The 56,998-nt window shown below is 71.6% G+C and carries 55 protein-coding genes (1 of these 55 cut by a window edge); 38 read left to right on the top strand and 17 right to left on the bottom strand.

From position 1 onward, the window contains the following. The 3 genes from mshA to FOF52_RS15860 all read left to right on the top strand — a co-directional run. Nucleotides 1-371 carry the 3' portion of a D-inositol-3-phosphate glycosyltransferase gene (gene mshA, locus FOF52_RS15870; protein ID WP_248590721.1) on the top strand. Its footprint begins 934 nt before the window's first position, so only the last 371 of its 1,305 coding nucleotides appear in the window; its start codon lies beyond the left edge, outside the window; the stop codon is at nt 369-371. A 74-nt stretch (nt 372-445) separates the two neighbouring features. Further along, nucleotides 446-967, top strand: a complete 522-nt coding sequence (locus tag FOF52_RS15865; protein WP_248590720.1) for a YbjN domain-containing protein — start codon at nt 446-448, stop codon at nt 965-967. 75 nt (nt 968-1,042) lie between these two features. Beyond that, entirely contained in the window at nt 1,043-1,786 is a 744-nt protein-coding gene (locus tag FOF52_RS15860; RefSeq protein WP_248590719.1) for a phosphoglyceromutase, read from the top strand. Nucleotides 1,787-1,857: 71 nt separating this feature from the next. Here the strand turns inward: FOF52_RS15860 and FOF52_RS15855 are convergent, their stop codons facing one another. After that, on the bottom strand, nt 1,858-2,544 hold the full coding sequence (locus tag FOF52_RS15855; protein WP_248590718.1) for a response regulator transcription factor: 687 nt from the start codon (nt 2,542-2,544) through the stop codon (nt 1,858-1,860). After that, entirely contained in the window at nt 2,541-3,704 is a 1,164-nt protein-coding gene (locus FOF52_RS15850; RefSeq protein WP_248593893.1) for a sensor histidine kinase, read from the bottom strand. Before FOF52_RS15850 ends, FOF52_RS15855 begins: the two co-directional genes overlap by 4 nt. A 138-nt stretch (nt 3,705-3,842) precedes the next feature. Here FOF52_RS15850 and phoU point away from each other — a divergent pair, with 138 nt between their 5' ends. The 3 genes from phoU (at nt 3,843) to ispF (ending at nt 5,785) form a co-directional block, all read left to right on the top strand. Beyond that, nucleotides 3,843-4,505 carry a phosphate signaling complex protein PhoU gene (gene phoU / locus FOF52_RS15845; protein WP_248590717.1) on the top strand — a complete coding sequence of 221 codons (663 nt, stop codon included), beginning with the start codon at nt 3,843-3,845 and terminating at the stop codon, nt 4,503-4,505. Between the two features lie 294 nt (nt 4,506-4,799). After that, nucleotides 4,800-5,282, top strand: coding sequence for a CarD family transcriptional regulator (locus tag FOF52_RS15840; protein ID WP_248590716.1), 483 nt, complete (start codon nt 4,800-4,802; stop codon nt 5,280-5,282). A gap of 41 nt (nt 5,283-5,323) precedes the next feature. After that, nucleotides 5,324-5,785, top strand: coding sequence for a 2-C-methyl-D-erythritol 2,4-cyclodiphosphate synthase (gene ispF, locus FOF52_RS15835; protein ID WP_282574076.1), 462 nt, complete (start codon nt 5,324-5,326; stop codon nt 5,783-5,785). 50 nt (nt 5,786-5,835) lie between these two features. Here the strand turns inward: ispF and FOF52_RS15830 are convergent, their stop codons facing one another. Next, nucleotides 5,836-7,122 carry an MFS transporter gene (locus tag FOF52_RS15830; protein ID WP_425265496.1) on the bottom strand — a complete coding sequence of 429 codons (1,287 nt, stop codon included), beginning with the start codon at nt 7,120-7,122 and terminating at the stop codon, nt 5,836-5,838. 578 nt (nt 7,123-7,700) lie between these two features. Between FOF52_RS15830 and FOF52_RS15825 the strand changes: the two genes are divergently transcribed. After that, nucleotides 7,701-8,042, top strand: a complete 342-nt coding sequence (locus FOF52_RS15825; RefSeq protein ID WP_248590714.1) for a hypothetical protein — start codon at nt 7,701-7,703, stop codon at nt 8,040-8,042. A 45-nt stretch (nt 8,043-8,087) separates the two neighbouring features. Here FOF52_RS15825 and dacB read toward each other — a convergent pair whose 3' ends face one another. After that, the gene (dacB, locus tag FOF52_RS15820) at nt 8,088-9,482 is read right to left on the bottom strand and encodes a D-alanyl-D-alanine carboxypeptidase/D-alanyl-D-alanine endopeptidase (RefSeq protein WP_425583724.1); all 1,395 of its coding nucleotides are present in this window, start codon (nt 9,480-9,482) and stop codon (nt 8,088-8,090) included. Nucleotides 9,483-9,562: 80 nt separating this feature from the next. Between dacB and FOF52_RS15815 the strand changes: the two genes are divergently transcribed. Further along, a complete protein-coding gene (locus tag FOF52_RS15815) occupies nt 9,563-10,081 on the top strand; it encodes an inorganic diphosphatase (RefSeq protein ID WP_248590713.1) in 519 nt (172 codons plus the stop codon). A gap of 392 nt (nt 10,082-10,473) precedes the next feature. Here the strand turns inward: FOF52_RS15815 and FOF52_RS15810 are convergent, their stop codons facing one another. Continuing rightward, entirely contained in the window at nt 10,474-11,085 is a 612-nt protein-coding gene (locus FOF52_RS15810; RefSeq protein WP_248590712.1) for a hypothetical protein, read from the bottom strand. Nucleotides 11,086-11,678: 593 nt separating this feature from the next. Between FOF52_RS15810 and FOF52_RS15805 the strand changes: the two genes are divergently transcribed. After that, nucleotides 11,679-12,224, top strand: a complete 546-nt coding sequence (locus FOF52_RS15805; RefSeq protein ID WP_248590711.1) for a hypothetical protein — start codon at nt 11,679-11,681, stop codon at nt 12,222-12,224. 5 nt (nt 12,225-12,229) lie between these two features. Here FOF52_RS15805 and FOF52_RS15800 read toward each other — a convergent pair whose 3' ends face one another. After that, the gene (locus tag FOF52_RS15800) at nt 12,230-12,604 is read right to left on the bottom strand and encodes a hypothetical protein (RefSeq protein ID WP_248590710.1); all 375 of its coding nucleotides are present in this window, start codon (nt 12,602-12,604) and stop codon (nt 12,230-12,232) included. A 174-nt stretch (nt 12,605-12,778) separates the two neighbouring features. Between FOF52_RS15800 and FOF52_RS15795 the strand changes: the two genes are divergently transcribed. From FOF52_RS15795 to FOF52_RS15700, 20 genes are all read left to right on the top strand, one after another. Beyond that, nucleotides 12,779-13,882, top strand: a complete 1,104-nt coding sequence (locus tag FOF52_RS15795; RefSeq protein WP_248593890.1) for a zinc-dependent metalloprotease — start codon at nt 12,779-12,781, stop codon at nt 13,880-13,882. Nucleotides 13,883-13,901: 19 nt separating this feature from the next. After that, nucleotides 13,902-14,879, top strand: coding sequence for a tRNA lysidine(34) synthetase TilS (tilS, locus tag FOF52_RS15790; RefSeq protein ID WP_248590709.1), 978 nt, complete (start codon nt 13,902-13,904; stop codon nt 14,877-14,879). A gap of 122 nt (nt 14,880-15,001) precedes the next feature. Then, complete coding sequence (gene hpt, locus FOF52_RS15785) at nt 15,002-15,553, top strand: hypoxanthine phosphoribosyltransferase (RefSeq protein WP_248590708.1); 552 nt, start codon at nt 15,002-15,004, stop codon at nt 15,551-15,553. A gap of 349 nt (nt 15,554-15,902) precedes the next feature. Then, nucleotides 15,903-17,939: an ATP-dependent zinc metalloprotease FtsH gene (ftsH, locus tag FOF52_RS15780; protein WP_248590707.1), complete on the top strand. Its 2,037-nt coding sequence runs from the start codon at nt 15,903-15,905 to the stop codon at nt 17,937-17,939. 9 nt (nt 17,940-17,948) lie between these two features. Further along, nucleotides 17,949-18,572 (top strand): GTP cyclohydrolase I FolE, encoded by a 624-nt coding sequence (gene folE / locus FOF52_RS15775; protein ID WP_248590706.1) that lies wholly within the window; start codon nt 17,949-17,951, stop codon nt 18,570-18,572. Nucleotides 18,573-18,684: 112 nt separating this feature from the next. Beyond that, on the top strand, nt 18,685-19,593 hold the full coding sequence (gene folP, locus FOF52_RS15770) for a dihydropteroate synthase (RefSeq protein ID WP_482258121.1): 909 nt from the start codon (nt 18,685-18,687) through the stop codon (nt 19,591-19,593). After that, nucleotides 19,590-20,027: a nuclear transport factor 2 family protein gene (locus tag FOF52_RS15765; protein ID WP_248590705.1), complete on the top strand. Its 438-nt coding sequence runs from the start codon at nt 19,590-19,592 to the stop codon at nt 20,025-20,027. The genes folP and FOF52_RS15765 overlap by 4 nt, the downstream gene beginning before the upstream one ends. Beyond that, a complete protein-coding gene (folB, locus tag FOF52_RS15760; protein WP_248590704.1) occupies nt 20,024-20,404 on the top strand; it encodes a dihydroneopterin aldolase in 381 nt (126 codons plus the stop codon). Before FOF52_RS15765 ends, folB begins: the two co-directional genes overlap by 4 nt. After that, complete coding sequence (folK, locus tag FOF52_RS15755; protein ID WP_248590703.1) at nt 20,401-20,925, top strand: 2-amino-4-hydroxy-6-hydroxymethyldihydropteridine diphosphokinase; 525 nt, start codon at nt 20,401-20,403, stop codon at nt 20,923-20,925. Before folB ends, folK begins: the two co-directional genes overlap by 4 nt. Continuing rightward, nucleotides 20,922-21,416: a DUF3180 domain-containing protein gene (locus FOF52_RS15750; RefSeq protein WP_248590702.1), complete on the top strand. Its 495-nt coding sequence runs from the start codon at nt 20,922-20,924 to the stop codon at nt 21,414-21,416. The genes folK and FOF52_RS15750 overlap by 4 nt, the downstream gene beginning before the upstream one ends. A gap of 93 nt (nt 21,417-21,509) precedes the next feature. Continuing rightward, a complete protein-coding gene (locus FOF52_RS15745) occupies nt 21,510-22,076 on the top strand; it encodes a PH domain-containing protein (protein WP_248590701.1) in 567 nt (188 codons plus the stop codon). Nucleotides 22,077-22,079: 3 nt separating this feature from the next. Further along, nucleotides 22,080-24,455 carry a PH domain-containing protein gene (locus FOF52_RS15740; protein WP_248590700.1) on the top strand — a complete coding sequence of 792 codons (2,376 nt, stop codon included), beginning with the start codon at nt 22,080-22,082 and terminating at the stop codon, nt 24,453-24,455. Between the two features lie 333 nt (nt 24,456-24,788). After that, on the top strand, nt 24,789-25,037 hold the full coding sequence (locus tag FOF52_RS15735) for a chaplin family protein (RefSeq protein WP_248590699.1): 249 nt from the start codon (nt 24,789-24,791) through the stop codon (nt 25,035-25,037). 287 nt (nt 25,038-25,324) lie between these two features. Beyond that, a complete protein-coding gene (locus tag FOF52_RS15730; RefSeq protein ID WP_248590698.1) occupies nt 25,325-26,215 on the top strand; it encodes a Rossmann-like and DUF2520 domain-containing protein in 891 nt (296 codons plus the stop codon). A gap of 32 nt (nt 26,216-26,247) precedes the next feature. Continuing rightward, a complete protein-coding gene (gene panC, locus FOF52_RS15725; RefSeq protein ID WP_248590697.1) occupies nt 26,248-27,138 on the top strand; it encodes a pantoate--beta-alanine ligase in 891 nt (296 codons plus the stop codon). 34 nt (nt 27,139-27,172) lie between these two features. Beyond that, a complete protein-coding gene (locus FOF52_RS15720) occupies nt 27,173-29,776 on the top strand; it encodes an L-aspartate oxidase (protein ID WP_248590696.1) in 2,604 nt (867 codons plus the stop codon). Between the two features lie 26 nt (nt 29,777-29,802). Then, on the top strand, nt 29,803-30,579 hold the full coding sequence (locus tag FOF52_RS15715) for a type III pantothenate kinase (RefSeq protein ID WP_248590695.1): 777 nt from the start codon (nt 29,803-29,805) through the stop codon (nt 30,577-30,579). A gap of 86 nt (nt 30,580-30,665) precedes the next feature. Further along, the gene (lysX, locus tag FOF52_RS15710; protein ID WP_282573541.1) at nt 30,666-32,150 is read left to right on the top strand and encodes a bifunctional lysylphosphatidylglycerol synthetase/lysine--tRNA ligase LysX; all 1,485 of its coding nucleotides are present in this window, start codon (nt 30,666-30,668) and stop codon (nt 32,148-32,150) included. Between the two features lie 625 nt (nt 32,151-32,775). Continuing rightward, nucleotides 32,776-33,093 (top strand): helix-turn-helix domain-containing protein, encoded by a 318-nt coding sequence (locus FOF52_RS15705; protein ID WP_248590694.1) that lies wholly within the window; start codon nt 32,776-32,778, stop codon nt 33,091-33,093. Nucleotides 33,094-33,246: 153 nt separating this feature from the next. Beyond that, the gene (locus FOF52_RS15700; RefSeq protein ID WP_248590693.1) at nt 33,247-33,816 is read left to right on the top strand and encodes an amino-acid N-acetyltransferase; all 570 of its coding nucleotides are present in this window, start codon (nt 33,247-33,249) and stop codon (nt 33,814-33,816) included. Here FOF52_RS15700 and FOF52_RS15695 read toward each other — a convergent pair. Next, a complete protein-coding gene (locus tag FOF52_RS15695) occupies nt 33,813-36,950 on the bottom strand; it encodes a UvrD-helicase domain-containing protein (protein WP_248590692.1) in 3,138 nt (1,045 codons plus the stop codon). The genes FOF52_RS15700 and FOF52_RS15695 overlap by 4 nt on opposite strands. Nucleotides 36,951-37,476: 526 nt before the next feature. Between FOF52_RS15695 and FOF52_RS15690 the strand changes: the two genes are divergently transcribed. From FOF52_RS15690 to FOF52_RS15675, 4 genes are all read left to right on the top strand, one after another. Next, nucleotides 37,477-37,722 (top strand): hypothetical protein, encoded by a 246-nt coding sequence (locus FOF52_RS15690; protein WP_248593887.1) that lies wholly within the window; start codon nt 37,477-37,479, stop codon nt 37,720-37,722. Nucleotides 37,723-37,943: 221 nt separating this feature from the next. Continuing rightward, nucleotides 37,944-38,273: a histone-like nucleoid-structuring protein Lsr2 gene (locus FOF52_RS15685; protein WP_248590691.1), complete on the top strand. Its 330-nt coding sequence runs from the start codon at nt 37,944-37,946 to the stop codon at nt 38,271-38,273. 439 nt (nt 38,274-38,712) lie between these two features. After that, on the top strand, nt 38,713-41,211 hold the full coding sequence (locus FOF52_RS15680) for an ATP-dependent Clp protease ATP-binding subunit (protein WP_248590690.1): 2,499 nt from the start codon (nt 38,713-38,715) through the stop codon (nt 41,209-41,211). 165 nt (nt 41,212-41,376) lie between these two features. After that, entirely contained in the window at nt 41,377-42,144 is a 768-nt protein-coding gene (locus FOF52_RS15675; protein WP_248590689.1) for a DUF3105 domain-containing protein, read from the top strand. A gap of 13 nt (nt 42,145-42,157) precedes the next feature. Here the strand turns inward: FOF52_RS15675 and FOF52_RS15670 are convergent, their stop codons facing one another. Further along, entirely contained in the window at nt 42,158-43,033 is an 876-nt protein-coding gene (locus FOF52_RS15670; protein WP_248590688.1) for an HhH-GPD family protein, read from the bottom strand. A gap of 121 nt (nt 43,034-43,154) precedes the next feature. On the opposite strand from FOF52_RS15670, the gene FOF52_RS15665 reads away from it, so the two are divergent. Beyond that, nucleotides 43,155-43,850 carry a hypothetical protein gene (locus FOF52_RS15665; RefSeq protein WP_248590687.1) on the top strand — a complete coding sequence of 232 codons (696 nt, stop codon included), beginning with the start codon at nt 43,155-43,157 and terminating at the stop codon, nt 43,848-43,850. 12 nt (nt 43,851-43,862) lie between these two features. Here FOF52_RS15665 and ygfZ read toward each other — a convergent pair whose 3' ends face one another. Then, nucleotides 43,863-44,894, bottom strand: a complete 1,032-nt coding sequence (gene ygfZ / locus FOF52_RS15660) for a CAF17-like 4Fe-4S cluster assembly/insertion protein YgfZ (RefSeq protein WP_248590686.1) — start codon at nt 44,892-44,894, stop codon at nt 43,863-43,865. Between the two features lie 319 nt (nt 44,895-45,213). Further along, complete coding sequence (locus FOF52_RS15655; RefSeq protein WP_248590685.1) at nt 45,214-45,753, bottom strand: nitrobindin family protein; 540 nt, start codon at nt 45,751-45,753, stop codon at nt 45,214-45,216. 283 nt (nt 45,754-46,036) lie between these two features. Here FOF52_RS15655 and FOF52_RS15650 point away from each other — a divergent pair, with 283 nt between their 5' ends. Next, nucleotides 46,037-46,807 (top strand): hypothetical protein, encoded by a 771-nt coding sequence (locus FOF52_RS15650; RefSeq protein ID WP_248590684.1) that lies wholly within the window; start codon nt 46,037-46,039, stop codon nt 46,805-46,807. 27 nt (nt 46,808-46,834) lie between these two features. Here FOF52_RS15650 and FOF52_RS15645 read toward each other — a convergent pair whose 3' ends face one another. Beyond that, nucleotides 46,835-47,509, bottom strand: a complete 675-nt coding sequence (locus FOF52_RS15645) for a pyridoxine/pyridoxamine 5'-phosphate oxidase (RefSeq protein ID WP_248590683.1) — start codon at nt 47,507-47,509, stop codon at nt 46,835-46,837. Nucleotides 47,510-47,698: 189 nt separating this feature from the next. Here FOF52_RS15645 and FOF52_RS15640 point away from each other — a divergent pair, with 189 nt between their 5' ends. Beyond that, nucleotides 47,699-49,111, top strand: coding sequence for a PepSY-associated TM helix domain-containing protein (locus FOF52_RS15640; protein WP_248590682.1), 1,413 nt, complete (start codon nt 47,699-47,701; stop codon nt 49,109-49,111). 153 nt (nt 49,112-49,264) lie between these two features. Here FOF52_RS15640 and FOF52_RS15635 read toward each other — a convergent pair whose 3' ends face one another. Both FOF52_RS15635 and FOF52_RS15630 read right to left on the bottom strand, forming a co-directional pair. After that, nucleotides 49,265-49,831, bottom strand: coding sequence for a hypothetical protein (locus FOF52_RS15635; RefSeq protein WP_248590681.1), 567 nt, complete (start codon nt 49,829-49,831; stop codon nt 49,265-49,267). 702 nt (nt 49,832-50,533) lie between these two features. After that, nucleotides 50,534-51,724: a serine hydrolase domain-containing protein gene (locus tag FOF52_RS15630; RefSeq protein WP_248590680.1), complete on the bottom strand. Its 1,191-nt coding sequence runs from the start codon at nt 51,722-51,724 to the stop codon at nt 50,534-50,536. Between the two features lie 427 nt (nt 51,725-52,151). Here FOF52_RS15630 and FOF52_RS15625 point away from each other — a divergent pair, with 427 nt between their 5' ends. After that, nucleotides 52,152-52,484: a histone-like nucleoid-structuring protein Lsr2 gene (locus FOF52_RS15625; RefSeq protein WP_248590679.1), complete on the top strand. Its 333-nt coding sequence runs from the start codon at nt 52,152-52,154 to the stop codon at nt 52,482-52,484. Between the two features lie 136 nt (nt 52,485-52,620). On the opposite strand, the gene FOF52_RS15620 is transcribed toward FOF52_RS15625, so the two are convergent. Both FOF52_RS15620 and FOF52_RS15615 read right to left on the bottom strand, forming a co-directional pair. Beyond that, nucleotides 52,621-53,442: an SAM-dependent methyltransferase gene (locus FOF52_RS15620; protein ID WP_248590678.1), complete on the bottom strand. Its 822-nt coding sequence runs from the start codon at nt 53,440-53,442 to the stop codon at nt 52,621-52,623. Between the two features lie 94 nt (nt 53,443-53,536). Beyond that, nucleotides 53,537-54,157 carry a class I SAM-dependent methyltransferase gene (locus tag FOF52_RS15615; RefSeq protein WP_248590677.1) on the bottom strand — a complete coding sequence of 207 codons (621 nt, stop codon included), beginning with the start codon at nt 54,155-54,157 and terminating at the stop codon, nt 53,537-53,539. A 261-nt stretch (nt 54,158-54,418) separates the two neighbouring features. Between FOF52_RS15615 and FOF52_RS15610 the strand changes: the two genes are divergently transcribed. After that, a complete protein-coding gene (locus FOF52_RS15610; RefSeq protein WP_248590676.1) occupies nt 54,419-54,832 on the top strand; it encodes an SSI family serine proteinase inhibitor in 414 nt (137 codons plus the stop codon). Here the strand turns inward: FOF52_RS15610 and FOF52_RS15605 are convergent. Continuing rightward, entirely contained in the window at nt 54,777-56,159 is a 1,383-nt protein-coding gene (locus tag FOF52_RS15605; protein WP_248590675.1) for an MFS transporter, read from the bottom strand. The genes FOF52_RS15610 and FOF52_RS15605 overlap by 56 nt on opposite strands. 142 nt (nt 56,160-56,301) lie before the next feature. After that, a complete protein-coding gene (locus FOF52_RS15600; RefSeq protein ID WP_248590674.1) occupies nt 56,302-56,907 on the bottom strand; it encodes a TetR/AcrR family transcriptional regulator in 606 nt (201 codons plus the stop codon). Nucleotides 56,908-56,998: the final 91 nt, after the last annotated feature.

The following is a 56,998-nucleotide window of genomic DNA, read 5'->3' as shown; positions in this document are numbered from 1 at the left end:
GCTCCCGCACCGAACTGGTCCACTACTACCGGGCGGCCGCCGTCACCGTGGTGCCGTCCTACTCGGAGTCCTTCGGCCTGGTGGCGGTGGAGTCCCAGGCCTGCGGCACCCCGGTCGTCGCGGCCCGGGTCGGCGGCCTGCCCACGGCGGTGCGCGACGGCGTCTCCGGGGTGCTCATCGACGGACACGACCCCGACGACTACGCCCGGGTCCTGCGCCGGGTGGTCGCCGAGCCCGCGTGGCGGGACCGCATGGGAGCCGCGGGAGTCCGGCACGCCTCGGGACTGAGCTGGGAGGCGACCGTCGACGGTCTGCTGGCGGCCTACCGGGAGGCCCTGGCACGGCACCGCCTGACCGTGCCGTGCCGGTGATCCCGGGCCGGTACGAGGATGGACGGGGCCGGCGACGGCAGGCCCACAGCACGACGAGACCGAGAGGGGACCGCATGCCCACACAGGAACAGGCCGACGCGGCCGACGCGATCGAGACGGCCCTTGAGGAGGCGGAACTGGAGTACGAGCGGCCCCGGTCCGACGCCTACCTGGTCACCCTGCCCGGCGAACGCAAGCTCAAGACGCTGGTGTGGCTGAACATCGGCGAGCACAGCCTGCTGCTCAAGAGCTTCTTCTGCCGGCGGCCCGACGAGAACGAGGGCGAGTTCTACCGCTACCTGATGCGGCGCAGCGCCGACATGTACGGCATGGCCTTCACCGCCGACGACGTGGGCGACGTGTACATCACCGGGAGGCTGCCGCTGGCCGGGATCACCCCGGAGGAGGTGGACCGGCTGCTGGGATGCGTGCTCTCCTACTCCGACGACAACTTCAACCCGGCGCTGGAACGCGGGTTCGCCACGGCGATCCGCAAGGAGTGGGCGTGGCGCACCAAGCGCGGCGTGAGCCGGCGCAACCTGAGAGCCTTCCGCCACCTGGTGGAGCAGAGCGCGGACGGGGAGGAGGCCGGGTGAAGCTTCGCGGAATTGGCATAGACCATTCGGTGCCCCCGGCGATCGCGGGGGAGACGGGTCGCTAGGCTGAGAGGCATGTCGACTCTGGTTCTGCTGCGCCACGGCGAAAGCGTCTGGAACGCCGAGGGTCTGTTCACCGGCTGGGTGGACGTGGACCTCTCCGCGAAGGGCGAGGAAGAGGCCCGCAAGGGCGGAAAACTGCTGGCCGAGGCGGGGGTGCGCCCCGACGTGGTCCACACCTCCCTGCTCAAGCGGGCGATCCGCACCGCCAATATCGCGCTGGAGGAGGCCGGACTGCACTGGCTTCCGGTCAAGCGCTCCTGGCGGCTCAACGAGCGCCACTACGGCGCCCTCCAGGGCAAGAACAAGGCCCAGACCCGCGCCGAGTTCGGCGACGAGCAGTTCATGGTCTGGCGGCGCTCCTACGACACGCCCCCGCCGCCGCTCGCCGAGGACAGCGAGTTCTCCCAGTACGGCGACCCGCGCTACGCGAACCTGCCCCCCGAGCTGATGCCGCGCACCGAGTGCCTGGCCGACGTCGTGGACCGGATGCTGCCCTACTGGTACGACTCGATCGTCCCCGACCTGGCCGCGGGCCGCACGGTGCTGGTCGCCGCGCACGGCAACTCCCTGCGCGCCCTGGTCAAGCACCTGGACGGCATCGACGACCAGACCATCGCGGGCCTCAACATCCCCACCGGGATCCCGCTGGTGTACGAACTCAACGACGACTTCACGCCCCGCAAGACGGGCGGCGAGTACCTGGACCCCGAAGCCGCCAAAGAAGCCATCGAAGCGGTCAAGAACCAGGGCAAGTAGTCCGGAGCACCGAGTACGGCGGCCGGGCCCCGCGGGGCCCGGCCGCCGTCGCGTCCTGTGGGGGCGGGGGATCAGGACCCGGGCTCGAACTTGTAGCCCAGGCCCCGGACCGTGATGATGTACTGCGGGCTGCTGGGATCGGTCTCGATCTTGGCGCGCAGCCGCTTGATGTGGACGTCGAGGGTCTTGGTGTCGCCCACATAGTCGGCGCCCCAGACGCGGTCGATCAGCTGGGGGCGGGTCAGCACCCGTCCGGCGTTGCGCAGCAGCACCTCCAGCAGCTCGAACTCCTTGAGGGGGAGTTGCACGTTCTCGCCGCGCACCGTCACCACGTGCCGCTCCACGTCCATGCGGACCGGGCCGGCCTCCAGGGTGCTGGGCAGCATCGTGTCGTCCTTGCTGCGGCGGCGCAGCACCGCGCGGATACGGGCGACCAGCTCGCGCGAGGAGAAGGGCTTGGTCACGTAGTCGTCGGCGCCCAGTTCCAGACCGACGACCTTGTCGATCTCGCTGTCCTTGGCGGTCAGCATGATCACTGGGACGTTGGACTTCTGCCGCAGGGTGCGGCACACCTCGGTACCGGACAGCCCCGGCAGCATCAGGTCGAGCAGGACCAGGTCGGCGCCGGTGCGGTCGAAGGTCTCCAGGGCGATCGTGCCGGTCGGAGCGACGGCGACCTCGAAGCCCTCCTTGCGAAGCAGATACGACAGGGCGTCGCTGTAGGATTCCTCGTCCTCGACGACGAGTACACGCGTCACTGTGCTGCCTCCCGATAGCTGTTGGCAGTGGAGCCCGACGGCTCCGGGGTCTCGGACCGGGGCAGACGCAGCGTGAACGTCGACCCCTCGCCCTCCTTGCTCCACACTGTCACTTCCCCTCGGTGAAGGGTCATGACGTGTTTCACGATCGCCAGGCCGAGGCCGGTGCCTCCGGTGGCCCGGCTCCGAGCGGCGTCCACACGGTAGAAGCGCTCGAAGATCCGTTCCAGGTCCTGCGGGGGGATGCCGATGCCCTGGTCGGCGACGCTGATCTCCACCGAGGCGGGGGCGGTCCGCACCGACACCGCCACCCGGGTGTTCTCCGGACTGTAGGAGACGGCGTTGGCGACCAGGTTGCGCAGCGCGGTGATGAGCAGCCCCTCGTCGCCCATCACCGAGACGCCCTCGGCGCCGCCGGAGACCAGTTCGATGTTCTTGGTGTCGGCGGCGGTGCGCACGGCGTCCAGCGACTCCTCGACCACGGTGTCCAGGGCGACCTCGGCGGGTTCGGACAGCGGTTCGGCGCCCTGGATGCGGGAGAGGGTGATCAGGTCCTGGATGAGGCTGGTCAGCCGGTCCGCCTCGTGCTTCATCCGGGCGGTGAAGCGGCGCACCGCCTCGGGGTCGTCGCTGGCGTCGTTGATCGTCTCGGCGAGCAGCGACAGCGCGCCCACCGGGGTCTTGAGCTCGTGGCTGATGTTGGCGACGAAGTCGCGGCGCACCGCCTCCACCCGGCGCCGTTCGGTCTGGTCCTCGGCCAGGACCAGGACCAGGCCGGTGCCGCCCAGGGGGGCGACCCGTACCGCGAAGGAGGTGGAGTCGGGGCCGAACCTGCGGACCGACACCTCGATCTCGGTCTCGCGGATCACCCCGTCCCGGCGGACCTGGCGGGCCAGGGCGAGCAGCTCCCCGATCACCAGTTCGTCGCCGACGACCAGCCGGTAGGCGCGGGCCGCGGAACTGGCGCGCAGCACCCGGTCGGTGGAGTCCAGGACGACCGCCGACGACGGCAGGGCCGCGAGCACCTCGGCGATTCCCGGGGGCAGGACTGATTGCGGTACGGGATCGGGGGTATCACTGTGGCTTGACTCGCTGATGCGGAACGCCAGACCGGCCGCGACGCCTGTCACGAGCCCCACGAGTCCCGCGATCGCGGCCAGCAGTTCCCCTTCCACAATTCGATCGTAAGCGGACGGAACGTCCCGTTACCCGACTGGGGGGGTGGGGCAACCGAGTTTCTTCAAGAGTTCACCGGGGATTCCTCGGTGGTTCAAACACCGCTTGGGACGATTGAGAACATGCGCGACACCTATCACGAGGAGCTTGACGCCCTCTCCGACCGGTTGGTCGAGATGACCAGGCTCGCCCGGCACGCGATCGCGCGCGCCACCACCGCACTGCTGGACGCCGACCTCGACGCGGCCCAGGAGGTCATCTCCGGGGACGAGCGGATCAACGAGCTCAACGACGAGATCGAGACCAGCACCTTCGCCCTCATGGCGCGACAGCAGCCCGTCGCGCAGGACCTCCGGGTCATTATCACCGCTCTGCACATGTCCGGAGACCTGGAGCGGATGGGGGACCACGCGGTGCACATCGCCAAGATCGCACGGCGCAGGCACCCCGACTCGGCCGTACCGGCGGAGCTGCGCTCCATAGTCCTGGAGATGGGCCACCAGGCGGAGCTCCTGGTGGTCAAGGCCGGGGAGGTCGTCTCGAACCGGGATGCCGAGACCGCCCGGGAGCTGGACAAGGACGACGACCGCATGGACCGGCTCCGCCGCAAGCTGCTGGAGCGCATCCTCTCCCCGAAGTGGAACCACGGGGTGGAGGCCGCGATGGACGTCACCCTGGCCGGCCGGTTCTACGAGCGCTTCGGGGACCACGCGGTCCACGTCGCCGACAACCTCGTCTACCTGGTGACCGGCGAGCGTCCCAAGGACTCCTACGGGGAGGGCTGACCGGGACGGCCGAACAGCCCGGAACAGGGCCGCGGGGGACACCCCCGCGGCCCTGTTCTGCGTGGACCCGTGGCCGAGTTGGGCGGTCACGGGTAGAATGGGTAGTTCCCACCACTATCAGGAGAAGCGGCCTGGGGCGTACCCGGTGTGTTTTCCCGATGCTTCGACAGGCGGCCGGGGCCGGCTTTGTCAAGCCTGCGATTAGGGCCTTGACCTGCGTATTCACAAATCCGACAGGTGCGTTAAGCGACAGGTTCGTGGTATCCTGGTAGAAGCGGAAGGGGTACTTGTCACATGACTTTCAAGGTCGGCGACACTGTTGTCTACCCCCATCATGGGGCTGCTCGAATCGAAGCTATCGAAACGCGAACCATTAAGGGCGAGGAAAAGACCTACCTCGTTCTGAAGGTCGACAAGGGCGATCTTACGGTGCGCGTTCCCGCGGACAACGCCGAAGAGGTGGGGGTCCGCGACGTGGTTGGTCAAGAAGGTCTGGACCGGGTTTTCGAGGTGCTGCGCGCACCGCACACCGAGGAGCCCACGAACTGGTCGCGGCGGTACAAGGCGAACCTGGAGAAACTCGCCTCCGGTGACGTCAACAAGGTCGCCGAGGTCGTCCGGGACCTCTGGCGGCGCGACAAGGAACGCGGCCTCTCCGCCGGCGAAAAGCGAATGCTCGCGAAGGCCCGGCAGATTCTGGTGAGTGAGCTGGCTCTCGCCGAGAAGACGAACGAGGACAAGGCCGAGGCTCTTCTCGACGAGGTTCTCACCAGTTAACCGAACCAAGAAGCACTGATGTGATTCGTGAATTGCCGACGGTGGGTGTCGGGACGGACGTCCACCCTTTCATGTCGGGACGTCCGCTTTTCCTCGCCGGGCTCGAATGGCCCGGTGAAACAGGAGTGAGCGGTCATTCCGACGGCGACGTCGCGGCGCACGCGGCCTGCGACGCTCTTTTCTCGGCATGCGCTCTGGGCGACCTCGGTTCGCAGTTCGGTACCTCCGACCCCCGCTGGCGGGGAGCCTCGGGGGTGGCCCTGCTGACCGAGGCCGCCCGGCGTGTCCGGGAGGCGGGCTACGAGATCGGCAACATCGCCGTTCAGATCATCGGCAACCGGCCCAAGTTCGCGCCGCGCCGCCACGAGGCCGAGAAGGTGCTCACCGCGGCGGTGGGCGCCCCGGTGTCCTGCTCCGCCACCACCACCGACGGGCTCGGCCTCACCGGCCGGGGAGAGGGCATCGCGGCCATCGCCACCGCCCTGTGCGTGCGGGTGCGCTGACGCCGGCTCCGGCCGCCGCGTGACGCGGCGGCCGGAGCGCCCGTACGCGGTCACCGGCGGCCGCGCCGCAGCAGCACCGTCATCGCGGTCGAGGCCGTCAGGCAGAGCAGGGTCATCGGCACGAAGGCGACCTGGAAGGACGCCTCGTCGCCGCCCATGTCCAACAGGATGCCCGCGCCCACCACGCCCAGCATGACCGACGTGAAGCCGCTCATGTTGACCAGGCCCGAGGCCGCCCCGGTGCGCTGCTCGGGCAGTCCGTCGCGGGCGTAGTCGAAGGAGATCGACGGCGCCAGCACCGAGGCGAAGGCGCTCACCAGGATCACCGCCGCGGCGACCGGGAGCGGGGGCAGGCCGCCCGGCCACAGCACCACACCCGACCAGAGCAGGGTGACCGTCCACGCCAGGCCCAGCGCCATCGGCTTGCGGGCGCGCGGGTGGCTGCCGGGGATGCGGCCGAGGAACGGCACGAGGGCCATCGGAAGGACCATCGCTCCGGTCAGCAGCAGGCCGGTGGCGCGCGCCGAGAGCCCGTAGCCCTCCTCCAGCAGCGGGTAGCCCCACAGGACGCCCAGGACGGTGAACGGCACCATGATGACCGCGTGCGCGGCCATGCCGACGAGCGGGCCCCGGTGCGACAGCGCCTCCGCCAGGCTCTCCCGCATCGAGGGGAACGCGTGCGAGGGGGCGCGGCGCCCGTCGGGCCGGTCCTGGACCAGGAGCAGCACCAGCGCGCCCACCAGCAGGTTCACCGCTCCCGCGCCGAGGAAGGAGACCTCCCAGCCGAAGCCGTTCAGCAGCGCCGACAACGGGGCCGCGCTGACGAGCTGGCCGAGCCCTCCGGCCAGGCCGGTGAGCGCGCTGACGAGGCTGTACTGCCGGCGGGGGAACCACAGGGCCGCCACCCGGATGACGTTGAGGAAGACCAGGGAGTCGCCCGCGCCGATGAGCACGCGCCCCGCGACGGCGGTCCGCGCGTCCGGGGCGAGGGCGAACAGGATCGTCCCCGCCGCCATGACCCCCAGGCTGATCACGAGCGACCGCCGCGGTCCCAGACGGTCGGCGAGCAGGCCCGAGGGGATCTGGAGGAGGACGTAGATGGCCAACTGGACCACGGGCAGCGTGGAGAGCAGGGCCGGGCCGAGGTCGAAACGCTCCTGGGCGTGCAGGGCGGCCGCGCTCATGCCGTTGCGGTGGAACATGGCCAGGAGGTAGACGGCGGCCGCCGTGCCCCACACCAGCCAGGCGCGGGGACCGCCGGGAGGCTCACTCACCGCGCGATGGAGCCCATCATCGGACCTTTCTCTGCTCTTGTGGTGAGGTGTTTCCAGAGTCATCGATCCCCCGATCCCCCGTTCGGCCGCCCGCGGTCAGCGCCGATCGTACTTCGGTGCCCGTGTCCCGGTTTCGGGGAGTTCCCCGGAAGTGGCGGTCCGTGTTCGCGGCTTCCGTACTACGCGATGAGGGATCAACCACGTTTTTCAGGAGAGTTGGCGGCATATCAGGACAGGTCGTCATGGGCGAATCGCCTGCGGGCAAGCGTTCGGAGGTACGGACAATACGGTCCGAATGGTCCTGACCACTCCCTGTCAGACGCGGGTGCGGAGCCGCTCGGAGGGGCTGCAAATCAGGCAATGACCAGGCAAAACACTCACAATGTCATGGTCGCGAGATGATCACAATGTGACATGGCCTACATCTCGGAGAGGCTCCTGAAGGCGGGCAGATCCTGCTAGCATCCCGGTTCCGAGGATCACTACGAGGTAACGACGCAATCTGTTCCTCGTAAAAAAGGATGATCCTTCGGTTGTCTGTCGTCGGTGGGGCGAAGCGACCGGGGCGGACACAGCCAGTGGCCGCTGAACGGGGAAAGGAGTGCCGCGACGCAGCGGCGACCGAGCCAGCAGGAGAAGTCTTGAGCCATCCGCGACTGAACAATCCACGGACCTATCGGGCGAAACTGGCCGAAGCCGTCCGGGTGCGGCGTCTTCCCAGGCACGGGTTCCGCGCTGACCGTTCGGTCGAAGCACTCTTCTGCGAGCTGCGGGAGGGCTGGGTCAAGCCCTGGTACCAGGCCGGCTCCCCGGACGTCGCCTTCATCTCCACCAGCTGCGGCCTCAACGTGTGGTGCTGCGACGGCAAGTTCATCTGGAGCGACCGGTTCGGGATGACCGTCACCCACCCCGCCAACGACCCCTCCGGCGCCGCCGCCCTGCTCAACTCGATGCTCGCCCCGCAGGTCCCCGCCGCGGCCTGAGCCCGCACCGCACGTTCGGACCGTCCGCCGGACCGGCGCCGCCCCTCAGCACCCGCACTCGGCGAGGGCGGCGGCGAGGAGGTCCAGGGCCGGCCCCGTCGCACCGGGGTGGTTGGCCACGAACGCGAACACGAGAAGACGGCCCTGGGCGGTGTGGACGGTCCCCGCGAGCGCGCTGACCCCGTTGAGCGTGCCGGTCTTGGCGCGGACCAGACCCGCGCCCCCGGAGGCACCGCTCGCCGGCGAGTACCGTTCGCCCAGACTGCCGGTGCTGTGCGCCGTGGGCAGCCCCGAGAGCGTCGGGTACAGCTCCGGGCGGTCGGGGTCGGTGGCCAGCACCAGCAGCTCCGTCAGCGCCCTGCTGGTGATCCGGGTGTCCACCGACAGGCCGCTGCCGTCGCTGACCCGCACACCCTCCACACCCAGCTCGTCCATGACCGCCATGACCGCACGGGCGGCGCCCTCGAAGCTGGGCTCCTCGCCCCGGGCGATCGCCACCTGGCGGGCCAGGGCCTCCGCGACGTTGTTGTCGCTGTCCATCAGGGTCTTCTCGACCAGGGCCGAGACCGGGGGAGAGGAGACGCTCGCCAGCGTCTCGGCGTCCGCGGCGGCCAGGGCGGCCTGCGGCTCGCCCACCACGGTGATGCCCGCCTCGCCCAGCTTCCGCGCGAAGACCTGGGCCGCGGCCAGCGGCGGATCACTCACCCGCGGTCCGTACTTGCTCCCCACCGGGATGTCGATCCGCCCGCACTCGTCGACGACGGTGGCCATCCCGCAGTCCAGCATCAGCGCGTGCACCGAGGCGGTGCTGCCCTCGTCGATGTAGCCCTGCTTCCAGCCCGGCCCGAGGGCCTCGCCCGTGTAGGCGGACTCGTCGTAGCCCAGCCGCACCGCGGTCACCCCCTCCTCGGACAGCGTGTCCGCGGTCTGGGCGGCCAGCTCCTCCAGGCTGGCCAGCCGGGGGTAGCGGTCCGGGTCGGCGTGCTCGGTCAGCGTGGGGTCGCCGCCGCCGACCAGGACGACCTCCTCCGGCGAGGAGCCCCGGACGACCTCGGTGGCGATCCGCGCGTCGGGCCCGAGGGTGTGCAGGGCGGCCACCGCGGTGACGATCTTGGTGGTGGAGGCGGGGACCACCCCCTCGTCCGCGTCGCGCACATAGAGTTCCTGGTGGGTCTCCGCGTCGACCACGTATGCGGAGAGCCCCTCGACGACGCCCGACTGCGACATGGGATCATCGAGCTTATCCGCGAGCCGGGCCGGATCGACGGCCGCGGCATCCGCGGCGGCCGGAAGAGGCACCGTCTCTGCGACCGCGACGGGAACAGGCACGGTCTCCGGTGGGCGCGCAGCGATGGCGTCGCGGGCGACCAGGCCGGTGGCCAGCACGAACATGGTGAGCAAGGCCAAGGTGAGGAGAGCCCAGAGTCGATCGTTCCGCACTCCCGGTACCTGCCTTCCGTCGGCGTCGCGAAAACCTGTGAACTATGGCGACACTAGTCGCTAGGGGAGCCGAGAACAGTATGGAATTCGACGTCACGATCGAAATCCCTAAGGGAGAGCGAAACAAGTACGAGATGGACCATGAGACCGGCCGCATCCGGCTGGACCGCATGCTGTTCACCTCGACCAGTTACCCCGCCGACTACGGTTTCATCGAGGGCACCCTGGGAGACGACGGCGACCCGCTGGACGCGCTCGTGCTGCTCAAGCACTCCACCTTCCCCGGCTGCATGATCCGGTGCCGCGCCATCGGAATGTTCCGCATGCGGGACGAGGCGGGAGGCGACGACAAGGTGCTGTGCGTGCCCGCCACGGACCCGCGCATGGAGCACCTGCGTGACATTCATCACGTCAACGAGTTCGAGCGGCTGGAGATCCAGCACTTCTTCACCGTCTACAAGGACCTGGAACCGGGCAAGTCGGTGGAGGGCGCCACCTGGGTGGGCCGCCACGAGGCCGAGCAGGAGATCCGGAACTCCATCAAGCGCGCCGCCGATCACGGGCACCAGAACGGCGCGTACTTCAAACTGGACGACTGATCCGCGGAACGACGGTGGCGCGGTCGTGGTGACGGGAACGCGGCCCCTAGCGGGACGCCGCGCCCCGGGACCGGGACGGCCGAACCGGCAGGACCGCGGAAGCGGACCCTCCGCACAGGTCTGGGCGGTCGACACCACCAACCGCAGCAGCACGGCGACCAGCGCCACCACCGCGACTTCGGCGGGCACACCGGGGCCCGGAGGGCACCGGGCCGAGACAGACCGCAGACACTCCCTCCGACCGAAGCGGTTGCCCCGGGCCGCACCACGGCCGCGGTGCCCGGCCAGTTCCGGGGCGACCGCTCCGCCGACGACCCGCACGCGGCGGCCCGGGGCGTTCCGCCGCGGGACCCCCTCGCCACCGCGGCCGGCGCGGCCCCTCCGAAGGGGGATCAGGCGGCGAAGCGCCGTGCGATGTCGTCCACATCCTGGGGATCGAGGATGGTCGGCTGGGCCAGGATGTGCTCGACCGCCTGCCGGGGACGGGCGATGACCGCGCGTCCCGCGTACACCACCGGCTCGGGCAGGCGGCCCGTGGCCGTGATCACCGGGACGACCCGGACCCCCGGCCAGTTCTCCGCCAGGTGCAGGCAGCGCTCCAGGTGGGCCGCGTGGGCGCTGACCCGCTCCACGGCGCGCTCGGCGGGCAGCGCGCCGATCATCCAGGAGTCGCCCTCCCCGGAGGCCGCGTGCTGCCAGGTGCGGGTCTCCAGCAGGTAGACGCCGCCCGAGCCGATCGCCACGTGCCGGGAGTGGCCGCCGGGAACCACGTGGTACCCGTTGCGGTGCAGGGTGCGCAGCAGGCGCCCCCGGCCGAACGGCGCGCGCAGGCGGGGGGCGAGAGTGGCGGACAGCAGGTAGCTGAGGGCGACCAGGACCGCCACCAGCACTCCGGCCTGCCAGCCCAGGAACCCGGTGCCCATGACCCCCGACGCCAGGACGACCAGGGAGCGGACCGCCAACCGCACGACCTGCGCGCCCGCCGAGTCAGGCGCGACCGCCACGGCTCCGAGGCCCCCGGGGCGGGGGGCTTCGCCATGTCCCACGTGTCACCTCCGGTGTGGATTCCGAACGCCGGGAGCGCGGTCCCCGATCGGCCGGAGCGCCCCGTGCCGTCCGCCCGCCGTCCTACGCAACCAGAGCCTCGGTGGTTTCGGCAAAGGCCGATGTCACCACCGTCCCGACCAAAAACACAACCCCCGGGCGGAGGAGACCGTTTGCGCCGCGGCCGCCCCGGGCAGGCCGAACAACGAGGGAGACGACACTCTGACCGCCGCCTCCGACTTGACATCGCAACTCGGGGTTGGTCTTCTTGACGGCATGCGTCCGCGCACTGTCACGCTCCAGTCAGCCATCGCCCGCACGACCTCGGTGGTCTTCCGTCGTGTGGCCAGTGCGCTCTGTCCGATTCCTTCGTGTTGTCGCTGATCAACTGATCCGCGTTGTGCGAACGGGACCCCGCCGACGGGGCTCCCGCCTCCGGTGCGTCCCCGCGCGCACCCTCCCCCGGGCCGTTTCCGGCACCGGGCCACAGCACTCCTGACGTCGTCCCGCCGCCGTGCGTGGAGCGACTGATCCGCACGAAGGTCCATCGTCGATGTTGTCCGGTCTTTCCACCGTTTCCTCCGTTTCCGCAGAACGCACCACCGAACCGTCGGTCGGACGCGCCGCCGCCTCCCCCGACGGGATCGGGGACATCGTGATGGCCGGGGCGCGCACCCGCTACGCGCACCTGGCCGCCCACTCCCTGCCCACCGTCGGACGGCTCATGGCCGCGGCCCACGGAGCCGCCGCCGTCCTCGCCCGGACCCGGCTGTGGCCGAGGCGGTACGGGCACTGGCAGCGTCCGCCGCGCGCCGCCCGGCGGCACGCCCGGGGCCGGATGCGGATGAGCGTGGTGGCGCTGGCCCCCAACGGGTTCGTCGCGCTGCCCGCTGCCCGCCCCGGGTCCCAGGCCGCCCACGGCGACGTGCTGCTGCTGGTCAGCGGACGCATCCACGCGGTGGTCACCGGCTCCGGCGGCCGCCTGCTGGCGGTGCAGGAACTGGTGGCGGGCCGCACCCGGGTGCTCGGCGGGGTGGACGGGCGGCAGCTCGTCAACACCGGCTCCGAGACCGCCGTGGTGGTGCGGGTCACCGCCTGATCCGCTCACCGGGCGGCCGGCCCGGCAGGGAGCGCGCGCAGCGCCCGGTCCACGGCCTCCACGGCGCGCAGCCGGTCGGCCAGCCGGCCGCCCTCGGTGAGGTAGACGTTCCTGACCTGGTCGACGGCTGCGGCGGGCAGCCGGCCGTCCAGGTCGGCCGGGACGGCCCGGTACCCCTCCCGGGCCGCCGCCAGCTCCGCCCGGACGTGGCGCAGCGCCAGCCCGGACAGTGCCACCGGATACCTGCGCAGCACCCCGTGCAGCCGGTAGTCGCCGGGAAGCAGCCCGAACAGCCACTCGACCGCGCTGTGTGGAAAGTCCTCGGCCCAGAAGGGACGCACCCCCGCGGGCCACTCCTCGGGCAACCGTCGCTCGGACACGGCGCCAGCATACCCGATTCTCGAACAGGTGTTCGAGATCCCGCGGTCGGTTGGCGGGACGGACCCGGATGTCCGGGGCGGTGCGGGGCAGTGCGGGCACACCCTGAGAAAACCCCGAAACAATCGGCAATCCCCGATGGGCGGGGAACGAGTGGGTACGGTGGAAACGTGACTTTGATCGACTGGGAAGTAGCCGTCAACACCGGTGTCCGCCTCGTGCGGCCCGGTCCGCAGATCAGCCTCACCGAGGCTCGACAGGCAGTGGCCCAGCTGCGTGAACTCTCGGTGATCGCGCAGACCCACGTACGCGAGTTCACCGGGATGAACAGCCTCGAACCGGTGGGCCCCGCCACCGTCGTCGACCGGCCGGGGTGGATCAGGGCGAACGTCGACGGTTTCCGGGTGGTCCTGGAACCGGTCCTCGACTCCCTCGCCCCCTCCGCCCTGAGCGACTCCCCCGTCGGCACCATCACCACGGCGGTCGGCTCCCGGGTCACCGGGGCACAGCTCGGCGCTGTGCTCTCCTACCTCGCCGGGCGGGTGCTCGGCCAGTACGAACTGTTCCTGCCGCCCGACCCCGAGGGCAGGGCGCCCACCGGCCGCCTCACCCTCGTGGCCCCCAACATCGTGCACGCCGAACGGGAGCTCGACGTCGACCCGCACGACTTCCGGCTGTGGGTGTGCCTGCACGAGGAGACGCACCGCACCCAGTTCACCGCCAACCCGTGGCTGCGCGGCCACGTGCAGCAGCTGATGACCGACTACCTGCGGGCGTCCAACCTCAGCGCCGGAGACTTCCTGGAGCGGCTGCGCGCCATCGGCGAGGCGGTCGCCGAGGTGGTCCGGGGCAACGAGGCCAACCTCATCGACGTCTTCCAGAGCGAGGAGCAGAGCGAAATCCTCGACCGCATCACCGCGGTCATGACCCTGGCCGAGGGCCACGGCGACTACGTGATGGACGCGGTCGGCCCCCAGGTGGTGCCGAGCGTCGCTGAGATCCGGCGCCGCTTCGAGCGCCGCCGCCACGGCGGGAACCGGATCGACAAGGCCATCCGCCAACTGCTCGGCCTCGACCTGAAACTGAAGCAGTACGAGGAGGGCGCGGCCTTCGTGCGCGCCGTGGTCGCCCGGGTCGGCATGGCCGACTTCAACCGGGTCTGGGAGTCGCCCGAGACACTGCCCACCCTGGCCGAGATCCGCGACCCCGACGCCTGGATCGCCCGCGTCGTCCACCCGCCGCTGCCGATCTCCCCGGGCGAGGAGCCCGAGGCCGAGTAACCGGGAGCCCGGAGCACACGTGAGCGGACCACCGCCCCCCGTGGCGCTGGTGCGGGCGGCCGTGCGCCGTGCGCTGAGCGGCCTGACCGCCGGCGAGCTGGTGCTGGTGGCCTGCAGCGGCGGCCCCGACTCGCTGGCGCTGGCGGGGGCCACCGCGTTCGTCGCCCCCCGGCTGGGCCTGCGCGCCGGCGGGGTCACCGTCGACCACGGCCTCCAGGAGGGATCGGCCGAACGCGCCGACACGGTGGCCGCCGTGCTCGGCGACCTGGGCCTGGCCCCCGTGGAACGGATCTCGGTGACCGTCGGCACCCGGGGCGGCCCCGAGGGAGCCGCCCGCGACGCCCGCTACGCGGCCCTGGAGAAGGCCGCCGACGTCCACCGGGCCGCCGCCGTCCTGCTCGGACACACCCGCGACGACCAGGCCGAGACGGTGCTGCTGCGGCTGGCCCGGGGATCCGGCGCCCGGTCGCTGGCGGCCATGTCCCCCCGCTCGGGCCGCTACCTGCGCCCCCTGCTCGACCTGGACCGGCGCACCGTGCACGCCGCGGCCGCGCTCATGGGCCTGGAACCCTGGGCCGACCCGCACAACACCGACCCCGCCTACGCCCGCTCGCGGGTCCGCCACGACGCGCTGCCCGTGCTGGAACGGGTGCTCGGACCGGGGATCGCCGAGGCGCTGGCCCGCACCGCCACCCTGCTGCGGGACGACGCCGACGCCCTGGACGAGTGGGCGGACCGGGCGGAGCAGCAGGCCGGACGGGGAACAGGCGCCCTGGACGTCGCCTCCCTGGCCGCCCTGCCCCGCGCGATCCGCACCCGCCTGCTGCGCCGCGCCGCCCTCGCGGCCGGATGCCCCGCGGGAGCCCTCACCGCGGAGCACGTCTTCGCGCTGGACCGGCTCGTCACCGACTGGCGGGGCCAGAGCCACGTCGACCTGCCCGGAGCCCGCCGGGGCCGCAGAAGCGGAGGGCGGATCGTCGTCTCCGCCGAGGACTGAGCGGCGACCCGGAGCAGTGCGCCCGCCCCGTCTTCCGCAGGGTGCGCCCGAGACCGCCGTTTGGTCCGTTTATTCTTGGTTGCGATCGAGGAACCCCTAGCTGAGCAGCGAGGACCTGAAGCGTGGACGCGAAGGACATGGGCTCCGCCCTGGACAAGATCCTGGTCACCGAGGAAGAGATCAGGACCCGCACCCGGGAGATGGCAGCCGAGATCGACGCCGACTACGCAGGCAGGGACCTGCTGCTGGTCGGCGTCCTCAAGGGCGCGGTCATGGTGATGGCGGACCTGGCACGGGAACTGCACCACCCCTGCGAGATGGACTGGATGGCGGTCTCCTCCTACGGGGCGGGCACCACCTCCTCGGGCGTGGTCCGCATCCTCAAGGACCTCGACACCGACATCCAGGGGCGCAACGTACTCATCGTCGAGGACGTCATCGACTCCGGACTCACCCTGTCCTGGCTGGTCGGCAACCTCAGGTCGCGCCAGCCGGCGTCGGTGGAGATCTGCACCATGGTGCGCAAGCCGCTGGCGCTCAACGTCGACCTGAACGTCAGGTACGTCGGCTTCGACCTGCCCAACGAGTTCATCGTCGGATACGGTCTGGACTACGCCGAGAAGTACCGCAACCTGCCGTTCATCGGTACTCTCGCACCGCACGTGTACGACTGAGGACCACTCCGCGGGCGGATGCGGCGGGCCTCTTCCCGGAAGAGCCGGTCGGGAACAACAGGGGCGCCGCCAAGCGTTGCGTTCATGACGGGACAACCCCGGCGTGCTGCCGCACCGCGCGAGTGGCGCGGAAGAGTCTGGGTGTACCGTCGATTATCCCGGCATCATTGTAGGGAGCACATGTCCGACAGGTCCCGCTTCCGGCGGTCGGCATGAGGCGCCGCGACGAGCCGACGGGGTCCGGCGCGACGACGGGTCGTCGTCCCGGACCGCTGACGCACGCCGACGCCTCTGCGCTACTCGGAGGGACCGCTGTTAGAAGGGACGGGCCCGGCGGGGTTCCGTATAGATGAATCTGAAGCGTTTGTACCGTGGACCGTGGCTGTGGTTCATTGCCATCCTGCTGATGCTCCTGGTGGTCTCCCAGTTCATGGGGTGGGGCAGTGGACCCGAGCACGTCAAGACCGACACGTCGAAGGTCTTCACCCTGATCGAGGAGGACGAGGTCAGGGATGCCAAGATCATCGACAAGGACCAGCGCATCGAGCTGACCACCGTCGACGGTGAACTGTACGAGGCCTACTGGGTGGACGGCCAGGGCGCCGAACTCGCCGAGGCCCTCCGCGCCAACCAGGGCGGCAACCTGGAGGCGTACGACGTCGAGGTTCCCGGCGACAACGTCTGGCTGTCCCTGCTGTTCAGCTTCCTGCCACTGCTGCTGGTCATCGCCGTCTTCTTCTTCATCATGAACCAGATGCAGGGCGGCGGCTCCCGGGTCATGAACTTCGGCAAGTCCCGGGCCAAGCTGATCTCCAAGGACACCCCCAAGACCACCTTCGCCGACGTGGCGGGCGCGGACGAGGCCATCGAGGAGCTCCACGAGATCAAGGAGTTCCTGCAGAGCCCGGCCAAGTTCCAGAGCCTGGGCGCCAAGATCCCCAAGGGCGTGCTCCTGTACGGTCCGCCCGGAACCGGCAAGACCCTGCTCGCCCGCGCCGTCGCGGGCGAGGCCGGCGTGCCGTTCTACTCCATCTCCGGATCGGACTTCGTCGAGATGTTCGTCGGCGTCGGCGCCTCCCGGGTGCGCGACCTGTTCGAGCAGGCCAAGGCCAACGCCCCGGCGATCGTCTTCATCGACGAGATCGACGCCGTCGGCCGCCACCGCGGCGCGGGCATGGGCGGCGGCCACGACGAGCGCGAGCAGACCCTCAACCAGCTGCTCGTGGAGATGGACGGCTTCGACGCCAAGGGCGGGGTCATCCTGATCGCCGCCACGAACCGCCCCGACATCCTCGACCCCGCGCTGCTGCGCCCGGGCCGCTTCGACCGGCAGATCGTCGTGGACCGCCCCGACCTGGAGGGCCGCAAGGGCATCCTCCGGGTGCACGCCCAGGGCAAGCCGATCGGACCCGACGTCGACCTCGACGTGCTCGCCCGGCGCACCCCCGGGTTCACCGGCGCCGACCTCGCCAACGTCATCAACGAGGGCGCGCTGCTGTCCGCGCGGCGCGGACAGCAGCAGATCGACATGGCCATCCTGGAGGAGGCCATCGACCGGGTCATGGCAGGGCCGGAACGCAAGAGCCGGGTCATGTCCGAGGCGGAGAAGAAGATCATCGCCTACCACGAGGGCGGCCACGCCCTGGTGGGGCACGCGCTGCCGAACGCCGACCCGGTGCACAAGATCACCATCCTGCCGCGGGGCCGCGCCCTCGGGTACACCATGTCCCTGCCGATGGAGGACAAGTTCCTCACCTCGCGCTCGGAGATGATGGACCAGCTGGCCATGATGCTGGGCGGACGCGCCGCCGAGGAGCTCGTCTTCCACGAGCCCACCACCGGCGCGGCCAACGACATCGACAAGGCCACCACGCTGGCCCGCAACATGGTCACCGAGTACGGCATGAGCGAGCGGCTGGGCGCCCGCAAGTTCGGCAACGGCAACACCGAGCCGTTCCTGGGCCGCGAGATGGCGCACAGCCGCGAGTACTCCGAGGAGATCGCCTCCCTGATCGACGAGGAGGTGCGCCGCCTCATCGAGGCCGCCCACGACGAGGCGTGGGAGATCCTCGTCGAGTACCGGGACGTCCTCGACGAACTGGTGCTGCAGCTGCTGGACAAGGAGACCCTCTCCAAGGAGCAGGTCCTGGAGATCTTCGCGCCGGTGCGCAAGCGCCCCTCGCGCGGCTCCTACAAGGGGTACGGCAAGCGGATCCCCTCGGACAAGCCGCCGGTCCTCACCCCCAAGGAGCTGGCCCTGATGGGGCCCAAGGACGTGGAGGGACTGGTCGGCGGCGGAGGCAACGGGCAGACCAACGCGACCCGCGACCTCACCTGGGACCAGCGCAAGGACCGCGAGACCGGTCCGGGCGACCGGCAATCCTGAGAGTAGACCGTGACTGAGTACGAGTACCGGGCCGGCGACGTCGACGCCGGCCTCGAACCCACAGGAATCGACCAGCCGCGCATCGAGAAGGCGGTCCGCGAGATCCTGCTGGCCATCGGAGAGGACCCGGACCGCGACGGGCTCGTGGAGACCCCCGCACGGGTCGCCCGGGCCTTCGCCGAGCAGTTCGCCGGGTTGAGCCAGCGTCCCGAGGACGTGCTGACCACGGTGTTCGAGGCCAACCACGAAGAGATGGTGCTGGTCAAGGACATCGAGCTGTACTCCACGTGCGAGCACCACCTCGTCCCCTTCTACGGGGCCGCGCACGTGGGCTACATCCCCAACACCGACGGGCAGATCACCGGGCTGTCCAAACTGGCCCGCCTGGTGGACGTCTACGCCCGCCGCCCCCAGGTGCAGGAGCGGCTGACCTCACAGGTCGCCGACGCCCTGATGGAGCGCCTGGAACCGCGCGGCGTCATCGTGGTCGTCGAGGCCGAACACCTGTGCATGACCATGCGCGGCGTGCGCAAGCCGGGCGCCAAGACGGTGACCTCCGCGGTGCGCGGCGCCTTCCGGGAGAGCGACAAGACCCGCGCCGAGGCGATGGGGCTCATCCTGGGGCACCGCTGACCCCCCGCGGCTCCTTGTACGGAACTTGACCAGCCAGGACGCGCGGCCGGGGAAATACCGGGGAGAAAGCCAGGAAACCTGACGCTGACGGGAAATCTGTAGGCTGGCGACTATGGCGACGACAAAGGAACTTCCCGGCCTTCCGGTCGAAGAACGCTGCCTGGTGATGGGGGTCGTCAACGTCACCCCTGACTCGTTCTCCGACGGCGGCCGGTGGTTCGACGCCGGCCGGGCGGTCGAGCACGGCCTGCGGATGGTCGAAGAGGGCGCGGACATCGTCGACGTGGGCGGCGAGTCCACACAGCCCGGTGCGCAGCGGGTCTCCGCGGAGGAGGAGCTGCGGCGGGTGCTGCCCGTCGTGACCGAACTGGCCCGCCAGGGGGTCGCGGTGAGCGTCGACACGATGCGGGCCGAGGTCGCCGCGGCGTCCGTGGACGCGGGCGCGGTGCTGGTCAACGACGTCAGCGGCGGGCTGGCCGACCCGGAGATGGCCCGGCTGGTGGCGGCCACCGGCGTCTCCTATGTGTTGATGCACTGGCGTGGGCATAGTCATGACATGCAGAAGCGTGCCGTGTACACCGACGTCGTCCAAGAGGTCCACGACGAGCTGGACCGACGCATGGCCGCCGTGGTCGACCAGGGCGTCGATCCCGGCCAGATCATCATCGACCCCGGGCTCGGGTTCTCCAAGAGCCCCGACCGGGCCCACAACTGGGCGCTGCTGGCGCGCCTGGACCGCCTCGCCGGCCTGGGGCGTCCGATCCTGGTCGGCGGCTCTCGAAAACGCTTCCTGGGGCGGCTGCTCAGCGACGCCGAGGGCAACCCCCGCGACTTCACCGACTGCGACGACGCCACCGTCGCCGTGACCGCCCTGGCCGCGTTCCACGGTGCCTGGGCGGTGCGGGTGCACGACGTGCGCCCCAACGCCGACGCGGTGCGGGTCGCCCGGGCCTGGCGCACCGGAGGCACCGCCCTCGTCCACGGACGGGCCGAAGCCCCCCGCGCCCGGGACGTCCAGTGAGGTCCCGGCAGGAGATCGAGGAGCGGGTGGCCGCGGCCAACGCGGACTTCTACCAGGCCATCGAGACCGGCGACATCGACCTCATGGCGCGGGTGTGGGCCGAGGAGGACCAGGCGCCCGACCTCGTCTGCGTCAACCCCGGCTGGCCGATGCTGCGCGGACGCGCCGAGATCATGCGGGCGTGGTCGCTGGTCATGGCGAACATTCCCTACATCCAGTACGTGCTCACCGAGACCCGGGTCGGGGTCAGCGGCGACATCGCGATGGTCACCTGCGAGGAGAACGTCCTGACCGCGGAGGACGACCAGCCGGGGTTCGTGGCGGGCGGCCGGGTGGTCACCACCAACCTGTTCGTCGAGACCGAGCAGGGATGGCGGATGTGGTCGCACCACGCGTCGCCGGTGATGCTCCAGGAAGACGACGAGGACGAATGACTGAGACGTTCGGATCGCTGGACCGGATCGCACTGCGCGGACTCCGTGCCCGGGGCAGGCACGGGGTGTTCGACTTCGAGCGGCGCGAGGGACAGGAGTTCGTGGTGGACGTGGTCCTGGCGGTGGACACCCGTCCGGCCGCACGCACGGACGACGTCTCCGACACCGTCGACTACGGCGAGCTCAGCGACCGCCTCGTGGCGGTCGTCGAGGGAGAACCGGTGAACCTGATCGAGACGCTCGCCCAGCGGCTCGCCGACGTCTGCCTGGCCTCTCCCCGGGTGGTCGAGGCCGAGGTGACGGTCCACAAACCCGAGGCGCCGATCCGGCACCGGTTCGACGACGTGTCCGTCACCGTCTCGCGGAGGCGCGCGTGAGCACCAACGAGAACCGGGCCGGCCGGGTCGTCCTGGCCCTCGGCAGCAACCTGGGCGACCGGCTCGGCATCCTCCAGGGCGCGGTCGACACCCTCTTCGCACCGGGGCCGCTGCGCCTGGTGGCGCTGTCGCCGGTGTACGAGACGGCTCCGGTGGGCGGCCCGGAGCAGGACGACTACCTCAACGCGGTGGCGGTGGCCGACACCCTGCTCACCCCGGAGGCGCTGCTGGAGCGCGTCCAGGAGGTGGAGCGGGCGTTCCACCGGGTCCGCGAGGTGCGCTGGGGCCCCCGCACCCTGGACGTGGACGTCATCGCCTACGACGGGCTGGTCCGCACCGACCCGGCGTTGACCCTCCCCCACCCCCGGGCCCACGAGCGCGCCTTCGTGCTGCGGCCGTGGGCCGACATCGACCCCGACGCCGAGATCGCCGGCCGGGGGGCGGTGCGCGACCTGCTGGCGGGCGTGGCCGACCAGGAGCTGCGCCGCCGCGACGACCTGGTGCTGCGGGTGCCGCGGTGAGTTCGCCGAGCAACGACCGGAACGGCCGGGTGCGCCCCACCGGGTGGCGGGTGCCGCTGGCGGTCGCCGTCGTCACCGGGTTCGTCATGTTCCTGGTGGTGCGGGAGACCTACTCCAGCCTGGTGCTGCTGCCGTGGACGGCCATTCCCACGCTGCTGCTGCTGGCGTTCGGCGAGCTGATCACGGCGGTCCACGTGCGCCGCCGGATCCGGGGGGAGTCGGGCACCGAGCCGATCGAGCCGATCAGCGCGGCCCGGCTGGTGGCTTTCGCCAAGGCCAGCGTGCTGCTCGGCGCGCTCGCCTGCGGCGCCTTCGGCGGGTTCGCGCTGGCGCTGCTGGACTGGCTGCACAGCCCGCACGCCCGGACGGACGCCCTCGTCGCGGGCGGCACCGCGCTGTCCGGGCTGCTGCTGGCGCTCGCCGCGGTGTTCCTGGAGTACGCCTGCCGGGTGCCGCCGGACAGCCACGAGAACGGCGGGGCCAAGGGGTGACCGGTGCCGTGCCCGCCACGGGTTTGACCGACAGACGGTGAGTAATTTATTGCGCAGTGCAGCGGTTCGTCCGTTCGGGGATGGTTGACTGGAATGGTGGACTTCGCCGAATCTCCCAAGATGCCGCGGTTGGTGGCTCCCGACCTGCCGGAGGCGAAGGGCTCTCCGACGGAGACCGCCTTCGCCCCGCCCCCGGGCACCGAGTGGAGCCGGTTGGATCCGGCGTTCACCCGGTACCGCAGGCTGCTGACGGCACTCGTCACCCTGCCGGTCGCCGTGCTGGGCGGAACCGGGGCGGGACTGTGGCTGCACTGGGCGGTGGGCGTGGCCGTGGCCGCGCTGGCGCTGCTCGGCACGGGGGTCGCCTGGGCCACCGCGGAACGGACCAGGCTGTCATGGGGGTACGCCGAGGGGGAGAGCGACTTCTACCTGACGTTCGGGACGGTGATCCGGCAGCTGCTGGTGATCCCCTACGGCCGGATGCAGGTGGTGGACATCACCGCCAACCTGCTGGAGCAGGCGCTGGGGATCGCCACGATCCGGGTGCGTACGGCCGCGAGCACCGCTGACGCGCGCGTCCCCGGGCTGCGGTTGGCGGACGCCGCCGCGCTGCGGGACCGGTTGACGGAACGCGGCGAGACCTTTCCCACTGGACTGTGACGCGTGAGCGAACCGACGCGAGAGCCCGAGCCGCAGCAGCCGCGTGACGCCGACGCGGCGCAGGACCGTGCGCGCCGGGACGCGCACCGGTCCCGCGACCGCGACGTCCCCCCGCGCGACGACGGCGACCTGCCCCTCCCCGAACCGCTTCCGGACGTGGAGCCGGCGCAGCGCGCCCCGGACGGCGAGGAGGGGGAGCCGCTGCCCGAACCGGAACCGCTGGAACCGTACGGCACGGCCGGGGAGGAGACGGTCGGCGAACGGCCCGGCGAGGACGGGTGGGTCCGCTACGACCGGTGGCGGGACGTCGACGTGCCGCCGCTGCGGGAGGTGACCGCCCCCAACGAGCGGGACCGCGGCGAGGACCAGACCGCCGGGCCGATCGCGGCCTGGACCTTCGCCGACCTGCGCGACGCCGCGGGCCGGGCCTCCTGCGCCGATCCCGGGCCCGGCCGGCCCGAGCCGTCCCCGCCGCGGCCGGACGCGGCGGCACGGCAGCCGGGGGAGGCCCCGGAGGGGACCGGCGCGGCCGCGCCCCGGCCGGCCGAACCCCGCCCCGGCCCCGGTGAGGCGCGCCGGAGCCGGCCCGAAACCGCACGGCAGCCCGGACGCACCCCCTTCTGGGGCACCCCCGCGGCCCGGCCGGAGGCCGCACCGCACGCCACGGCCGCCGGCCGGAACCACTCCGGTCCGGGGGAGCGGGGCGCCGCCCGGCCGCCGCATCCGCCGGCGGGACAGCACTGCGCCCGGTCCGGGCGGGGCGGGAAGCCCCGTTTCGCGCCCGCCCGTCCGCCCGTGTCGCCCGCCGCCTCGGTCACCCAGGGACGTCCCTACGTGCCGCCGGTGCCGCTGTCGGGCTCCTCCCCGGTGGCGGGCCACGGGGCCGCGGCGCCGCCGCGCCCCCCGTGGCCGCAGCACCCCGCTCCGGCGCCGGGGAACGCCCCGGGGTGGAGCACTCCTCCGCCCGTCCCGCAGCCCTGGAGCGGTCCGCAGGGGCCCGTGCCGCCGCCCGCCCCGGTGCGTTTCGCCCCGCCGCGGCCCCCCGGGGCCGCCCCGTGGCCGCAGCCCCGGGTCAGCGTCCCGACGGACGCGGCCGAGGACGATGCCGCCACCGGTACGCACCGGCTGCACGGGGCCACGGTCGCGCTCCAGGTCGCCGTCGTCGCCCTCGTGTTCCTGGCGCTGCCCGGCCCCTTCCTGCTCCAGCTGGGGCTCGGCTGGGCCCTGCTGGCGCTCCTGGTGGTGGTGCTGGGCGCGGTCGCGGTGTCGGTGGTGTCCTGGTACCGCACCCGTTTCGGACTGCTGGAGGACCGCCTCGTCGTGCGGACCGGCCTGCTGCGGCAGCGGCTGCGGGAGGTCCCGTTGAGCCGGCTCCAGGCGGTGGACGTGGTCCGTCCGCTGTTCATGCAGGTCGTCGGGCTCTCCGAGCTTCGGGTGGAGGTCGCCGGAGGCGACCGGGGCGAGATCAGGCTGCGCTACCTGGGCCGCCGCCGGGCCGAACGGCTGCGCGCCACCCTGCTGGCGTACGCGGCGGGGCTGTCGGGACGGGTGCCGGAGGCGCCCGAGACGCCGCTGTACCAGCTGCGCTTCTCGCTGCTGATCGGCGCACTGGTCTTCCGGATCCCGGTGCTGGCGGCCTTCCTCCTGTTCAGCCTGCTGATCGCGACCGGTCTGGCGTTCGACGAGCCGGGAGTGCTCGGCGGGGCGGTGCCGCTGCTGCTGGGACTGCTCCACGGTTTCCTGGAACCGCTGCTGCGCTACATCGACTTCTACGCCTCGCTCTCCCCGGACGGGCTGCGGTTGCGCTACGGCGTCTTCCAGGCGCGGATGCAGACGGTGCCGCCGGGGCGGGTGCAGGCGGTGCGCATCGTCGAGCCGCTGCTGTGGCGGTGGCTGCGGGTGGTGCGGGTCGAGGCGAACATCGCCGGGTACGCGGGGCAGCGGCAGACGGAGTCCGCGACGCTGCTGCCGGTGGTGCCCGCGGCACTCGCCTACGAACTGCTGCGGGTGCTCTTCCCGGGAAGCGACGTCGACTCGGTCCGGTTCAGTCCGGGCGTGCGTGAGGGCAGCCGGGAGGAGATGGGGCTGGACGACTCGCTGTTCGTCACCCGGCGCGGCAGGTTCTGCCGGGTCGTCGAGATCGTGCCGCACGCGCGGATGCAGGCGGTGCGGCTGCGGATGGGGCCGGTGGAGCGGCGGCGCGGCACCGCCACCCTGGAGGTGGAGACCCCGCCCGGGCCGGTGCGCGCCCACGTGTCGGACCGCGGGCCGGAGGAGGCCCGCGCGGCGCTCGACCGAATCGTCGCCCTGGCGCGGCGGTCCCGTGCCGAAACGGCGGGGCCCGAGCGGTGGGCGACCCAGGGGGAGCCGGAGCCCTGACGCTCCGCGGGGCGGGGCGGGGGCGGCGCCGGAATCCCCGGCGGCTGCGGGGTTCCCGGGACGGCGGCGCCTGTGTGCAGGTCATCGAGGATGTGTGATCTGAATCACGTCACCGGGGAGGTGGCGGGAAGTTCTCAACGGCAAGTCATGACATGTCCGTGACAAACGGTCACTGAATAACTTCCCTCGGTTCTTCACATTCGTGAAAAGGGCCACCGATCGACCGGGGATGTGGCTAGATGGAGCCCGAACACGACACGTGTTCGGAAAAACACCCATCGTCAATGCGGGTCGGAACCCCCTGATGTCCGGCCCGTCGTGAGGAGAACGACTGTGCTGAAGAAGACGCTCGCCGTCGCCGCCGTCACCGCCGCCGCCACCGTGAGCCTGACCGGCACCGCCCTCGCCCACTCCAGCCACCACGGAGACGACGTCATCACCTCCGGGAAGGGCTCGGTCCTGGGCGGCAACCAGCTCGTCGTCGACGCCAACGTGCCGGTCAACGTCTGCGGCAACGCGATCGCCATCCTCGGCATCGCCTACGCCGACTGCTGGGCCTCCGGAGCCGGCGTCATCGACTGACCCGGCCCCTGACCACCCGGTGGCCCGGCCCGCACAGCCGCACCGGCGTCAGGACGATCCTGGTGGCGTCCGCTGAACGGCCGGCGCCGACCCCCGCGGTCGGCGCCGGCCGTCGCCGTTTCCCCGGCGGGCCGCCCCGCGTAGGATCAGCGGCCAACCGGTGAGTAACCTAGTGCCTGTCCGACGGACCGTTCCGGCTCCGGGGTCCAGCCACCGTTTCGGAGCACGTCCGGAGAGCACACCGGCCGTCGGCAGGTCCGGTACCCGAGTGGACTGGAACGAACTCCATGAACACGGCGCACGACACACGCCAGCGTCCCGCACGGCTCGCCGTCGGGGTCATCGGCCCCGGACGGGTCGGATCGGTCCTCGGTGCGGCGCTGGAACGCGCCGGACACCGGGTCGTCGCGGCCTCCGCGGTCTCGGAGGAGTCCCGGCAGCGGGTCACCGCCCGCCTGCCCAACGCGCGGATCGGCGAACCCGCCGACGTGGTCGAGGCGAGCGACCTCGTCCTGCTGACCGTGCCCGACGACGCCCTCGCCCCGCTGGCCGGCGGGCTCGCCGCGACCGGCGTCACCGTCGCCGGAAAACTCGTCGCGCACGCCAGCGGAGCACACGGCCACGGCGTGCTCGCCCCCCTCACCCGGGCCGGGGCGCTCCCGCTGGCCCTGCACCCGGTGATGACCTTCACCGGCCGGGACGAAGACCTCACCCGGCTGGCCAACTGCTCCTTCGGGGTCACCTCACCCGAACCGCTCCGCCCCATCGCCGAGGCACTCGTCGTGGAGATGGGGGCCGAACCGGTGTGGATCGCGGAGGAGTACCGGGCGCTCTACCACGCAGCCCTCGCCCAAGGTGCGAACCACCTCGTCACTCTCGTCGCCGAGAGCGCGTCCCTGCTGGCCCTGGCCGGGGTCGACCACCCGGGCCGGATGCTCGCGCCGCTGCTGGGAGCGGCCCTGGACAACGCGCTGCGCCTCGGCATCGACGGCCTCAGCGGGCCGGTCATGCGCGGCGACGCCGACACCGTCGCCGCACACCTCGCCCAGCTACGCGAGCACGCCCCGGAGAGCGTCGCGAGCTACGTCGCGCTGGCCCGCCTCACCGCGGACCGCGCACTCGCGGCAGGCCTGCTCAGACCGCAGGACGCCGAGCGGCTGCTCGACGTCCTCACCTGACACGCACCCTTCCCGACCGACGGAGACCAGCCGTGACCGATTCGACCGCCTCCGCAGGAAGCACCCCGGTCGTGACCCGCACCGCCGAGGAACTCCAGGCCCTACGCCCGCGACTGGGCCGCCTCGCCCTGGTCCCCACCATGGGAGCCCTGCACGCCGGACACCGCAGCCTCATCGCCGCGGCCCGCGAACACGCCGACACGGTGGCCGTCAGCATCTTCGTCAACCCGCTGCAGTTCGGGCCGAACGAGGACTACGACCGCTACCCCCGCACCTTCGACAGCGACCTGCGCGCCTGCGCCGAAGAGGGAGTGGACGTGGTCTTCGCGCCGTCGGTGGACGTCATGTACCCGGACGCGGGCGACGGCGGGCTGGGGCAGATCGTCACCGTGGACCCGGGCAGCATGGGACGCGTCCTGGAGGGGGAGTTCCGCCCCGGCTTCTTCCAGGGCGTGCTGACCGTGGTCAACAAGCTGTTCAACCTGGTCCGCCCGGACGTGGCGGTCTTCGGGCAGAAGGACGCCCAGCAGGTGGCCGTGGTGCGCCGCATGGTCCGGGACCTGTGCCTGCCCGTCACCATCCTGGCCGCACCGACCGTGCGCGACCCCGACGGACTGGCCACCTCCAGCCGCAACGTCTACCTGAGCGAGAAGGAGCGGGCCAGCGCCCTGGCCCTGTCCCGGGCGCTGTTCGCAGGGGCGGAGGCCGCCTCCGCGGGCCCCGCCGCGGTGCTCGCCGCGGCCCGCGCGGTCCTCGGCGAGGCGCTGCACGCCACGCCCCCGGTCAGCGTCGACTACCTGACGCTCGTCAACCCGACCACCTTCGTCGAGGTCGACGGCGACTACCGGGGCGACGCCGTGCTGGCGGTGGCCGCGTGGGTGGGCGAGACCAGGCTCATTGATAACGTTCCGCTGACGCTCTGAACCGTCTCCTCCGAATCGCAGAGGGAGCTTCGTCGTGAGTGCGAGCCCTGCCCCGCTACCGCTCCGGCTGACCGCGCCGGAACCCGGTTGGACCATCGAAGCCGACGTGGTCGTCGTCGGATCCGGGATCGCGGGGCTCAGCACCGCGCTGCGCTACGTCGAACGGACCAGCGCGGGCAGGGTCGTGCTCGTCACCAAGGACCTGCTCGCCAACGGCTCCACCCGCTGGGCGCAGGGCGGCATCGCCGCGGCCGTGGACCCCGGCGACCACCCGTGGGCCCACCTGGTGGACACCGTCGAGGCGGGCGCGGGACTGTGCGACCCCGACGCGGTGCGGGTCCTGGTCGACGAGGGCCCCGAGGCGCTGCACTGGCTGGTCTCCCAGGGCACCGCCTTCGACCGCACCGAGACGGGGGAGCTGTCGCTCACCCGGGAGGGCGGCCACCGCGCCAACCGCATCGCGCACGCCGGGGGCGACGCCACCGGGGCGGAGATCGAACGCGCCCTGGTCGACGCGGTCCGCGCCCGCGACCGGATCGAGCTGATCGAACACGCCTTCGTCCCCGACCTGCTGCTCGGCACCGACGACTCGGGCGGACCCCGCGTCCACGGGATCACCGTGCACGTCATGGGCGAGGGGGAACGCGACGGGGTGGGAGCAGTGCGCGCCGGAGCCGTCGTCCTGGCCACCGGCGGCATGGGCCAGGTGTTCGCCTCCACCACCAACCCGGAGGTGTCCACCGGCGACGGTCTGGCGCTGGCGCTGCGCGCCGGAGCCAGCGTCCAGGACCTGGAGTTCGTCCAGTTCCACCCCACCGTGCTGTGGCTGGGCCCCCAGGCGCGGGGCCGCCAGCCCCTGGTGTCGGAGGCGGTGCGCGGCGAGGGCGCGTTCCTCGTGGACGTGCACGGCCGCCGCTTCATGGCGGGAGCACACGAACTCGCGGACCTGGCGCCCCGCGACGTCGTCGCCCGCGGCATCGCCCGCGCCATGGCCGAGACCGGCGCCGACCACGTCTACCTGGACGCCCGCCACTTCGGGGCGGACAAGTGGGAACGCCGCTTCCCCACCATCCTCGCCTCCTGCCGCACCCACGGCATCGACCCGGTCACCGACCTCGTCCCGGTCGCCCCGGCCGCGCACTACGCCTCCGGGGGCATCCGGGTCGACCACGCCGGACGCACGGACCTCCCCGGGCTCTACGCGGTCGGCGAGGTCGCCCGCACCGGCGTGCACGGAGCCAATCGGCTGGCCTCCAACTCGCTGCTGGAAGGGGTGGTCTTCGCCGACCGCATCGCCGCCGCGCTGGCCGACGAGCAGCCCCCCGACCCCTCCGCCCCGGCGGCCCCCGGACGGAAGGGCCCCACCGGCCTGGTGGACCCGGCCGTCCTGCCGGAACTGCGCGAGGTCATGTCCCGCCACGTCGGGGTGCGCCGCGACGCCGCCGGGCTCGCCGAGGCCGCCGCGGCACTGGCGGACCTCACCGCGCGCGGAACCTCCGCCGACGTGCCGCCGGGCGTGCCCGCCTGGCAGGCCGCCAACCAGCTCACCGTCGCCTGGGCCCTGGTGCGGGCGGCCGCCCGCCGCCGCGAGACCCGCGGCTCCCACTGGAGAGCCGACCACGAACAGCCGTCCGCCGAGGCGCGTTCCCGGACCTTCGTCCTCGACGCTTCGGGGATCAGGGAGGAAACGACGATGCGTCCCCACACACTGCCCGAGGAACTGGTCGAGGAGCTGAACCGGATCGACGTGCCCGAGGCCGCGCGGCGCGGGGCCTCGCCCGACCGGTCCCGCGCCGCCGTGGAGTGGCACGAGGAACTGGTGCGCGCGGCACTGGCGGAGGACTGCTCGGGGGAGCAGGTCGACGTCACCACCGTCGCCACCATCCCCGCCGCCCAGACCCGCACCGCCGACGTGGTGGCCCGCCGCGACGGGGTGGTCGCCGGGCTGCCGGTCGCCGAACTGGTGTTCCGCACGGTGTGCGGCGGTGTGCTGGAGGTGGTCCGCCACGCCCGCGACGGCGACCCCGTCAAACGCGGCGACGTCCTCATGACCGTCACCGCCCGCACCCGGGACCTGCTCACCGCCGAACGGACCGCGCTGAACTTCCTCACCCACCTGTCGGGCATCGCCACCGCCACCCGCGCCTGGGTGGACGCCGTGGCGGGAACCGGCGCGGCGATCCGGGACAGCCGCAAGACCCACCCGGGACTGCGGGTCCTGGAGAAGTACGCGGTCCGCTGCGGCGGAGGGGTCAACCACCGCTTCGGACTGGCCGACGCCGCCCTGATCAAGGACAACCACGTGGCCGCGGCCGGGGGAGTGGCCGAGGCGGTGCGGGCGGTCCGGGAACGCTTCCCGGACGTGCCGCTGGAGGTCGAGGTGGACCGGATCGACCAGATCGAGCCGGCGCTGGCGGCCGGCGCACAGGAGCTCCTGCTCGACAACTTCACCGTGCCCGAACTGCGCGAAGCCGTCGCCCTGGTGGCGGGCCGGGCGCGACTGGAGTCCAGCGGCGGACTCACCCTCGACCGCGCGGCGGATGTGGCGGCGACCGGAGTGGACTATCTTGCGGTTGGCGCGCTGACCCATTCCAGTCCCGCACTGGACATCGCGCTCGATCTCCGCGAGAACCCCTGACCGACAACCCCCTTTGGTAGGCCCCCATGCTGCTCACGATCGACGTCGGCAACTCCGACGCTGTCTTCGGTCTGTTCGAGGGCGAGGATCTGCTGGAACACTGGAGAGTCTCGTCCAAGGGGCGGCGGACCGCCGACGAATGGGCCGTGGTCGTGCAGAACCTGGTGCACTCCGGATCGCTGGTCCACAGCCACATCGACGGCATCGCCATGTGCTGCACCGTGCCGATGGTGCAGAACGAGATGCGGCAGATGTTCCGACGGCACTACGGGGACGTGCCCGCCGTCATCGTCGAGCCCGGGGTCAAGACGGGGGTGCCGATCCGGATGGACAACCCCAAGGAGGTCGGCAGCGACCGCATCGTCAACGCGCTGGCGGCGGTGCGCCTGTACGGCGGTCCGGCGGTGGTCGTGGACTTCGGCACCGCCACCACCTTCGACGCGGTGAGCGTCCGGGGGGAGTACGTGGGCGGCGCGATCGCCCCGGGCATCGACATCTCCGTGGAGGCGCTGTCCCGCCGCGGGGCGCAGCTCCACATGGTGGAGATCATCAAACCGCGCTCGGTCATCGCCAAGAACACCACCGAGGCGCTGCGCTCCGGCATCGTCTACGGCTTCGCGGGCCAGGTCGACGGCATCGTGGACCGCATGGCGCAGGAGCTCACCGACGACGTGGACGACGTCACCGTGGTGGCCACCGGGGGACTGGCGCCCCTGGTGGTGGACGAGTGCGAGACGGTCGACGTCCACGAGCCGTGGCTGACCCTCGTCGGCCTGCGCATGGTCTTCGAACGCAACACCTGACCGCCGGCCGCGGGGCCGTCCCGCGCCCGCCGCCGGCGGTCCCGCTCGTGAGTGGTCGTGCTTCCCGGGCCGATAGGATCGTCTGTGTGAGTGAAGCACTGGATGATCTGCCGGAACAGATGCGGGTTCGCCGCGAGAAGCTGGACCGACTGCGTCAGGAGGGCGTCGACCCCTACCCGGTCACCTTCCCGCGCGACACGACCGTCGCGGAGGTCCGGGCCAAACACGGCGACCTCGCGCCGGACACCCACACCGGGGAGCGCGTGGCGCTGGCCGGACGGGTCATGCTGTACCGGACCGGGGGCAAACTCTGCTTCGCCACGATCCGGGACGCGTCCGGGGACATCCAGATCATGCTCTCCCTGGACCGGGTGGGCGCCGACCGCCTCGCGGACTGGAAGAGCGACGTCGACCTGGGCGACCACGTCGGCGTCGAGGGCGAGGTGATCACGTCCCGGCGGGGCGAGCTGTCGATCCTGGCCGACTCCTGGACGCTGACCGCCAAGTGCCTGCGTCCGCTGCCGGACAAGCACAAGGGGCTCACCGACCCCGAGGCGCGGGTCCGCCAGCGCTACGTGGACCTCATCGTCAACCCCGAGGCGCGGGAGATGGTCACGCACCGCGCCCGGACGGTGCGCGCGCTGCGCGACGGGCTGCACGACCGCGGCTACATCGAGGTCGAGACGCCGATGCTGCAGCAGGTGCACGGCGGGGCGACGGCACGCCCCTTCGTCACCCACATCAACGCCTACGACCTCGACCTCTACCTGCGCATCGCGCCCGAGCTGTACCTGAAGCGGATGGTGGTCGGCGGGGTCGAGAAGGTCTTCGAGATCAACCGGAACTTCCGCAACGAGGGCGCGGACTCCACGCACAACCCCGAGTTCACGATGCTGGAGTTCTACCAGGCCTACGCGGACTACAACGTGATGGCCGAGATCACCCGCGACCTCATCCAGGAGGCCGCCACCGCGGTGTTCGGCACCACGGTGGTCCGGCGCGGCGACACCGAGATCGACCTGGGCGGGGACTGGCCCGAGACCACCCTGTACGGCTCGGTCTCCGAGGCGCTGGGCGAGGAGGTCACGCCGCGGACCCCGGTGGAGACCGTGCGCAAGCTGGCCGACGCGCGCGGGATCGAGTGGAATCCGGAGTGGGGGCAGGGCAAGCTCGTGGAGCACCTCTTCGAGGAGCTGGTCGAGCACACCCTGGTCCAGCCGACCTTCGTGCGCGACTACCCGGTCGAGACGAGCCCGCTGACCCGCCAGCACCGCGAGGACCCGCTGCTCACCGAGAAGTGGGACCTCATCGGGTTCGGCATGGAGCTGGGCACCGGCTACTCGGAGCTGGTCGACCCGGTCGAGCAGCGCCGCCGCCTCACCGAGCAGTCGCTGCTGGCCGCCGGGGGCGACCCCGAGGCGATGCAGCTGGACGAGGACTTCCTGCGGGCGTTGGAGTACGCCATGCCGCCCTCGGGAGGAGTGGGCGTGGGCATCGACCGGCTGCTGATGGCCTTCACCGGCAAGAACATCCGGGAGACGATCCTCTTCCCGCTGGTTCGCCAGGGGTGACGGGACTCCCGACGGCCCGTCCGCGCGTGGTCGGTGCGGACGGGCCGTTCCGCTGCCCCGGCCACGGAGATGTCGGAATCGCTTCGGAGGGCTGTCCGGAAAGCCCTCCGGGGAACGTGGTCCGGTCTTTTGCGAGGTGTTCCGAAGCCACCGGAACAAACGTCGTCTTCGCAGGTCAAAGCTTTTGTGGAAGTTCTTACCCCAACCTTTTGTGACTGTTTGCGTCTATAATTTCACCCTTTGTGGCCAAATGGCTCTTGACGGTCTGTCGTCGTCCGCTTAGCGTTTTGCGATGAGCGGAGAAATCCGCACGTGTTCGTCGTGGAGGGCCACAGCAGACAACGAGGGGGCGAGGCGGTCACGGCCGTTTCGATCACTGCCTGGTGAGCACGTGCCCGCGCGAGGTCTGTCCGTCCCAGACTGCCGCGTGTGAGTGCGCGAGACTCCGGCCACCGAGGGTTCCGCCATCCCAGTGCCAGGGGAGGGCGCGGGTCCGATGTGGCACAGAGTTTCGGGAAAAGCACTGAAAGTGCGAACCAAAAACCCTCGGATCTCATCTGAATGTGTGTCTTCGCGGCGATGGAGTCGTTGTTCCGCACTCACCGGGATGGATGAGGAGGACGGAGTGGAACAGGCCACACTCGTACGTCAGACGACCGGTAAGGAGTTGAACGGGGCGGCCCTGCGCGACTGCTGCCTCGTGCCCGCCCAGGGCCGGGAGCGCGACCTGGAGGAAGGGTACGTGCACGCCGCCGGCCTCAACGAGGCCGACCTGCGGATGCTGGCCGAGATCGCCACCGGTGTCACCACCGACGTGGCGGCACGCCGACTGGAGCTCAGCGCGCGCACCCTGCGCCGCCGTCTCCGCTCGGTCTGCGACCGCCTCGGAGTCAACACCCCCATCGAAGCGGTCGTCTGGGCCGCGCGCAGGCACCTGATCTGACCCGGCGGTCCCGCCGGAACCGCTCTTCGCGACAGGCGGCCACCGCGCCGCAGGCCGGCGCCGTCCACCCCGTCCGGAACGCGGCGGAACCGTTCCGGACGGGCGGCGGACGGCGCCGTGCCGTGTCCGGGATGCGGATAAGCTGACTCGGCTATGCCGACAGAAGAAGCGATCACCATACGCCGGGCGCGTACCCGCGACGTCGTCCACATCCGCAGGCTCATCGACCTGTTCAGCGGAGAACGCCGCGTCCTCTCCAAGAGCACGGTCACCCTGTACGAGGACGTCCAGGAGTTCTGGGTGGGCGAGCTCGACGACGGCAGGAGCAGGCGGGTCGTCGGCTGCGGTGCGCTGCACGTCCTCTGGGAGGACCTGGCCGAGGTGCGCACCGTCGCCGTCGACCCGGAGGTCCAGGGCCGCGGCGTGGGGCACCGCATCGTCTCCGCGCTGTTGGACACCGCCCGCGAACTCGGGGTGAGCCGGGTCTTCTGCCTCACCTTCGAGACGAAGTTCTTCGCCAAGCACGGCTTCGTCGAGATCAAGGGCACCCCCGTCTCCGCCCGCGTCTACGAGGAACTGCTGCGCTCCTACGACGAGGGCGTCGCCGAATTCCTCGGCCTGGACCGGGTCAAACCCAACACCCTCGGCAACGTCCGCATGCTGCTGCACCTGGACTCCCGCACCACCCCGGAAACCCCGGGCCCCCGGGGCGGCCGCGACTAGAGCAGCCGCAGCTGCCGGTCCTTCGGGCGCCTGCGGGTGGCGGACTCCGCGTCCACCGGCATGGTCAGCACCGGATCGATCGCGGCGAGGAACGGCGAGGCCGCGGCGTCGTACCCGCTTCCCCGCCGGGTGCGCCGACGGGCCCGGGACAGGTACAGCCGACGCTGCGCCCGGGTGAGGCCAACGAAGAACAGGCGGCGCTCCTCGGCCTCGTCGCCGCGCTCCTCCCCCGGGAAACGGAACGGCAGCAGCCCGTCCTCACAGCCCACCAGGAACACCACCGGGTACTCCAGCCCCTTGGCCGCGTGCAGGGTCAGCAGCGAGACCCGGTCGGCCCTCGGGTCCAGCGCGTCCACCTCGGCGCCCAGCGACAGCGCGGAGAGGAACTCCGACAGGTCCGACCCGCACCGCTCGGCCAGCGGGCTCACCAGCTCGCCGGCGGCCAGCAGGTTCGTCACCCGCCGCTCGTTGTCGCCGTAGCGGCGGCACAGCGCCCCCACGGCGGAGCGCACCCGGTCCACCACCGGCCCCTCCGGGTGGTGCGGCAGCTCGGCGGTGAGGAGCCGCATCTCCGGCCGGGACAGCAGGCGGTCGTGCGAGCGTTTCTGGAACGGGATGCCCGAGGTGTTGAACGCGCTGATGACCGCCTCGCTCTGGGCGTCGGTGCGGTACAGCACGCAGATGTCGTTGAAGGACAGCGAGTCGTCCCCGTCCTCGGTCACCCGGCCGCTGTCCAGCGAGTGCAGCGACGTGCCCCCGAGCAGGCGGTCGATGGCCCGCGCCACGAAGGACGCCTCGGCGTGCTCGTCGGCGGCCACGTGCACGCCGATCCGCGGCGCCTCCCCGAACTCCCCGACCGCGCGCAGCAGCCGCCCCGGCACCAGCGAGGCGGGGGCGATGGCCTGCACCGCCGCGTTCACGATGGTGGAGTTGGACCGGTAGTTGCGGGTCAGCTGGACCGTGCGGGCGCTCGGGTAGTCCTCGGTGAACCGCAGGAAGAACCCCACGTCGGCGCCGCGGAAACCGTAGATGGCCTGGTCGGGGTCGCCGATCGCGGTGAGGTTCGCCTCCGGCCCGGCCAGCAGCCGCAGCAGCGCGTACTGGGCCCCGTCGACGTCCTGGTACTCGTCCACGCTGATGTACGGCCAGCGGTTCCGGTAGTGCGCGACGAGCTCCTCGTCGCCGGACAGCAGCCGCACCGGGATCCGGATCAGGTCAGTGAAGTCCACCAGGCCCGCCTCCCGCAGCCGGGCCTCGAACCGCGCGACCTCCTCGTCGGTGTCGTGCGGCGCCGTGTCGCGGCGGGCCAGCAGCTGCCGCCCCCCGGCGGCGGAGCCCGCGACCTCGGCGGCGATCTCCTGCCGGAGGTTCTCGTCGACGACGGTGAAGTCCGCGTCCAGCCCGGCACGGTCGTGCTGTTCCCGCAGGATCAGCGCGCCCAGGCCGTGCAGGGTGGTGACGGTCATCGCCGCGGCCTGCTCGGCCAGCAGGGCGTGCAGGCGCTCCCGCAGCTCCTCGGCAGCCCGCCGGGTGAAGGTGATGGCCAGGCAGTGCTCGGCGGGGACCCCGCGTTCGGCCACCAGGTGCGCGATCCGGTGGGTCAGGGTGCGGGTCTTGCCGGTGCCGGGGCCGGCCACGATGAGCAGCGGCCCGGCCGTGTGCTCGGCCGCCGCGCGCTGGTCCGGGTCCAGACCGTCCAACAGGCTGTGCGTCCGGGGCCGTGCCGCGGTCTCCTCCGCCGAGAAGAGCGCGGGCTCGGCGGACTCGGCGGGCGCGGCGGGCGGTGCGGGACGGCGTGCGGCGGAGGGTTCGGGAGCCGGGTCCGGCTGGCGGGCCGGGGCGAGGTCGAGTTCGCTGAACAGCGCGAACATGTCGGCCTCGGCCCGCAGTTCGTCGGGGTGGAACATGCGGATGACGCCGTACTCGCCGTCGTAGCCGGCCTCGCGGACGACCTCGCCGCGCCGCAGCCGGGCGATCGCCTCACCGAGCAGTTCGCCGCCGACCCGGGTCACCTCGTCCAGCGGCGTCGAGGTCAGGATGGACAGTTCCGGTCCGAGGGCCGCCACCAGCCGCGTCACCTCGCCCATGACCCGTTTGCTCTTGGGGCCGACGCCCACGATCTCGCTGACGATCTCGGGAAGCGGGACCAGGCTGGTGAAGTCGGCGGCTCCCGGGACCCGGTAGCCCTCGGGCCGGTCGGCGAGTTCGCTCACCCGGTGGAACACGCCGACCGTGACCGGCTTTCCGCACACCGGGCAGCGTCCCCCGTGCTCCCGGGTGGCTTCCGGGTCGAAGCGGATTCCGCACTTGCGGTGCCCGTCCAGGTGGTATTTCCCCTCCTCGGGGAAGAACTCCACCGAGCCGCGGAACCCCTCCCCGGTCTCCAGCGCCCGGCGCACCGCGTAGTAGTCCAGATCGGTGTCGAACCGGGTCGCCTCACGCGCCAGCATCGGCGGCGAGTGCGCGTCGGAATTGCTGACCAGGGTGTAGGAGTCGAGCGACGACACCATCCAGTTCATGGCCGGGTCGCTGGACAGTCCGGTCTCCACCGCGAAGATGTGCTCGGCCAGGTCGGCGTAGCAGTCGGCGATGGAGTCGAATCCCGATTTGGAGCCCAGGGCGGAGAACCACGGCGTCCAGATGTGGGCGGGCACCAGATAGGAGCCCGGATCGCTGGAGAGGGTGATGTCCAGCAGGTCGCGGGAGTCCAGGCCCAGAATGGGACGGCCGTCGGAGGCGAGGTTGCCGATCTTGGCGAGGTCGGCGGTGATCGCCGCGGCGGCGTCGAAGGAGGGGGCGTAGAGGAGGTGGTGCACCTTGCGGGTGCGGTCGTCGCGTTTGTAGATCGTGGAGATCTCCACCGACAGCATGAACCGGGGCAGGGTGCGGCAGTGCGGCGGCAGGGTCCGCAGGATGCGCGACTCGATTTCGGGCCGCAGCCGGAACAGCCCCGGCTCGGCCGGGACCAGATCCCGTTCCAGATCGGCACGCCAGGCAGGGTGAGTGAAATCACCGGTTCCCACCAGGGCTATCCCCTTGCGGGCGGCCCACCAGGCGAGGTGTTCCAGGTCGCAATCCTTGCTGCACGCCCGCGAGTACTTGGAGTGGATATGCAGATCGGCGTGGAACTCCACGGCGAGGTCCTCTCAATGCCCAAGGCGGTGGGCGTCCCGGCGCACAGGCGTCGGGGGCCCGCCGGCCCGTCCGGTCACCCTGCAACGATCCCACAACTTCCCGGTGGGCCAGACCTTAAAGCCGGTTGGGGACGCGGGGCGATAGGGGGCGGTAATCTGTGCAATGAGGACAAGAAGTGGGTCCGGTCTTGTCCGGATAGGATGTTGCAGAACGCTTTGTGATCGTCTCCGGTTTAATACGGCGCGCGCGGAGCCGGGTGTTTGAGTTCCGTGACGGCTACCCGCTGTCGTCTTTTGGTCCTGTGTGTACGGGTGTTTTAGGCTGAGTGTGATCCCCGACGGACCTTTAGCCGCTTCTCCACGAGGGCTAAACGGGCAGGGTTCCCGGTGGAACAGCCCGCCGGCCCGCCTATGATGACCTGGGCCCGCCGTCGGTTGAACGGCCGTCGTGCCACGGGGCCGGCCGGACACCCCCCACCTGGGGCAATCACTGGACAAAGGAACGGCCAGGAGAAGGGTGCGTCTGATGTGGGACGTATTGTCAGCACTGATCCCTCCCGTTGTTGTCGCGACGGTGTTCTGTGTGGCCATCTACACGCTGCTGCGTAAGGAGATGGCGCCCAGGACTTCGGACGGCAGACCTGTGGGCGAGGAGGAATCGGCGGAGCAGCGGACACCGGGCGACAAAGCCGCCGCCGAGGACCGCGCAAAGGAGGCGCGGAGCGCTTCCGAAGAGGTTCGCGAACGCGGAGAAGAGAGCGGGGGAAGCTGAGCCGTACCCGAGGAATGCCGTACCGGGGTCGCGTTATGGACTTCCGGGCCGGAGCTGCCGGCCCGGTCCCGAACCTGCCGTGAATGTTTTTCCCGCCATCCTGCGGTCGGGTCGAAAGTAACTTTATTCGCGGCCGAGTGAATTGTCTTTCCTATGAGTGCGGTATAGCTTTATATTCAATGGCTTGTTAACGCGCTTCTCTGCCGGGAAAGGACTCAGGCATGGCACAAAAGGTGCAGGTGCTTCTCGTTGACGACCTCGACGGGAGTGAGGCCGACGAGACGGTCTCCTTCGGAATCGACGGCTCCTCCTACGAGATCGACCTCAGCGGCGACAACGCGGCCAAGCTCCGCGCCGCGCTCGAACCCTTCGTCAAGGCCGCCCGCAAGGCCCCGACCAAGCGGGCCACGCGCGGTAAGCAGCGCAGCGCGCCCAGTCGCGAGCGCAGCGCCGAGATCCGCGCCTGGGCCAGGGCCGCGGGCAAGCAGGTCAACGAGCGGGGCCGCATCCCGCAGGCGATCATGGACGAGTACCACGCCGCCCAGCGCTGACCCCCGCCCCCGCACCGGCTTCGCGCCGCGCCGCTGAGGGCGTGAACCACCTCCGCGGGGGCCGGTCCCGCCCCGGGGCTCCGGGAAGCGTGTTCGCTCAGAGCAAATAATCCTGCGAACCCGCATCACGGCCCGTGTTCTCTCTGGTCCCGGAGAGGCACGGGCCGTTCGCTTGCGGCGTACTCGGAACACATCCGGGGCGAACAGTAGTTGGATGAGGATGAACGCCCTATCGTCGGGGAAAGTCTCTTGGCACAGCACCGTGTGAAGAGATCGGTGGTGGGTGTATTCGTGTGGCCGTCCGGGGAGCCGGTCGGCGCGGTGTAGACGGGTGCGAAAGTGCCCCGGGGGTTCCCTTTCGCCTCGGGGGCCGATAGGCGGAAAAGTGAGGGTCGGAACTTCCGTCCCTGCCTGACCGCTCTGTGAGGAGCGACGAGACATGTTCGAGAGGTTTACCGACCGCGCACGGCGCGTGGTTGTCCTGGCGCAGGAAGAAGCCAGGATGCTCAACCACAACTACATTGGCACGGAGCACATCCTGCTCGGCCTCATCCACGAGGGCGAGGGCGTCGCCGCCAAGGCCCTGGAGAGCCTCGGCATCAGCCTCGAAGCCGTCCGCCAGCAGGTTGAGGAGATCATCGGGCAGGGGCAGCAGGCCCCGTCCGGCCACATCCCCTTCACCCCCCGTGCCAAGAAGGTCCTGGAGCTGTCGCTGCGCGAGGCGCTGCAGCTGGGACACAACTACATCGGCACCGAGCACATCCTGCTCGGCCTCATCCGCGAGGGCGAGGGCGTCGCCGCGCAGGTGCTGGTGAAGCTGGGCGCCGACCTCAACCGGGTGCGCCAGCAGGTCATCCAGCTGCTCCACGGCTACCAGGGCAAGGAGCCGCAGGCCGCCGGCACGGCCTCGGAGTCGGCGCCGTCCACCTCCCTGGTGCTGGACCAGTTCGGCCGGAACCTGACCCAGGCCGCCCGCGAGAGCAAGCTCGACCCGGTCATCGGTCGCGACAAGGAGATCGAGCGGGTCATGCAGGTGCTGTCGCGGCGCACCAAGAACAACCCGGTCCTGGTCGGCGACCCCGGTGTCGGAAAGACCGCGGTGGTCGAGGGACTGGCGCAGAAGATCGTCAAGGGCGAGATCCCCGAGACCCTCAAGGACAAGCAGCTCTACACGCTCGACCTGGGGGCCCTGGTCGCGGGCAGCCGCTACCGGGGTGACTTCGAGGAGCGGCTGCGCAAGGTCCTCAAGGAGATCCGCTCCCGCGGCGACATCATCCTGTTCATCGACGAGCTGCACACGCTGGTCGGCGCGGGCGCCGCCGAGGGCGCGATCGACGCGGCCTCCATCCTCAAGCCGATGCTGGCCCGCGGCGAACTGCAGACCATCGGCGCCACCACGCTGGACGAGTACCGCAAGTACCTGGAGAAGGACGCCGCGCTGGAGCGCCGCTTCCAGCCCATCCAGGTCGACGAGCCCACGATCTCCCACACCATCGAGATCCTCAAGGGCCTGCGCGACCGCTACGAGGCGCACCACCGGGTGTCCATCACCGACGGCGCACTGGTGGCCGCCGCGCAGCTGGCCGACCGCTACATCAGCGACCGCTACCTGCCGGACAAGGCCATCGACCTGATCGACGAGGCCGGGTCGCGCATGCGCATCCGCCGCATGACCGCCCCGCCGGACCTGCGCGAGTTCGACGAGAAGATCGCCAAGGTGCGGCGCGACAAGGAAGCCGCGATCGACGCCCAGGACTTCGAGCGGGCCGCCGCGCTGCGCGACGACGAGAAGCGGCTCCAGGCCAAGCGCGCCCAGAAGGAGAAGGAGTGGAAGGCCGGCGACATGGACAGCGTCGCCGAAGTGGACGAGGAGCTCATCGCCGAGGTCCTGGCCACCGCCACCGGCATCCCGGTCTTCCGGCTCACCGAGGAGGAGTCCTCCCGCCTGCTGCGCATGGAGGAGGAGCTGCACAAGCGCGTCATCGGCCAGGAGGACGCCATCAAGGCGCTCTCCCAGGCGATCCGGCGCACCCGTGCGGGCCTGAAGGACCCCAAGCGCCCCGGCGGCTCGTTCATCTTCGCCGGCCCGTCCGGTGTGGGTAAGACCGAGCTGTCCAAGACGCTGGCGGAGTTCCTGTTCGGCGACGAGGACGCGCTGATCCAGCTCGACATGAGCGAGTTCATGGAGAAGCACACCGTGTCCCGCCTCTTCGGCTCGCCTCCCGGCTACGTCGGCTACGAGGAGGGCGGCCAGCTCACCGAGAAGGTGCGGCGCAAGCCGTTCTCGGTGGTGCTGTTCGACGAGATCGAGAAGGCCCACGGCGACATCTTCAACTCGCTGCTCCAGGTGCTGGAGGAGGGGCGCCTCACCGACGCCCAGGGGCGCAACGTCGACTTCAAGAACACGATCATCATCATGACCACCAACCTGGGCACCCGGGACATCTCCAAGGGCCAGCCCATGGGCTTCGCGCGGATCGACGACACCAAGACCAACTACGACCGCATGAAGGCCAAGGTCAACGAGGAGCTCAAGCAGCACTTCCGGCCCGAGTTCCTCAACCGCGTGGACGACACGATCGTGTTCCACCAGCTGACCGAGAAGGAGATCTTCGCCATCGTCGACCTGATGGTCGCGCGGCTGGACGAGCGGCTCAAGGACCGCGACATGGGCATCGAGGTCCGGCCGAACGCCAAGAAGATCCTCGCCGAGCGGGGCTACGACCCGGTGCTGGGCGCCCGGCCGCTGCGCCGCACGATCCAGCGCGAGATCGAGGACACCCTGTCGGAGAAGATCCTCTACGGCGAGCTCAAGGCCGGCCAGATCGTCATCGTCGACGCCGAGGGCGAAGGCACCGAGGCCAAGTTCACCTTCCGCGGTGTGCCCAAGCCGCAGCCGGTGCCGGAGACCGCCGAAGTGGGCGCCCAGCAGGGCTGACCCCGCACCCGGCCCGCGCCGACCGGTACGCACCCGACACACGAGGAGGAGGGGCGGTCCACGGACCGCCCCTCCTCTCGTCCCCGCGGCCGCCACCCGTCGTGACCGATGGGTGACGGCAACCGGTCTGCGGGGGAAGGGTCAGTGGCGGTAGGGTCGACGGCTGTGACCCATCCTGCGCAGCAGCCTCCCGGCCCCCCGCCCCCGGGTGGAGGACCGCCCGGACCCCCGTTCCAGGGGCCTCCCCCTCACCAGGGGCCGCCCGGACCGCACGGGTGGCATCCGCCGGGCCCGTACCAGCAGCCCCCGGCCCGGCGCGGTTCCGGAGCGCTCGGCTGGATCATCGGCATCTCGGCGGGCGCGGTCGTCCTCGTCGCCGTCGCGGTGGTGGTGGTCGCCGTGGCCCTCAGAGACACCGGCGGAGCCGGCGGCAGCGGCGACCCGGGCCCCGGAAACCGCCCGGAAGCCGCCCGGGGGACGGAGGAGTCCGGAGACGTCCCCGGAACGCAGACCTTCGACGTCCCCTCCTACAACCACGTCGAGGGGATTGTGGACTACCCGCAGCACCCCCCGGTCGGCGGCGACCACAACGCCGTGTGGCTGAACTGCGGCGTCTACACCACGCAGGTGCCCGCGGAGAACGCCGTGCACTCCCTGGAGCACGGCGCGGTGTGGATCACCCACGACCCGGACCTCGACCCCGGACAGGTGGCGCTGCTGCACGGCCTGTACTCGGCGGGGGACTACGTCATCATCAGCCCGGTCCCGGACCTGCCCGCCCCGGTGGTGCTGTCCGCCTGGGGCAAGCAGCTCGCCGTGGACAGCCCCGAGGACACCCGGGTGGTCGACTTCCTCCGCGTCTACGAGCGGGGACCGCAGACCCCCGAACCCGGCGCCCCCTGCTCCGGCGGCCTGTCCGTGCAACCCAGCTGACCGGCGGGACCCGTCAGCTGGGCAGCGCGTACTCGCCCGTCTCCAGCGGGTCGACCAGGCCGTCGGCCACCAGACCGTCGAGGGCCCGCTCCCGCTGGGCCGCCTCGTCCCACACCGCGTCCAGCACGGACTTGGGCACCGGACCGGGAGCCTCCCGCAGCACCGCCAGCAGCCTGCCCCGCACCTGGCGGTCCGTCCCCTCGTAGCGCTGCCCGCGCCGCGGCGGACCGTCGTGCGGCGGCCTCCCGGCCAGCACCCACGCGCACCGGTCGACCACCGGGCAGTCCCCGCAGCGGGGAGAGCGGGCGGTGCACACCAGGGCGCCCAACTCCATCACCGCCACCCCCCAGCGCGCCGCCACCGCGGGCTCGGCGGGCAGCAGCGACTCGGCGAGCCGGTACTCGGCCCTGGTCGGCGCCTTGGGCGGATACTGCCTGCCGTTCACCAGGCGCTCCAGGACCCGCCGCACATTGGTGTCCAGCACGGCGTGCCGCTGCCCGAACGCGAAACTGGCCACCGCCGCCGCGGTGTAGACGCCCACCCCCGGCAGGGCCAGCAGGGCGTCGTGCGAGTCCGGCACCTCGCCGCCGTGCCGCTCCACGATCGCCGTGGCGCACGCGTGCAGCCGCAGCGCACGGCGCGGATAACCGAGGCGGCCCCACATCCGCACTGCCTCACCGGCGGAGTCGGCCGCCAGGTCCGCCGGCGTCGGCCAGCGCTCCAGCCACGCCAGCCAGGCGGGCAGGACCCGCGCCACCGGGGTCTGCTGGAGCATCACCTCACTCACCAGGACGCCCCACGGGGTCACGTCGGCGGAGCGCCACGGGAGGTCCCGGGCGTTGCCCTCATACCAGGCGAGAACTGCTGTGCAGTAGGGGTTTTCGGTCATAGACAATCAGAGTTCCAACGGCGGGTCGGGTAGGTGTAAAACCTCGAAAGCCGGGATACTTACGGTCATGGCTTCGGGACCGGTGAGCAGGGCGACATACTGGCGGCGGCGTGTCTTTCTGTTGGCGGGGCTACTCGCGGTACTGGCGCTGATCGTGTACGCTTGCCGCCCCTCCGACGACGAGGGGGAGGCGACCACCCCGGCGAGTTCCGGCTCCGACATCGAGGCGGGGGCCGCTTCCGACGGCGGGGAGCCGGCGGACCCCAGTATCCCAGCCTCTCCTCCGGACGACGCCGACGACGAGGAGGACGCGGACACCCCCGAGGAGGGGGGCGCGGGCGACGGCGGGTCCCCCTCCGGAGGCGGCGGGGACGGCTCCGTCTCCGGCGCCGCCTCGGACGGATCAGGCGGCGGCTCCCGGCCCGCCGCGGCCCCCTGCGGCCCCGAGGACGTGGTCGTGACCGTCCGCTCGGACCGGGAGGACTACGCCGCGGGCGTCCAGCCCACCTTCACCCTCACCCTGGTCAGCACCAGCCCGGAGAACTGCACGGCCCAGGTGGGCACCGAAACCCTGGAACTGCGCATCACCTCCGGGGACGACCGCATCTGGTCCAGCGTCGACTGCGTCGGGGAGCCGACCGCCGAGCCGGTGGAACTGCACCGGGGCGTCCCCCACACCGTGGAGATCACCTGGGACCGCACCCGCTCCTGGCCGGACTGCCGGGAGATCTTCTCCTCCGCCCTTCCCGGCACCTACGTGGCCAAGGCGTACAGCGACTACGAGACCGCCGGGTCCCAGGTGTTCCGACTCCACTGACCCGGGGCCGGGTCAACTGGGGCGCCGCCGCAGCGAGATCTGCGCGTTGGCGCCGGTGTCGGGGCTGACCACCACCTCCTGGCCGGCGGCGATGCCGTCCACGACGAACTCCGCGTCCACCGGGACGGTCCGCTTGACCAGTCCCAGCGCGATGGGACCCAGTTCGAAGTGGCGGGCGGAGGAGCCGACAAACCCCACGGAGCGGCCGTCGAGTTCGATGGCCGCTCCGCGCTCGGGCAGCCGCTCGGCGGTGCCGTCCAGGTGCAGCATCACCAGGCGGCGCGGTGGACGGCCCAGGTTGTGCACGCGTGCCACCGTCTCCTGGCCCGGGTAGCAGCCCTTCTCCAGGTGCACGGCCGAGCCGATCCAGCCCATCTCGTGGGCGATCGCGCGGTGGTCGGTGTCCAGCCCGAGCCGGGGCCGGTGCGTGGCGATCCGGCGCGCCTCGTAGGCCCACAGCCCCGCGGGACGGGCCCCCGCGGCGGTCAGGGCGTCGGTGACGGCCGCCAGCGCCTCGGCCGGGAGGAAGAGGTCGGTCTCGTCCACGGTGGAACGCAGCACGGTCTCGGCGGGCAGGGCGTCGCGGACCGCGTCCAGGACGGTCGCGCGCTCGGGGCCCACGACGGTCACGACCGCGCGCTCGGCGCTGAGGTCCGCCACCTCCACCCGCAGCATGAACCGCATGGACTCCAGGAACGCGACGAGGTCGGCGGCGGTCCCCGGTTCCACGTGGGCCCACAGCGCGGTGCCGTCGTCCACGACGGACAGGTGGTGCTTGATCCGGCCGTTGGCGTCCAGCACCAGGGTCTCGGTGGCGGTCCCGGGGGCCAGGTCCCGGAGGTGCTGGCTGGTGAGGTCGTTCAGCCAGCCCAACCGGTCGGGGCCCGCGACGCGCACGACGCCCCGGTTGCTCCGGTCGACCCAGCCCGAGCCGCGTTCCAGGGCGCGTTGCTCCTGGGCGGGCTCCCCGTAGTGGGCGGCGATGTCGGTGTCGGGCGTCTCGGCGGCCACCGCGCCGGGACGCGTGAGCAGCGGCGAAGTCATATCTGTGAGCCTATGCCCCCGCGGCGGCCGGATGGGCGGACACCTGGCCCGAACACCGGGCAGCCCGCCCGGAAAAAAAGTGTTTGCCCTGATCACCCTGGTACGCGTAACGTCGGAGGCACGCGAGAAAGGAGGTGGTCCGAAAGTGATTTCTTTGCGGACACGCGAGGTGTTCGCCCGCTAGGGCGACCACGATCGGATCGCCCAGGCGAATCCACGGTGGACACCCGGACCCTCGGGTGGCCGGCCTTGTCCGACCGGCCCCGGCGCACGCCGGACAAGACGCCCGAGGGTCTGCCTATGCCCGGACGCCTCCCGCTCACGACCTTGCGGCGACCCGCTTCAACTGGGCGGACATGTACGGCTGGAGTTCGTTGCCGTCGGCGGCCAGGTCCCAGGCGTACCCCAGGGTCTCGCGGTTGTCGCCGAACAACCCGTACAGTCGGTGGCCCGCGGCGGCCGGAAGCCCCGTCTCCGTGCGCATGACCACGTCGGTGCGCATCTCCACGCGGTGCGCGAAGACGGTGCCGAGGTAGACCTCGCTGAACCCCTCGGGGTGGGAGATGAGCGCCTCCAGGTGGACGGGCGGCTGCTCGGGGTCCTGCTGCTGCGCGGATTCGCCCAACCGGACCCGCCAGTACCCCGACTCCGAGGTCACCGGCTCTCCCAGGGAACCGTCCTCGTTGACCCGCCACACCCTGCTCCGGTAGTTCAGGTAGGGGTGGCCGTCATGGGTGAACTCGATCTCCTGACCGAACCGGAATTCCTCGACGCCCGGATAGCCCGCGACGCCGACTCCCTCCCACCGGCCCAGCAGGAACGACAGTTTGGCCAGTTCCGGATGAATCTCAGGCTGCATAGTGTCCGAGGGTAGCGGTGGCGGAGCGGTCGTCCGTACCCGCCGCGGTACCGCGGCGGAGCGGACACCATCCCGCCCACCACGGTCTTCGCCTTTTTCTCCGGTGCCGTCCACCCGTCATTCGCGCGGGCGTCGCCCGTCTCCGGTATCACTGGAGGCGTTCGCCGATAAGGCCGTTGTGGCCCGATCCCGCGACAGATCCTGGTAAAGAAGTAGGGAACGGACAAGGAGCACGGACCACGGGCGGCCCGCGCAGAACGACAACGGAGAAGAGGCGGCTTCCATGCTGGTGATCGGAATTGCCCTCCTTGTCTGCGCGGCGATTCTGGCGTCCGCAGGCTTCCTCGCCCTCCGGCGCTGGCTGCAGCGGCGCGCGCTCGCCGCGCTGCGGCCCGGGGCGTTCACCGCGCTGGCCGGCAGCGAGGTCACCCTGCACGGCCTGGCGGCGGCCGGACCGACGGGGACCACGGAGTCCCGGCTGGCCGGAGTGGAGTGCGTCTGGCACGGCCACGAGGTGGTGCGCCACTACGCCACCTGGCGCACCCTGGAGGAGACCGGCGAGCGGGAGCAGGTGCTGGGCGACGACTCGATCGCCGACTACGGGTCCGCGGACCTGTTCGCCCTCACCGGCCCCGACGGGGGGCGGCCGGGCGAGCAGCCGATCCTGGTGGACCCGGGAGAGGCGGACACCACCCGGGTGAACCTGTGCCTCCAGCGTGTCGTCAGCCGCCCGCAGCGGGGCGTCCCCGCCCCGGCCGACGACCTGCTGGGCCGGGTCAAGGGCCGCATCTCCGGGATCTTCCGGGGCGAGACGATCGAGTTCGAGTACCGGGAACGCGCCATCCGGGTGGGCGACCCCCTGGTCGTGCGGGGCCGGGTGGAACTGCGGGACGGCCACCCGGTCCTGGTGGCGCCCGACGACGGCCGCCTCAGCATCGAACACGGCGAGGCCGTGCCGCCCGCCGAGACCGGGCGGCCCCTCGGCGCCCTGCTGCTGGGCGGCGGGGCGCTGGTGTCGGCGCTGGCGGGGCTGCTGCTCCTGCTGGTCGGCTGAGCCGCCGCTCCCGGCCGCGGCAGGGAGTCACGGGCGCAGCAGGGTGCGCCTCCACTCCCCGGACAGCTCCCGGTCGTAGCGCAGCCGGATGTGCCGACGGTCCGGGGAGGCCTGCCAGAACTCCACGCTCTCGGGTTGCAGGGTGTAGAGCGTCCAGGTGGGCGAGACCGTGTCGGGAGCCGCCGCGATCCGCTCCCGTTCCCGGGCCACCGCCGCGGCGCGCTCCTCCGCCGAGACGAGCGGTTCGCTCTGGCCGCCCACGAGAGCCTCGGCACGCGCCTCGGGGGAGCGGGCCAGGAAGTCCGCTGCGCTGCGCTCCGGCGGTTCGGGCACCACCGGTCCGCGGGCCCGGATCTGACGGCCCTGCTTCGGCCAGTAGCAGGCGATCGCCGCGTTCGGGTTGGCGGCCAGGTCGCGGCCCTTGGGGCTGGTGGAGTCGGAGGCGAAGCGCCACCCCGACTCGTCGACGTCCTTGAGGATCAGGAACCGGGAGGAGGGGCGGCCCGCGGCGTCGGCGGTGGCCAGGTTCACCACGTGCGGTTCGGGCACCCCCGACCGCAGGGCCTCCTCCAGCCACTCGACGAACAGCGCCACCGGGCTGTCGGGGGCCCGGTCCGGGGCGAACTCGGGCAGTTCGGTGGCGAACGTGGGGATCGCGCGCAGACGGTCGCGCAGCGGGACGCGGTCGGTGTGGTCGCTCATGGTTTCCGATTCTCGCCTTTTCCGCGGCCGAGAACACGTTTTTCATGGGGGCGGGACGGCAGTGGCGGCGGACGCCTTGTTTAACTCTGGGTAGTTGTACGACAATTCACAGTGAATGACCGTCGTGTGGGGGAACGTGCGGAGTCATTCCGTCCTGTCCACTGTGGGGGCACATACCGAAGGAGAAGCATGTCCACACAGGAACACGCCCCACGGCCCTCCGAAACAGGAACGGCTTCCCGGCCGTCCGGGGACACCCCGCCGACGTCGGTGTGGCCACCGCTCCGAGCGCTCGTCCTCCGCCTGCACTTCTACGCCGGAGTCCTGGTCGCGCCGTTCATCGTGGTCGCCGCGGTGACCGGTCTGCTCTACGCCTACACCCCGCAGCTGGAGCAGTGGATGTACGCCGACCAGCTGCGCGTGGCGGACCAGGGGCAGCCGCTCCCGGTCAGCATGCAGGTCGAAGCCGCGCTGGAGGCCCACCCCGAGGGCAGCCTCAGCGCGATCCGCCTCGGCGGCCCCGAGGACAGCACCCGGGTCATGTTCGACGTCGACGGCCTGGGGGAGAGCGTGCGCTCCAGCGTCTTCGTCGACCCCTACACCGGCGAGGTGCTCGGCACCCTGGAGGTCTACGGCAACAGCGGCGCGCTGCCGGTGCGCACCTGGATCAGCATGCTCCACCGCCACCTGCACCTGGGCGAGGTCGGCCGCCTCTACAGCGAACTGGCCGCCAGCTGGCTGTGGGTGGTGGCGCTGGGCGGCGTCGTCCTGTGGGTGGGACGCGGCCGCACCGGCGCCCGGGTGCGGCGCGTCCTGCTGCCCGAGCGGGGCGCCGCCGGACGGCGCAGGACGATGTCCTGGCACGGAGCCGTGGGCGTGTGGGCGCTGGTCGGCGTCCTGGCGCTCGCGGCCACCGGACTGACCTGGTCCGCCCACGCCGGGCAGAACATCGGCACCCTCCGCCAGGCGCTGAACTGGCAGACCCCCTCGCTGAGCGCGGAGGTCTTCGAGGAGGGGCACCACGGCGAGGGCGGCGCGGCCGCCGGGGACGGCCACGGACACCACCACCTCGCCGTCAGCGTGGACCAGGTGGTGGGCGCGGTACGCGAAGCGGGCCTCGACGGGCCGATCGAGGTGACGTACCCGGCGTCGGAGACCCAGGCGTACAAGGTCGCCGAGACCGGCCGGGAGTGGCCGGTCCAGCAGGACTCGGCCCTGGTCGACCCCATGACGGGGGAGGTCGTCGACGTGCTGCGGTTCGATGACTACCCGTTCATGGCCAAGATGACCACCTGGGGCATCGCCGCGCACATGGGGCTGCTGTTCGGCCTGCCCAACCAGGTGGCGCTGACCGCCCTGGCGCTGGGCGTCCTGTTCCTGATCGGGTGGGGCTACCGGATGTGGTGGCAGCGCCGCCCCACCACGCGCGAACGGTTCGCCCTGGGACGGCCGTTCCCGCGGGGCGCCTGGCGCCGACTGCCCCTGTGGGCGAAGGCCGTGGCGGTCGCGGTGGCCGTCGCCCTGGGGTGGCTGATGCCCGTCTGGACGGTCTCCCTGGTGGGCTTCCTCGTCATCGACGCGGTCGCCGCCAGGAGCGCCTGACCCCCTGAACGTGCCGCCGGGGGCGACGGGTCCGTGGTTGCGAGGCCCCCGGCGGCACTGCCGTCCGCACGGCCGCCGCGGCAGACCGGACAGGCACGGATCGGGCACGCGACTCGGCGGTCGGACCGGCGCCGGGACGGGCGCCGCGTCGGCTCAGGGCTCGGGACGCCGGGACGCGGGGGTGGGGGTGTCCCCGCCTCCCAGTTCCAGCCTGCGCCAGGCGGTGGCCCAGCGGCGGTACTCCTCGTCGGTGCCTCCGCAGGCGATGATGAACGCCTCGACGAGGGGGAGTTTAGGCAGCTTGTCCTGGCTCAGAGCGGTGTGGAACGAGGTGGCGGAGCACCGGTTGCCGCAGTTCTGCTGCATCCTCCGGTAGGAGGGGGTGCCCGCCCAGCGGCGGAAGAGACGCATGGCCGCCACGAACTCCGCTGGAGTGGTGGCGGTCATGGGGTCGGGTCGGTTGTCGTGTCCGTCCAGGTCGGGGACTGCCGTGGGAGGGGACGACCGGCTCGGCTCCCCGCGTCCCCGCGTGTCCCGGGGACGGCGGTTCACCTCGTCCTCGGGGACGGGGATCAGCGGTACCTCGCCGTAGAACATCCCGTCGGAGCCGCGCCGCACCCGTTTGGGGAGGGCGTCGGGCGCGACCCGGTAGACGGTCGAGGGCGCGGACCGGCGCAGTGAGGGGTGTGGTCCGCTGGGACTGAGCAGGTCGGAGGTCATCCTCGTACCTCCCGGACTCCGGCGGACGCGCTGGTGCTGGGACAAACGATCACGGAGTCTCCACTCCTTGGTCGTGAAAGTGAATGGGTCGCCTGCCCGGACACGACCCGGAAAGGGCGGGCCGTCGCCGTGAGGAAGAGACGGTGAATCCCTTCACGAAAAGTTGAGCCGTGGGAAAGAAGTTACCGGAACGGTCGTGCGACGCAATCCCCGGCACAAGGGATGAGTCCGCTATGTCCGGTCTGAATATTCGCTGGGCGGGGCGGCCGGTCCGCGTAGCCGGTTCAGCGGCGCCGGTATCCGTGCACGTCGGTGCTCCGAGGTGTCCGATTCTGTCCGAATGCGTTCTGAAGAGTTCCGTGCCGTCCGTGGGCTGCGCGGGCGGAGCGGATCGGTTGAAGATGGCACGAAACAAAAACGAAGGAGAGCGGAACCCTTTACGGTACGACCCTATGGTGTTTTCCGGGTGACTGGAACAGCCCGGATTTCCCCTTCCGACGCGGCGACGACCGCGCCCGACACGGCGCGGCCCGAAAGGGGGCGCCTCCCGATCCCACGCCCCCGAACGGACCCGGAGCCCGGACCGAAAGGCCCGCGGCGGAGGACACTCCTCGGCCTTCGGGACCACGCGGTCGCCGGACCGCGGTGCCGGGGCAGCGAACGGGCCCGCGGCCGCCAGACGGACCGGCGGCTGAACCGCCCTCAGTCCTCGATCGCCTGGTAGACCGAGACCCAGAAGTCGGAGAAGAGCCGGGGCGAATGCGGGGAGTCCAGGCCCAGCTGGGTCAGCAGGACGCCTGCCAGGCCCTCCTCGGGGTCGGCGTAGCCGGTGGTGCCCCAGCCGCCCGACCAGCCGAACCGGCCCACAGACCCCTCCAGCAGGTCACGGCGCAGCGTCACGGCCAGCCCGAAGCCCCACCCGGCGTGGTCGTCCAGCACCACCCTCGCACCCGCCCGCTGCTCCGGGGTGAGCTGGTTGGTGGTCATCAACTCCACCGAACGGCGGGACAGCACCCGCTCGTCCCCGTGGCGGCCCCCGTCCAGCAGCATCCGCAGGAACGCCAGACAGTCGTCGGCGGTCGAGAGGAGCCCGGTGCTGCCCGAGGCGAAGACCGGCGGACGGTGCCAGTCGTGGGCGTCCGCCACCTCCACGGGCGTGCCGGTGCGCGGATCGGTGAGATAGCACGGAGGCAGCGGTTCCGTCCGCTCCGCCGGCAGGTGGAAGCCGGTGTCGCGCATCCCCAGCGGGTCGAGGACCCGTTCCCGCAGGAAGGACTCCAGCGGCTGGCCGGCGGCACGCTCGATCAGCACCCCCAGGACGTCGAAGCCGGTGTGGTACAGCCACGCCTCACCGGGCTGGCACGCCAGCGGCAGCTCCCCCAGCCGCCGCAGGAACTCGTCGGCGGAGTGCGGGAACGGAACCGGACCGGGAGAGAGCCCGGCCTCGTCCATCGCCCGCTGGATCGGCGTGTCCGGCGGATCGGCCACCAGACCGAAACCGCACCGGGAGGTCAGCAGGTCCCGCAGGGTGAGGGGACGCCGCGCGGGAACGGTGTCGTCCAACGGGCCGTCGACCCGCCGCAGCACCCTGCGGTCGGCCAGTTCGGGCAGGAACGGGTCCACCGGGTCGTCCAGGCGCAGGCGGCACTCCTCCACCAGGACCATCGAGGCCGCCGCGACGATCGGCTTGGTCATCGACGCGATGCGGAAAACCGTGTCGCGGCGCATCGGAACCGTCCCCCCGACCGCCGTCGTGCCGACCACCTCGACGTGCGTCTCGCCCCGGCGGTGCACCAGCGCCACCAGGCCGGGCAGCGCACCACGCGCGACATGGGCGGACAGGGCCCGGCGCAGACGGCCGAGACGGGAGGGCGAGAATCCATCGGTGCCCACGAACGCTCCTCACGGCATTCCTCGATACGGGGTTCCGGGCGATCACCCTAATATCCGCGACCGCGGAAGACGACCGTATTTCCCGCGCGGGAACCCGGCCTCCGGGACACGGTGTCCGGTGCGGCGCTTCCCCCACCGGACCCCGATCGCGGACGGAAAGCCGCGACGGACCGTCCGGCGCGGCCGATCAGCGGGATCCGTTCCGGCGGCCCAAGACCGGGCCCGAGGACACCGCAAAGCGGGAAGCCGGTCTCCCGGCCACGGAACCCGGTATCCGCGGGGCCGGAACACGTGCAACAATTCTGTTGTTTTCAGGGGTACTGGACCAGTGGATCTCCCTCCCAGGTTTGAGCTCCGTGCTCAGGGGATGAAGGGGGAGTACTGGCCGACGAGGCCAATTGCTTTCCGGTTTTCTCAGGAGAGATTCATGGCACAGAAAGTCCAGGTCCTTCTCATTGATGACCTTGACGGGAGTGAGGCCGAGGAGACAGTCACGTTCGCGCTCGACGGCTCCTCCTACGAGATCGACCTCAGCAGTTCCAACGCCAAGCGGCTGCGTGAGGAACTCGCTCCGTTCATCGAGGCCGCCCGCAGGGTTCCGAGCAGGCGAAGTGCGCCCAAGAGCAAGCAGCGGACGGTACTCAGCAGGGAGAGGAGTGCGCAGATCCGTGCCTGGGCGCAACAGCAGGGCAAGCAGATCAGTGAACGCGGCCGCATCCCGAAGGCCATCGTGGAGGAATACGAGGCCGTCCACGGGTGAGCGGTGGCGCCCGGCAACCGTGAAGGGGACGTGATATACCGTCCCCTTCACGGTTTTTGGGAAACCGTTGTACTGCTGTGCGGCGGACTCCTCGGCCCGCCGCGCGGAAACGGCGGAGACCGGCGGGAGGCTCCGTTCAGGACTTCTTGAGGGCGATTCCGGCCATTCCCAACTGCTCCCCGGGGGTGAGGCTGTCGGGATCGACCGGCTCGTCGGGACGCCACAGCGCGGTGTAGACGACACCCGGCTCCACCAGTTCGAAGTCGCCGAACTGGCGCTCGATCTCGGCCGGGGTGCGCGCCCAGCCCTCCTCCAGGTTCTCCCGGGTGATACGGGCCAGCTCCTGCTGCGCGGGAAGCCCCGTGTCCACCAGCGAGGTGATGAACAGGTAGCTGCCCGGCGCCAGCACCTCCCGGTAGGCCGCCACCACCGGGTCGACGACCTCGGGGGACAGGTAGTGCAGCATGCCCACCAGCATGATCGCGGCGGGACGGTCGAAGTCGATCATGCGGGTCACGTCGGGGTGGCCGAGGATGACCTCCGGCTCCCGCACGTCGCCGGTGAACACCGAGGTGTTGGGGTTCTTCGCCAGCAGCGCCCGGCCGTGGGTGAGCACCATCGGGTCGATGTCCACGTAGACGACACGCGCGTCGGGGTTGACCGCCTGGGCGACCTCGTGGGTGTTCTGCACGGTGGGCAGCCCGCTGCCCAGGTCCAGGAATTGATCGATGCCGGCCTCGCCGGCGAGGAACCGCACCCCGCGGACGAGCACCTTGCGGTTCTCCACGGCGGACTCCTTGAGCCCGGGGATGTGCTGGCAGGCGTAGTCGGCCAGGGCGCGGTCGGCGGCGAAGTTGTCCTTGCCGCCGAGCAGTGCGTCGTAGGCGCGGGCGATGGTGGGCTTGTTGAAGTCGAGTTCGGGGGGCGGCCACACGGTCTCGTAGCGGTCGTCACTCATCAGCGCGATCCTCGTCCACGTAGGGGGAGCGGGGGAAGATGATCAACATCGTAATGCGCTTCCCCCGGATCGCTCCCTGGCAAACAGCGCTGTCTCAGCGGCTGCGGAGCGGTTTGCGCCAGGTGAGCGAGTACCGCCACAGCAGGTGGCGGCGGAACCGGCAGCCCGGGAGCAGCCGCCGCGCCTCCGCCCGGACCTCGCCCCACGACAGGACCGGGTCGGCGACGGGCATGCCGACCGGATCGTGCTCGCCGCCGTGCCGCCACGCCAGCCAGCGCGCCGCGGGCACCCCGAGGCCGCTCACCGCCCAGTCCACCGGGGTGCGGTTGCGCGCCAGGCCGACGACCACCAGTCGGCCGCCGGGCGCGAGCAGGCGGACCATCCCCCGGACCGCCTCGGCGAAGTCCCAGTGGTGGACCACCGCCACGGCACTGACGAAGTCGTACCCGCCCTCCGGCAGCAGGCTCCCCACGGCGTCGCGGAAGTCCGCCGCCAGGACGGTCACCGACCCCAGGCCGGCGGTGCGCTCGCGGGCCAGGCGGACCATCTCGGGGGAGCGGTCCACCCCCGTCACCCGCCGGGCCCGCCCGGCCAGCTTCTCCAGCAGCAGGCCGTCGCCGCAGCCCACGTCCAGCGCCGCGGCGCAGCCGTCCGGCACCTCGTCCAGCACGAGCCGGTGGTAATGCGTGTTGTGGTTCCAGTAGGAGGCGGCCATGCCCCGAAGCCTGGCGCGGCGCGCCTAAAGTCCGCGTTCGCAGAACCGTGCCCCGGGCACGCCTGCCGCGCGGGCGGCCGGGCCGGGAACCGGCCTCCCGTGACGCGGGGGAGAAGCACGGTTGCGGAGGGTTCCCCTCCCGGCAGGGGCCTTACTACAGTGGAGGCGTGCCGTGGACCGCCCCGGGGGCGCGACGGGCGCCGCCGAGGCGGTGGGAGCACCCACGACGCAGTCCCGCCGTCCCAGCGGAAAGGTCCCCCCATGCGTGTACCGGCACTTCGTCGAACCGCGGCCGCCCTCGCCGTCGCCGCCTGCGTCCTCCCCCTCACCGCGGCCCCGGCCGCCGCCGACTCCCCGCCCGACGGACCCAACGCCTTCCTCAGCCTCATCATCCAGCCGCTGGAGGGCTCCGGCGGCTCCTTCCACTTCTTCACCCTGGAGTGCGGCCCCGACGGGGGAACCCACCCCACCCCCGAGGAAGCCTGCGACTCGCTGCGCGCGGTCGACGGCGACTTCGAGGCGCTGCCGACCCGCTTCGTTCCCTGCCCTCCGGTGTACTGGCCGGTCCGGTTCACCGCTGCCGGCCACTGGGACGGCGACGGCCTCTACTACTCGCGGATCATGGGCGACCACTGCAGCGGGAGCGCCGCCACCGACGGCGTGTTCCCGTACTAGCGACGGCGGTCGGCCGGGCGGCGGCGCGGTCAGCCGTCCGGCCGGCCACCCCGGGCACCGGGGCCTCCCCGGGGCTGTCCGCCGCCGAGGACGGCACCGGAGGCGGGGGCGGTCCGGACCACTTCACCGGGCCGCGACCGTCCCGCTCCGCCCGCCGCCCGGGAACAGCGGCCCTGGCCGCGACCGCGGCGGCCAGCAGCAGGGCGACGACGACGAACATGGCCCGGCGCAGCCCGGCGTGCTCGCCGAGGAGGCCGAGCAGCGGTGGGCCGACGAGAAAGGCGAGGTACCCGCTGGTCGCGACGGCACTGACCCGCTCGGCGCCGCGCTCGGGGTCGTCGCCGGCCGCGGAGATCGCCACGGGGAACCCGAGCGACGCCCCGAGCCCCCACAGCGCCACCGCGACGCCCGCGACCACGGGATGGGACGCCAGCGCCGCGACCGTGACCCCGACCGCGCCGCACAGCGCGCTGGCCGACAGCACGGCGGCGCGGCCGAACCGGACGAGGACGGGACCGCCCGCGAACCGGCCGACGGTCATCGCGACGGCGAAGCCCGCGTAGACCAGGGAGCCCCCGCTCTCGGACGCCCCGTAACCGTCGACCATGAGGAGGGGCAGCCAGTCGTTGGCCGCCCCCTCGGCGAACGCCATGGCGAGCACGACGACACCGATGAGCAGCAGGCGCGAGTCGCGCCACACGCTCGGCCGCCGCCCGGCCGGAGCGTCCGCGCGGGCCGGGGCCGCGGCGGGAGTCCGGCCGGTGCCGGCGGGAACGCCCGGCAGGGCCCAGAGCGCGAGCACCGCCATGAGGAGGGCGACGGCCAGCAGGTGCCAGACCACGGGGAAGCGGACGGCGGTGAGACCGATGCCGACCAGGGCGCCGATCACGGTGCCGAGGCTGAAGCTGCCGTGCAGCATCGGCAGGACGGGACGGCCGGTGGCGGCCTCGACCGCGGCGGCCTCGATGTTCAGGCCGATCTCGCCGAGTCCCCCGCCGACCCCCACCAGCAGCAGCCCGACGAACACCCCGGCGGTCAGGGACGCGGCGGTGGCGAGGGCGACCACGCCGACTCCGGCGACCGCCAGCACGGTGCCGACCGCGATCACGGGACGGCCGCCCAGGCGGCGCACGAACGGCCCCGCGGTCAGCACTCCGGCCATCGAGCCGACTGAGAGGCCGAGCAGGAGGACTCCCATCCCGGCGGTGGAGGCGTCCACCGCGTCGCGGATGGCGGGGGTGCGGGTCACCCACGAGGAGATTCCCAGGCCCACGATCAGGGTCAGGGCGAACAGCGACAGGCGGAGGCGCCGGAGCGGGGCAGGCATGAGTACGATCGTACATACTTGTGGGAGCGTTCCTATGAGGGAGGGGGAACGCCCGGGGCCCGGCACGCAGGCCCGTCTGGCACCGGGGCGGGGCGGCGTGCCGGAACCGGCCGCCGGACCGGCGACAGGCCGCGGCCGCCCCTCAGTTCCCGCACCGGGTGATCCGGTCCACGGCCTCGACCACGGCGGCGGTGTCGTGCGGTTCGGTGTCCAGGCCGCGGTGCAGGGTCAGCCCCTCGATCAGGGCGTCCAGCAGACGGGCGGTGACCGGGTCGAAATGGCGTTCCAGGGCGGCCCGGGAACGGGCCATCCACCGGTTGGTCAGGTCCCGGAACTCCGGTTTGCGGGCCGCGAGGGTGTACAGCTCACTGGTCAGCACCAGGTCGCGCCGGGAGCTCAGGAGGTCGGCGGTGATCAGCGCGACCACCGCGGCCTTCGCCTCCTCGGCGTCGCGGGCGTCGAGCATGCGCCGCTCGAACCGGGCGGACACGCCGAGCGCGAACCGGCGGAACGCCTCGCGCAGCAACTCGTCCATCCCGGTGAAGTGGTAGGTCATCGACCCCAGCGGCACCCCGGCAGCCGCGGCGATCTTGCGGTGCGACGCCCCCGCCACCCCCTGCTCGACGATGACGTCGAGGCAGGCGTCGATGATCCGGTCGCGACGTCCGGGGTCGTTGCGCCGCCCGCGTCGGCCCGGCACGGGGACCGCGGCGGCCGTTCCGGGCAGCCGGTCGGCGTCCGTCGTCATGGTCACGGATCGTACAGATACGGAAGCGTCCGCACGGGCGCCTCACCCAGAGCCGCTGGCGGCTATGGCCCCAGAGCCATGAACGCGACCG

The organism is Thermobifida alba (assembly GCF_023208015.1).
Classification (GTDB): domain Bacteria; phylum Actinomycetota; class Actinomycetes; order Streptosporangiales; family Streptosporangiaceae; genus Thermobifida; species Thermobifida alba.
Note: the sequence above shows the minus strand (reverse complement) of the source record. Positions and strands in the feature narration are given on the sequence as shown.

Coding starts and splice junctions, on each gene's coding strand:
- FOF52_RS15650 (WP_248590684.1), top strand. CDS start 46,037: ATGCTGGTGATCGGAATTGCCCTCCTTGTCTGCGCGGCGATTCTGGCG.
- FOF52_RS15815 (WP_248590713.1), top strand. CDS start 9,563: ATGGAATTCGACGTCACGATCGAAATCCCTAAGGGAGAGCGAAACAAG.
- FOF52_RS15860 (WP_248590719.1), top strand. CDS start 1,043: ATGTCGACTCTGGTTCTGCTGCGCCACGGCGAAAGCGTCTGGAACGCC.
- FOF52_RS15685 (WP_248590691.1), top strand. CDS start 37,944: ATGGCACAAAAGGTGCAGGTGCTTCTCGTTGACGACCTCGACGGGAGT.
- ygfZ (WP_248590686.1), bottom strand. CDS start 44,894: ATGACTTCGCCGCTGCTCACGCGTCCCGGCGCGGTGGCCGCCGAGACG.
- FOF52_RS15700 (WP_248590693.1), top strand. CDS start 33,247: ATGCCGACAGAAGAAGCGATCACCATACGCCGGGCGCGTACCCGCGAC.
- FOF52_RS15670 (WP_248590688.1), bottom strand. CDS start 43,033: ATGACCGAAAACCCCTACTGCACAGCAGTTCTCGCCTGGTATGAGGGC.
- FOF52_RS15605 (WP_248590675.1), bottom strand. CDS start 56,159: ATGCCTGCCCCGCTCCGGCGCCTCCGCCTGTCGCTGTTCGCCCTGACC.
- FOF52_RS15805 (WP_248590711.1), top strand. CDS start 11,679: ATGTTGTCCGGTCTTTCCACCGTTTCCTCCGTTTCCGCAGAACGCACC.
- FOF52_RS15745 (WP_248590701.1), top strand. CDS start 21,510: ATGGTGGACTTCGCCGAATCTCCCAAGATGCCGCGGTTGGTGGCTCCC.
- phoU (WP_248590717.1), top strand. CDS start 3,843: ATGCGCGACACCTATCACGAGGAGCTTGACGCCCTCTCCGACCGGTTG.
- FOF52_RS15645 (WP_248590683.1), bottom strand. CDS start 47,509: ATGAGCGACCACACCGACCGCGTCCCGCTGCGCGACCGTCTGCGCGCG.
- FOF52_RS15600 (WP_248590674.1), bottom strand. CDS start 56,907: ATGACGACGGACGCCGACCGGCTGCCCGGAACGGCCGCCGCGGTCCCC.
- FOF52_RS15680 (WP_248590690.1), top strand. CDS start 38,713: ATGTTCGAGAGGTTTACCGACCGCGCACGGCGCGTGGTTGTCCTGGCG.
- FOF52_RS15635 (WP_248590681.1), bottom strand. CDS start 49,831: ATGACCTCCGACCTGCTCAGTCCCAGCGGACCACACCCCTCACTGCGC.
- FOF52_RS15840 (WP_248590716.1), top strand. CDS start 4,800: ATGACTTTCAAGGTCGGCGACACTGTTGTCTACCCCCATCATGGGGCT.
- FOF52_RS15690 (WP_248593887.1), top strand. CDS start 37,477: ATGTGGGACGTATTGTCAGCACTGATCCCTCCCGTTGTTGTCGCGACG.
- FOF52_RS15625 (WP_248590679.1), top strand. CDS start 52,152: ATGGCACAGAAAGTCCAGGTCCTTCTCATTGATGACCTTGACGGGAGT.
- FOF52_RS15610 (WP_248590676.1), top strand. CDS start 54,419: ATGCGTGTACCGGCACTTCGTCGAACCGCGGCCGCCCTCGCCGTCGCC.
- FOF52_RS15730 (WP_248590698.1), top strand. CDS start 25,325: ATGAACACGGCGCACGACACACGCCAGCGTCCCGCACGGCTCGCCGTC.
- ftsH (WP_248590707.1), top strand. CDS start 15,903: ATGAATCTGAAGCGTTTGTACCGTGGACCGTGGCTGTGGTTCATTGCC.
- folB (WP_248590704.1), top strand. CDS start 20,024: ATGACTGAGACGTTCGGATCGCTGGACCGGATCGCACTGCGCGGACTC.
- folP (WP_482258121.1), top strand. CDS start 18,685: ATGGCGACGACAAAGGAACTTCCCGGCCTTCCGGTCGAAGAACGCTGC.
- FOF52_RS15715 (WP_248590695.1), top strand. CDS start 29,803: ATGCTGCTCACGATCGACGTCGGCAACTCCGACGCTGTCTTCGGTCTG.
- FOF52_RS15865 (WP_248590720.1), top strand. CDS start 446: ATGCCCACACAGGAACAGGCCGACGCGGCCGACGCGATCGAGACGGCC.
- FOF52_RS15655 (WP_248590685.1), bottom strand. CDS start 45,753: ATGCAGCCTGAGATTCATCCGGAACTGGCCAAACTGTCGTTCCTGCTG.
- FOF52_RS15640 (WP_248590682.1), top strand. CDS start 47,699: ATGTCCACACAGGAACACGCCCCACGGCCCTCCGAAACAGGAACGGCT.
- FOF52_RS15620 (WP_248590678.1), bottom strand. CDS start 53,442: ATGAGTGACGACCGCTACGAGACCGTGTGGCCGCCCCCCGAACTCGAC.
- FOF52_RS15615 (WP_248590677.1), bottom strand. CDS start 54,157: ATGGCCGCCTCCTACTGGAACCACAACACGCATTACCACCGGCTCGTG.
- FOF52_RS15830 (WP_425265496.1), bottom strand. CDS start 7,122: ATGACTCTGGAAACACCTCACCACAAGAGCAGAGAAAGGTCCGATGAT.